A 57,671-nucleotide genomic window follows, 5' to 3' on the forward strand; every position below is an offset into this window, starting at 1 on the left:
GGCCATCGACGACTTCGGCACCGGCTATTCCTCGCTCACCTACCTGCGCCAGCTGCCGGTGTCGTCGGTCAAGATCGACCAATCGTTCATCCGGGGCATGCTCGACAGCGCGGCGGACCGGGCGATCGTCCAGGGCATCCTGCTGCTCCTGCAGGCGCTCGGGCGCACCGCCGTGGCCGAGGGCGTCGAAACGCTGCAGCACGGCGAGGCGCTGCTAGCCATGGGCTGCACCCTGGCCCAGGGCTACGGTATCGCCAAGCCGCTGCCGGCCGACCAGATGAAGCGCTGGGTCGCCGGGTTCGAGCGCGCACCCCCTTGGGGGCGCGGCGATGCGGAAGAAGATTCGCCGTCCGCGCCGATCGAACCGACCCCGCAGCCCTAGCCCCGTTCAGAGCAGCGGCGTGTAAGGCGAGACCAGCGGGCGCAGCGTGGTGCCGGCGGGCACGCCCAGCGTGCTCGCGCCATCGAACACGTAGCGCAGGTACAGGCCGCCCGTCAGCTGGCGGTAGTTCTGCGCGTTGTTCAGTCCGATCGAGCCGCCCAGGAACATCTTGGGCGCAAGCTGGTACTCGAGGATCGCGGCCAGGTTGTAGGCCAGGCCGGTCTTCGAGGTCTGGGGGTACATGCCGGTGAAGGGCGCGCTGCTCAGCCCCAGGGAGGCGGCGTAGGCTGCCGCGCTTCCCGCATCCCGCGCACGCCCGCTGTCGGTCGGGAAGTAGGGCGACTCCTTCTGGGTGAAGGACTGCACACCCAGCGAGGCATTCAGGCGCCACGACAGGCGGTCGCTGCGGCCGCTCCAGTCGACCGGGAACGCCACGCTCACGAAGCTCTGCGGGCTGAAGTAGCCGCCTTGTCCGAAGGTGTAGTAGCTCAGGTTCTTGTCGTAGCCCATCAGGCCCAGGTTCATGCCCAGGGTGAGCTTGGAACTGGGGCTGCTGATGAGGTGCAGGTAGGCGCCGCCGCCGGTCTCGAAGCGGCTGTTGCTCGCGACGTTCTTGCCCGTGATGCCATGCAGCGCCGCATAGCCGTAGACGCCGTAGGTGCCGTCGTCGTAGCCCAGGTCGCCGCGCACGCCGGTGGCGACCACGCCGCCCCAGCGCTCGTTGGTGCGCTGGTCCTTTGCGCCGGCGAACGACAGCAGGCTGTCGGTGACCGCGCGGCGCGACACGTCGACCTTGGCGTTCCACGAATCGCCGAACGAGCCCGCATATGACACGTTGCCGATCACGTTGGTCTCCGGAAAACCGAGCGGCGTGGTGCCGATGCTCGCGCCGAAGTTCTTGCCTTCGTAGCCCACGCTCAGCCCGACGCCGGACGCGTTCTGCTGGCCCGCGCTGGTGCTGTTCTGCAGGCCGGTGATGGCCGCGCCCGGGCCGCCGCCGAAGCGGCTGCCCGTGGGGTAGTCGGCGGACGGCGTTCCGGCATCGAGCACCGTGGGCGTGACGCCCACGACGATCTTGCCTTCGCCGACCGGGAAACGCGCCTCGATGGGAATCTGGAAATCCGACAGCTGGCTGAGCCCCGCTTCGCCCGCGCTGTTGCGGTAGACGGTGCCGGCGGTCAGGCTGATCGAGCGCTGCGCCTGCAGCTCGCGCAATTCGGCGGCCACCGGATCGGTGGGGGCTGCGGTGCGCAGCGGCGCGTTCCAGCCTGAGCCGCCCGTGCCGGGAACCGGCAGCGGCGCGATGCCGCCGGCCTGGCCGTACGGGTAGCTTTGCGGATAGGCCTGCTGTGGATAGGCCTGCGGTGCCTGCGCATACACAGGCGCGACCGGCTGCATGCCCGCCACGGGATAAGGCTGCACCGGCGCCGCGATGTAGGCCGAAGCCTGCGGCGTATTGCGCGCGGCAGCGGCCGTGCGCGACGAGGCGGCAGAAGACGCCGTGCGCCGGCCTTTGCTGCCAGCCGCGGCGGGCGGCGTGCCGGCGTTCCACGGGAGCGCGCCCGGCGGATAGGCTGCCGGCACCGCGCCCGCGACGGGATAGGCCGGGTTCGTCGGATACGCAGGCGGTGCCGCGGGATAGGTCGGCGGATAGGCCGGTGCAGCCGCGTACGCCACAGGCTGCATGCGCGCCTGCGCGAACGGATTGCCTCCCGCGGCGGGGTAGCCAGCAGGTCCCGGCGTACCGGGTGCGCCGCCCGTCATCCCTGCGAACGGGTTGGCCGGTGGCAGGCCGCCCTGCACCGCGCCGGGCGCGAAGCCGGTCGCGACGCGGCTGTCGGTCTCCACGGCGGCGCGCAGGTACTGCTCGGCCTTGCGGCTGTCGCCGGCATTGCGATAGACGCGGCCCGCGGCGGCCAGCACGCGCGACTGGTCGGGCGCCTGCTTCAGGGCGGCCATCACGTAGTTCTCGGCCTCGCTGTGCTGGCGCAGCGCGCTGGCGCTGGCGGCCGCGGCCAGCAGGGTGTCGAGGTCGGCGGGGTTGCGTTGCAGCACGCGCTGGTAGAGCGCAAGCGCCTGGGTTTCGTCGCGTGCGGCGGAGTACAGGCGCGCGAGCGCGGCCATCGCCCGCGGATCGTCGGGCCGCTCGGCCAGCACGGGGGCCATGGCGTTGTAGGCGGCCTCGAGGTTGCCGGCCTCGCGCAAGGCATCGGTCTGGCGCAGCGCGAAGGCGATGCGCAGGCTGTCGAAATCGCTGCGCTGCGCGGCGGTCATGCCGGCGGGCTGCAGCTGGCGCAGCACCGCGGAGAGCTCCACGTCCTGCTTCGTCTTGAGCAGCACCGACGCATAGAGCAGCCGGTCGCCGATGCCCGGGTTCGGGCTGCGCGCGAGCAACTGCCGGCTCATGGCGAGCGCACGCGGCGCATCGCCGATTTCCGCATACGCCCCGGCGAGCTGGCCCCAGAGTTCGGTCGGCATGTCGCTGCTGAGGGCCGCCTCGGCCTGGCCGAGCACCTGGCGCGCCGCGTCCACCTGGCCCTGGCGCGCGAGCGCCTGCGCACGCTGCGCCTGCGACAGCGCCCAGAGCCTGCGCTGCAGCGCCGCCATGTCGCGCGTCCTGGACGCCGCGGGAATCCGCTCCAGGTACTGGATGCCGCCAGCCGCGTCGCCGGTTTCGGAGGCGAGCAGCGCGCTCGCGTAGAGCGCATCGGGCATGTCGGGCTGCGACATCAGGAGGCCCTCCATCACGCCGCGCGCTTCGGCCGTGAGGCCCTGGCGGCGGTAGATGTTGGCGAGGTCCAGCCGTACCCAGGGGCTGTCAGGCGCGGCGAGCATCGCGTCTTCGAGCGTGCGCTGCGCGCCGGGGGCATCGCCGGCATCGGCCTGCTGGCGAGCCTTGGCGCGCGCCTGCTCGACCTGGATGTCGCGCAGGCCGCCGAGCTGGCTGGCCTGCTCGGGCGTGAGCTGGCGGGCCAGCGCCATCGCCTCGTCGGCGCGGCCCTGCCGGCCGTACACGGCAATGAGGCCGCGCAGCGCCTGCGTGTCCGAAGGCTTGCTCTCGAGCACGCGCTTGTAGCCTTGTTCGGCCTGCGGCAGTTCGCCGGCCGCGGCGCGCAGGTCCGCCAGCGCGACCTGGCCGACGCTCTCGCGCGAATCGATGCGTACCGCGCGTTCGAGCAGCGCTTGCGCGCCGCGAGCGTCGTTCTTCTCGCGCGCGGTGCGCGCCTGGCCGACGAGGTTCCAGTAGGTGGCGCTTTGCAGCGCCGAATTCCATTTGCTGCCGCCCGAGCCGCGCGCGGCACGCTCCAGCAGCTCCTGCGCTTCGCCGAAGCGCTCCTGGCGCAGCCGCACCAGGCCCAGGCCGCCCAGGGCCTCGGGGTCGTCGGCCTTGGTGCGCAGTGCCTGCTGGAAGCGTTGCTCGGCGGTGGCCGGGTCGCCGCGGTCCAGCGCCTTGAAGCCTTCGCCCAGCGGCACCCCCGGCGAGGCGGCGGCGGTCGCCTTGCCGGTGGTCAGCGTCTCCAGGCGTGCCGATACCGCGGCGTCGTTCGGGTTGCTGGCCAGGTAGTCCTGGTAGAGCGGGATGTCTGCCGCGCGCGCGTCCAGCCAGATCAGCGCCTGGCGCCAGCTCGCGCGCGCGGCCGTACCCACGGTGGGCTGCTTGGTCAGCTCCACCAGGCTGCGGATGCCTTCGCGCCGCGTGGGTTCGCTGTAGGTGCGCAGCTGCGCAAGGGCGAGCCTGTAGCTCGCGTTGTCGGGATGCTCCTTCACCAGCTGCTCGATGCCCTTGCGGGCCTCGTCCGCGCCTTGCGGCGTGCTGCTCAGCACCTGGTAGTACTCCAGCGCCAGCGCTTCCGGCGGCGGGCGGTTGTCGAACTGGCTGCGGTAGAGCTCCACTGCCTCTGCGCTGCGTCCCGCGCGCGCCGCCGCGCGTGCCCGCTGCAGCGTGCTGCCCTGGCCGGGTTGCTGCGCCTGTTGCGTGAGACGGGCGATGCGGCTGTCGTTGGGATGCGCGGCGCGCAGCCGCGAAATCCAGCTGCGTGCGGGCTCGGCATTGCCGCGCGACAGCTCGACCTGCGCCATGCCGTACATCGCATCGGCCGACTGCGGATCGACGCGCAGCAACTTGCGCCAGCTTTCTTCCGCAAGGTCCGCGCGGCCCTGCGTCTGCCAATAGTTGCCCTGCTCGACGAGCGCGGCGCCGGCATCCGCCTGCGCCCGCGCGGGGCTGCTCGCGCAGACGGCCGCGAGCAGGCCCAGGCAGGCCATCCATTGCGCGGCGGGAATGCGTCCCGGGCCGCGGCGCAGCCAGGGTGGACACAGCGGCGTCATGCCGTTCGGGTGGATCGACATAGCAGTCTCCATGAGGGTTGCAACTGGCCGTTGCGATCGAATTCGTAGCGGCCGTCCAGCCAGGCCTGTCCGAAGATCGACAGGACCTGCTCGTAGTACGGGAGCGGCGCGGCGGGCGCCGCTGGGGACGATGTCTCGGCGCGCCCGCCCGGCAACCGGGCCGACTCGGCGGCCAGGGCATCGGGCAGCGCCTGCGCCTTCAGGTACGGCAGCAGTGCGCCGGCGAAGCCCGCGGGGCCCATGCCGCGCCCCGTGCCGGTGGCGGTGTCCACCGATTCGGGCATCGGATGGCGTTCCGCGAGCAACTGGCGCGGGCCGTTCAGGCGCTGCAGCAAGGCCTTGTGATCCGGGTCCCCGGCCGACAGCATCCCGGCCCAGAGATAGACGCGGATGGCGTCGTAGCTGCCCACGGCGCCTTTCTCCGGATCGGCGACGAAGGCGTTGGCGGTCTGCGACCACGCACACCAGTCGGGCGCGAAGCCCTTGGGCGCGACGGCGGCCATCAGGCGCAGGGTGTTGTCCGCCACTTCGCGCCACGGTCCGCGCGGATCGGCCTGCTGGAAGTAGCGCAGCAGCTGCAGCGGCATGTAGCTCGGGTTGAGGCGCCAGACCGGACCGCTGGCCACAGACGCGGGCCACGGCAGCAGCATGCGGCCGAGCCCGGGCAGCGCCACCACTTCGTCGCGCACCACCAGCGCCAGCAGGCTGCGGCCGAGCCTGGCGTAGCGCGGCTCGTTCCAGAGCCGGCCGGCCTCCATGAGCGCATAGGCAATCCACAGGTCGGCATCGGAGGCCGCATTCGCATCGAGCACGCCCCAGCCGCCCTCGGGCTTCTTGCCCCATTGCCAGGCCGGCAGGTGGCTGGCCAGGCTGCCCTGCGCGAGGTTGGCTTCGGTCCAGGCGAGCACGCGCGCGAAGGTCGCCTTGTCGTCGTGGACCAGCGCGAAGAAGAGGCTGTACGACTGGCCTTCGGAGGTCGATTGCTGCTGCGGCGTGTTGAAGTCGATCACGCGGCCGTCGCGCTGGATGTGGCGCGACGCGAACGCCGCCCAGTCGGACGCGGGATGGCAGGGCGCCGCTGGCGGTGCTGCGGACGCCGTGCGGGACCCGGCCCAGCCCAGCACGGCGGCCGTGAGCAGCGGCCGCCTGCCGATGGTTGGCGGGGACGAGGGGGGTGCGGGGCGTGGCATGGCGGTCGATGCGTTCAACGCAGGCGGCGCCGGGCGCGCAGCTGCAGGCTCGCGAAAGCCACCGCGGCGCCGAGCAGGGCCAGCGCCACCACCAGCCCGGCCAGCAGCAGCGGGCTGCGCGACAGGTTCCACTGCAGCCAGGCCATCGGCGGCAGGCGGCCCACGTAGTAGACGTCTTCGCCCAGCACGCTGTGCACCTGGGTGTCGCGCACGATCGCCATGCTGCCCTGGATGCGCTTGAGCAGGTCGGGCGTCATCAGCGCGTTCAGCAGGGCCTCCTTGGAGGCCGGGTTGGTGACGGCCGCGATCACGCTGCGCCCGCTGCGCAGCGGCGACTCGAAGCCCGCCAGCACCGCGTCGCGCCCGTCGTCGCTCACGGCGATCTGCATCGCGCCCGGCAAGTCTTCGCGCTTGCGCGCGCCGATGACGAAGTCGACCGCGTTGTCGAGCCAGCTGTTGAGCCTGATCTGCGGCGAAGTGCCGTTGCGCTGCAGCGGCATCTTCGCGGCCCATTGCGCGAAGAGCGGCTGGTTCTGCAGGTTGCCGATCACCAGCAGGTCCTTGTCGGCCCACTGCGAGACGTCCGCCGAGCGGCCGACCTTCACGCGCAGCGCGGGGTAGCCGGTGGCGCGGCCGATCTGGCCGAGCAGGCCCAGGTAGGTCTCGGTGTCGGCGGCCTCGGGCTGGTCGGGCAGGACGACCGCGGTTTCCGAGAGGTCGGCCATGCGCGAGAACGGAAAGCCGCCATTGGCATAGGCCGCGAGCTCGGGCATCGCGATGTAGTGCGGGAAGCCCGACACGTCGATGGTGGAGGTCGGGTCGATCGAGCCGCGCACGTTGTCCAGCAGCGGCAGGCAGCGCCCGCCCGAAGGCTCGAAGTAGTAGTGCATGCGCAGCTGGCTGCGCGGGCCCAGGGCCAGCGGCGGCAGCATGACCTGCCTGTTTTCGGCCACCGTGCCGTCGGGCATCACCTTGACGGCCAGCGGGTTCCACCAGCGGTCCCCGGCGGGGTTGGCCGAGCGCAGCGGCAACGCGCCGATGAAGTTGTCGTCGACGTTCACGTTGAGCGTCGACTGGTCGGGCCGCACCCGCGGCGTGTAGCGGTACTGCAGGTCCAGCGGGATGCCGCGGCTGCGCCAGGTGAAGAGGTCAGGCGGCAGTTGCAGGTTCACCCGCACCACGTCGGGCGTGTAGCCCGAGACCGTCAGGTCGGCGGCCGTGGCGAGCTCGCCCAGTTGGAGCGGCCTGTCGCTGGGCACCCAGCGCGGCGCGTCGTAGGGCTTGCGCGGCGCGGGCTCCTGGAAGGCGGTGACGCTGCTGCGATCGCCCGAGAACGCGCGGCTGTTCAGGGTCAGCGCCGCCGCGGCGGTGCGCAGTTCGGCCGGATCGCGCCCCATCACCAGCAGCAGCTTGGAAGCCGGGTCCTGCGGGTGGTCGACCACCGCCAGGGCCGGGCCCTGGATGGCCGGCAGCACGAGGTTCGGTATCTGGGTGTCGGGCAGCACGAACACCACGGCATGGCCAGCGGGCAGTTCGCCGCGCGTCACCGGGAAGGTGGCGCCGCGGTAGTCGGCCAGCGCGCCGAACCACGACGAGACGATGCCGGCCGCCTCGAGCAGCGGCGGCGACTCGGCGCCGCCGAACACGAAGGGGATGCGCGCGCGCCGCACGTCGCGGCGGTCGAAGAAAGGCTGCGGCAGCGTGGCCAGGTCGTTGGTGAGCTTGAGCGGCGACACGTTCAGCCTGAGCGTGCTCGAGGCGTCGATGCGTGCCCAGAGGCTGGTGTGGACCGGGTCTTCGCACTCGCGCGTGTAGTGCCCGACCAACTCGATGTTGATGCGGTTGAACTCGGTGATCAGCCGCCGGTCGATCGCGATGTCCTGCGTCTGCGGCTTGCCGGCCTCGGCGCGGTTCACCGGCAGCGTGGCGACCAGCACGTCGTTCACCGTGACCTTCAGGTGCGAGAGCTCCGGAATGAGCGAGGGTGAGTACGCGTAGTTCAGCTTGAGCGACGCGGCGGTGACCAGCTCGTCCGCGCGCACGTTGAACGGAATGCCGATGGTGCCGCTGATGCCGCGCAGTTGGACCGCATAGTCGATGCCCAGCTGCGTGAGGTTGAGCTCGCGGACCGCACCGCCGGGTGCGGCGGCCGCGGCCACCGGGGTGGCCGGACGCGCCTGGGGCTGGACTTGGGGCTGCGCCCACGCGCCGCCCGTTGCCGCGGCGGCCAGGGCAAACGCCAGCACGGTGGCTCCGCGGTACGGCGCCGGGCGCGGGTGGGCCGCCACACGGCCGGGCGCTTGCAGGGAGGTCGTCACACGGGTTCCTTCGCTTCGACGGGCGGCTTCGACGACGAAACCGCGGAGGGGCGCAGCCTGGAGGTGGCAGCGCGGTAATAGTGGGCAAACATGTTGCGAAAGCCGGTCCCGCTGATGCCCACGATGTGGCCCAGCACCCGGTGGATGCCTTGCCGCGGATGGTTGCCCCAGCGCGCGGCCCAGATGTCGGCGCGCGCCGTCGTGCATTGCACCAGGGCGCGCTCCTGGACAAGGCTCATCGGCGCGAAGTGAAGGCCGACGTGCCGTCCCTTGCTGAAGCGCACGGTGGTGGCAAAGCGCGACTCGGCTTCACCGCGGTAGAGCGCGACCACGACGTTCGCGTCCTGCGCGAGCTGCATGTCGGCCGGCAGCTCCACGCCCAGCCCGCCGGCGGAGAAGTCGGACGTGGTGCAGCGCACCGAATGCCCGTCCGCGAAGTACAGGGTGGCCGGCACCTGCAGCGCCACGCGGGGCGCGCCGCGCACCTGGCGCGACTCGTTGGCGGCCGCCACGCAGGCGCCCAGGATCATCAGGTTGTAGAAGGTCCACGCCAGGTTGAGCCACACGGTGGCGATGTTCTGCGGATCGACCCAGGTCAGCCGCCACAGGCCCGCGCCCACGCCCAGGAAGTTCAGCAGCAGCAGCACCAGGCTGGGCTTGGCGATCAGGGTGTCGAAGAACTCCTCGCGCACCAGGCCGCCCTTGGCCGTCACGTTGAAGCTGCCCAGCTTGGGATTGATGAGCGCCACCAGCGTGGGCCGGAAGATGTACCAGGCCAGCACCGCCTCGTAGACCTCGTTCCACAGCAGGTAGCGAAAACGTCCCTGGATGCGGCTGTTGGTGAGGTTCGCATGCAGGATGTGCGGCAGCGCGAACGCGAAGATCATCGAGGCCGAGGCGTGGATCACGCTCGCGCCGAAGAACAGGTAGGCCAGCGGCGCGGTCAGGTAGATCAGGCGCGGGAGGCCATACAGGAAGTGCAGCATCGCATTCAGGTAGCACAGTCGCTGCGCCCAGTGCAGCCCGCGTCCGAAGAGCGGGTTGTCGATGCGGAAGATCTGCGCCATGCCGCGCGCCCAGCGGATGCGCTGGCCCACGTGGCTCGAGAGGCTCTCGGTGGCCAGGCCCGCCGCCTGGGGCAGCGCCAGGTAGGCGGTGTTGTAGCCGCGGCGATGCATCTTGAGGGCGGTGTGCGCGTCTTCGGTCACGGTTTCCACCGCGACGCCGCCGACTTCCTCGACGATGGTGCGCCGGAGCACGGCGCAGGAACCGCAGAAGAAGGTGGCATTCCACAGGTCGTTGCCGTCCTGGATGAGCCCGTAGAACAGCTCGCCTTCGTTGGGCACGGTGCCGAAGGTGTCCAGGTTGCGCTCGAACGGATCGGGCGAGAAGAAGTAGTGGGGCAGCTGCACCATGCCCAGCTTCGGATCGCGCCCGAACCAGCCCATGGCGATCTGCATGAACGAGCGGGTGGGGATGTGGTCGCAATCGAAGATCGCGACGAACTCCGCGGAGGTGTTCTTCAGCGCCGCGTTGATGTTGCCGGCCTTGGCATGGCGGTTGTTGTCGCGCGTGACGTGGGTAACGCCGACCTCTTCGCAGAACACGCGAAATTCCTCGCGCCGGCCGTCGTCCAGCACGAAGATCTTGATCTTGTCGCGCGGCCAGTCGATCGACTGGGCCGCCAGCACCGTGGGCCGCACCACCGAGATCGGCTCGTTGTAGGTGGGAATGAAGAGGTCGATGGTCGGCCACAGCGCCGTGTCTTCCGGCAGCGGCACCGGCTTGCGCTCCAGCGGCCAGGCGGTCTGCACATAGCCCAGCAGCAGCACCACGAAGGCGTACAGCTCGGCCATCAGCAGGCCCACGCCCAGCACCAGGTCCAGCGGGTTGTCCATGAACATCGTCTCGGTCACGCGCCAGTAGGCATAGCGCGAGGACACGACGACCGACAGGAAGATCATCACCAGCCCGGCAAAACGGCCCCGGAAGCGGTTCGTCACCAGCGCCGCGGCGAAGATGCCGATCGACAGCACCAGCTGCTGCTCGAAGGTCATCGGCGCGATGATCAGCGCGGGCAGCGTGACCAGCGCAACGACCCAGCCCACGAAGCGCACCGGCCACAGGCGCAGGAAGCCGGGTGCTTCGCTGGGCACGTACCCGGTGTCGCCTGTATGGCCGGTGTTGCGTTTCATTGTGTCGTTTCCTGGCGCTGCGGCGGGGCGTGCGCGGGTGGGTGGGTAACAAGGCGGGCGAGCAATCGGTCGGCGCACACCGCGATGTCCTCGGCCGCCTTGCTCAGCGGTGCGTAGCGCCGCACGGGGAGGGCCGAGGCGAGCGCCTCCGACACTGAGGCATCCAGGTGCAGCACGCCCAGCAGCTCCGGCTGCAGGCGCGCGCGCAGCATGGCGAAGACGTCGTGGTTCAGCCGCTGGCCGGGGTCGACCTGGTTGATCACGTAGGCGCTGCCGCGGTAGTCGGCGCGGGGGCGGCAGTACTTGTCCACCATGCGCTCGACGATCGGCAGCGTGGCGAACGAACCGGCGTCGGCCAGCACCGCGACCACGCACAGGTGCGCCGCGCGCAGCGCCTGCTGCAGGTAGACCGTGGGGCCGGGCGGGGTGTCGATGATCACCACCGTGTCTTGCGGCAGCGCGAAGCGTGCGAGCGTGTCGCCCAGCCAGCCGGGGTGGCGCGCGAGATCGTGCTCGAAACCGATCTGCCGCTCGTCATCCACCGTGCCGAAAGGCAGCAGCACCACGCCGCCGTGCGCCGGACGCATCGCCTGCGCCCAGGGCAACTGGCCGGACGCCGCGGCCAGCAGGCCCTCTTCGCAGGCGCCCGGATCGTTCGCCAGGTGGAAGCGCAGCGCGTTCTGCGGGTCGAGGTCGATGGCCAGTACCTGGAACCCGCGCTCGGCCAGTGCCGTGCTCAGGTTCGCTGCAACGGTCGTCTTGCCGACACCACCCTTCGAGGAAATGACAGGAATGACGAGCATCGTCACGTCGGCCGACGCCAGCGTGACATGGGACCTGCGGGCGGCGCGTGGCGCTGGGGATCGGCCAGTCGGGCAAAAAGAGCTTGAAGTTCGCTGGTCGCGCGGCCAGGTGCCGGGGCGTGAACGGGGGCGTGATTGAACGGTGCCGCGGCGGACGAGGGCGGCGGGGTGGGCGCGACGGGGGCAGCCGGGAGAACCGGGGCTGCGGAAAGTGCCGGCGCAGCCACCGGTGTGCGATCGATAGGGCCGCCCGACAGCAGCGGCCAGTTGTTCACGGCCTGTGCCTCGGCCTCCGGCGCATCGAATTCCTTGTAGTTGTGTGCGTCGCCGCCGAACTTGCGGAACAGGCCGGCAACATCTTCCGCGGAGCGGTCGTTCTGGCTCATGGCGAGGTCCTGCCCAGGCGCAACTCGACGACCGGGCCCGCCGGTTCATCGCCGCCGAGCGCTTTCACGCGCAGGGAGGAGGGCATCTGCTGGGCATCGAACCACGCCTGATAGACACCTTCGAAGAAGCCGCTGGTCCAGCCGGTCGCGTCAGGGCCGAAGGCCATCGCGATGGGGCTGCAGGCATGGGTGATGACAACGCAGTCGGCCTCTTCGCGCAGGCTGCTGAAGCCCCAGTCGATGCCGTCCCAGCGCGCATTGAACTGCGACTGCAGGTCATCGAGCGTCTCGCATGTGGCCACGGGCAAGGCGTCGGCCACGCGCTGGCCGATGCGAAAGAAGAGCTGATGCAGGTCTTCAGGCGGCAGGCCGGCGCTCAACTCGGCTGCCATGCCACGGTTGAATGCCAACCACTGCGCGCTGCAGGCGCGACGTTCGTAATGCTGAGGAACGGTCTCTGCGATGTCCATGTTGGGGCATTGTGTTGGAGCAACTAACGATTGGCAACGTGTGTGAACTTTGTTTCACATTCGCAATCGGTTGTCGCTCCATACGAAGGAACGGCCGCACTGGATTCGGGAAACGCAGGATTTATTTGACGGCCAGTTGCCGGGCCGTGTGGACCATGTCTCGGCCGGCACCGCGGATGGTCGTGGTGCCAGTCTGGCTGCTGTGCGTCAGGCGTGCGAGGCGCGCTCCCGCGTCAGGGCCCGGCGCGCACGCTTCGTTTCGTACATGGCGGCGTCCGCCTGCCGAAGGGCATCGCGGATCGACGTGACGCGGGGATCGACGGCGACCGCGCCCACGCTGGGGCCGCCATAGTCGATGACCAGCTGGGACAGCCTGAACTCGCCCGCGGCGCCGGCCATGACGCGCTGCGCGAGCGCCTGCGCCGCGGCTGCGCGCAGATCGTCGGGCGCATCCTGCGCGGGGCCGGGCCCGATCACCACGAATTCGTCGCCACCGAGCCGCGCGAGCATGTCGCTCGCGCGCAACGTGGCCTGGAGCCTCTCCGCCATGGCGAGCAGGAATTCGTCGCCGACCTCGTGGCCGTGCGCGTCGTTGATCTGCTTGAAGTCGTCCAGGTCGATGAAACCGACCAGGACGCAGGTGCCGTCTCGCTCGCCCTGGGAGAGCATGCGGCCGAGCGCCTCTTCGAGCGAGCGGCGATTCGGCAAGCCGGTGAGCATGTCGGTCGCGGCATGGCTCGCCAGTTCGGTGTTGGCCTTGGCCAGGCGCTCGAAAAGCAGCTCGCGCTCCACGTGCTGCCCGATGAGCTTGGCAAACAGGCCCAGCACGTTCGCCGCATTGGGCGGCAGCGGCACCTGCTCGGCGCTGGCCGCGCACAGCGTGCCGTAGAGGCCGGTGCTGTCGGTGCGGACCGGCATGCTCACATAGGTCTGGATGCCCAGGTCGCGGGCCGCGGCCGAGTCGCCCCAGCACTGGGCAACGTCGCCGGTGTAGAAGCGGCCTTCGTCGAGGGCGCGCTTGCAGAGGGTGTCGTCCCAGGGCACGCAAAGTCCTTCGGGAATCTGCATCTGCCGGGCATTGCGCGCATACATCACATGCTGCAGGCCCTTGTCGACGTCGATCATCGTGAGATAGGTCGACTCCAGCCCGCTCACCGCCTCGAGCATCTCGAGCATCGGCCGCGTCAGGTCTTCGAGCGTCCTGGCGGAAGAAACGGAGTCGGAGAGCCGGAGAAGCAAGGGATCCATGAAGCAATTCTGAAGGTGGAGATGCAGAAAATGAATCTTTCGTTTGCAACAACTCATGCAAACGCCCGACGCCGAGCCCGCTGGGCCTGGCTCAGGCCAGCGCGTCCATCAAGTCCTTTTCGATCGCCAGCTGCGTCTTCTGGCCCTGGAGCTCGGGGCCGCTGATCAGGAAGGTGTCTTCCACGCGCTCGCCCAGGGTCGTGACCTTGGCGAGCTGCAGGTTGAGGTGATGGCGTGCGAGCACCCGGGCCACTGAATACAGGAGGCCTGCGCGGTCGCTCGCCGAGATGTTGAGCAGCCACCGCTGCGCCTTGTCGTCGGGCAAGAGGCTGATGCGCGGCTTGATCGGAAAACTCCGCACCCGGCGCGACACCCGGCCCATGCTGGGTGGGGGCAGGGCGCCGGCTTCGGTGAGCGTCTGCGCCAGGCCCGACTCCACCATGCTGATCAGGTCGCGGTAATGGTCGGGCAGGAAGGTGGTCACGACCTGGAAGGTGTCCAGCGCATAGCCGTTGCTCGTGGTGTGCACCTTGGCATCCAGGATGCTGAACGACGACTGGTCGAAGTAGCCGCAGATGCGCGCGAACAGGTCGGGCTGGTCGGGCGTGTAGACCACCACCTGCAGGCCTTCGCCCACAGGCGACAGGTGCGCGCGCACGATGGGCGGGGCCTTCGGATCGACGGGCACTTTGGCAGGCGGGACGAAGCGCGAGAGCTGCTTGGCGTGCCAGGCGATCTCGGTGGCGTCGTGGCGCATGAAGTAGCCGACGTCCAGCGTGTCCCACAGCGCCTTGTGCGCCTCGAAGCGCTGCGCGTGCAGGGCCAGCTGCACCAGCGCCTCGCGCTTGCGCGATTCGACTTCGGCGTCGGGGTCGGGCATGCGGCCGCCCAGGGCGCGCAGCGTGTAGCGGTACAGGTCTTCGAGCAGCTTGCCTTTCCATGCATTCCATACGCGCGGCGAGGTGCCCCGGATGTCGGCAATGGTCAGGAGGTACAGGGCCGTGAGGTAGCGCTCGTTGCCCACGCGCCTGGCGAAGGCGCCGATCACCTCGGGGTCGCTCAGGTCCTGCTTCTGCGCCACCTGGCTCATCACTAGGTGCTCGGCCACGAGGAATTCGATGAGCCTGGAGTCTTCGCGCGCAATGCCGTGCTGCTTGCAGAAGCGCTGCACGTCGCGCGCGCCCAGCGTGGAATGGTCGCCGCCGCGGCCCTTGGCGATGTCGTGGAAGAGGGCCGCCACGTACAGGATCCAGGGCTTGTCCCAGCCCGCCGCGAGCTGCGAGCAGAACGGGTATTCGTGCGCATGCTCGGCAATGAAGAAGCGCCGCACGTTGCGCAGCACCATCAGGATGTGCTGGTCCACCGTGTACACGTGGAACAGGTCATGCTGCATCTGTCCCACGATGCTGCGGAACACGCGCAGGTACCGGCCCAGCACCGAAGTCTGGTTCATCAGCCGGAAGGCATGCGTGATGCCATAGGGCTGCTGAAGGATCCGCATGAAGGTCTGGTGGTTGACCGGATCGTTGCGGAACTTGCTGTCCATCACGTGGCGCGCGTTGTAGAGCGCCCGCAGCGTGCGTGCCGACAGGCCCTTCACGCCGATGGTCTTCTGGTACAGCAGGAAGGTCTCGAGCACCGCATGCGGCTCGCGCTCGTAGAGGTCGTCGCTCGCGATCTCGATGAGGCCGGCGCGCTCGTAGAAGCGCTCGTTGATCGGCGTGTGCTGCTCGTCGCTCGGCTGAAGGCGCTCGGAGATGTTGAGCAGCAGGATCTGGTTGAGCTGCGACACGGCCTTGGCGGCCCAGTAGTAGCGGCGCATCAACGCTTCGCTGGACTTGCGCTGCGATTCGCTCTCGTAGCCGAAGCTCGCGGCCACGGCGGTCTGCAGGTCGAACACCAGCCGGTCTTCGCGCCGGTTGGCAATCACGTGCAGCCGGGCGCGAATGAGCGAGAGCAGCGCCTCGTTGCGCTTGATCTGCTGCGCCTCGAAGGAGGTGGCCAGGCCGTTCTTGGCCAGGTCGTCCCAGCGGCTGCCGTAGCCGGCGGCCTTGGTCATCCAGAGGATGGTCTGCAGGTCGCGCAGGCCCCCCGGCGATTCCTTGCAGTTGGGTTCGAGCGCGTAGGGCGTGTTGTCGAACTTCTGGTGGCGGTGCCGCATTTCCTGCGACTTGGCCACGAAGAAGGCCTGCGGATCGATGGCGCGCACGAAGCGGCGGCGAAAGGCGGTGAAGAGCTTCTTGTCGCCGGCGATCAGGCGGGCTTCGAGCAGCGAGGTCTGGACGGTGACGTCCTTCTCGGCCTCGGCCAGGCACTCTTCGACGGTGCGCACGCTGGAGCCGATTTCGAGCCCGGCGTCCCAGCAATGGCCGATGAAGGCTTCGATTCGAGCCGGATCGATCTCGCTGGCATGGCCTTCGGGCGGCAGCAGCAGCAGCACGTCGACGTCGGAATACGGGAACAGCTCGCCGCGCCCGAAGCCGCCCACGGCCACCAGCGTCAGCGATTCACCGAAATCGGCGTCCCTCCACAGGGAGCACAGCGTCTGGTCGGCCAGCGCCGAGAGCTGGCGCAGCACCGTGTGCACGCTGCGTGTGGGGGCGCGCGCAAAGCGCAGGGTGTCGAAGAGGGCGAGCTTCTTCGCGCGATAGGCTTCGCGCAGCGTCGCCACGTCGATCTTGGCTGCTTCGATCACGGCCGGGCGCCTCGGCGCTTCAGGTTTTGGTCGAGGTGACGAAGGCGGGCGGCGGGGGGCTGCCTTCGGAGAGCGTCAGCACCTCGTAGCCGGTTTCGGTGACCAGCACCGTGTGCTCCCACTGGGCCGACAGCGAATGGTCGCGCGTGACGATGGTCCAGCCGTCGTACTGGCCGCCCTTGAAGTCTTCCTTCACGTCGCGCTTGCCGGCGTTGATCATCGGCTCGATGGTGAAGATCATGCCGGGCTTGAGCTCTTCCATGGTGCCCGGGCGGCCGTAGTGCAGCACCTGGGGTTCTTCGTGAAAGCGCTGGCCCACGCCGTGGCCGCAGAACTCGCGCACCACCGAAAAGCCCTGGCCCTCGGCGAATTTCTGGATCGCATGGCCCACGTCGCCCAGATGCCCACCCGGGCGCACCTGCAGGATGCCGTGCCACATGGCCTCGTAGGTGACGCTGCACAGCCGCTTGGCGGCGATGGAGGCATCGCCGATCACGAACATGCGGCTGTTGTCGCCGAACCAGCCGTCCTTGATGACGGTGACGTCGACATTCATGATGTCGCCCTTCTTCAGGGGCTTGTCGTTGGGAATGCCGTGGCACACCACGTGGTTGACCGAGGTACAGAGCGACTTCGGGAAAGGGACGCTGCTGGCGCCCATGTAGCCCACCGTGGCCGAGGTGGTGCCCTGCTTGACCATGTATTCGGCGGCAAGCCGGTCCACGTCGTTGGTCGTGATGCCGGGCTTGATGAAGGGCGTGAGGTAGTCCAGCACCTCGGAGCCGAGGCGGCAGGCGACGCGCATGGCTTCGATGCCTGCAGCGTCTTTGTAGGTAATGCTCATGCCCGGAATTATCCCATCGCAGAACGAACCTGCCCCCAACGCGGGACACTTCGTGTTCCCGCTGCCCCCCCGAGGGGGGCGGGCCACTTGGGGCGGCCCGGCGTTGGCCTAAAATCCCGGGTTAACGCGGATGGCCCCAGTCAGCGACCCTCCGCCCTCGATTCCTTGATTCCCAACGCGGCCCCCGAGGCCCCCATCGACCGTGACGCAGCCCGCACCTCAAGCCCTTCCCGTCGTAACTCTTTTCGAGGGCGGCAGCGCGCTCAGCGATTTCCGCGCCCGGCAGTTGCTGCCGAAGCTGCAGGCCATCGAGCCGCGCATCGAGGGCATTTCGGCCCGTTTCGTCCATCTGGTGGTCACCGATGCCGCGCTCGATGCGGCCGAGCATGACCGCTTCGCCGCGCTGCTGACCTACGGCGAGCCCTTCGAGGCGCCGGCCAAGGCGGGCACCTCGGTGGTCGTCACGCCGCGCCTGGGCACCGTGTCGCCCTGGGCGTCCAAGGCGACCGACATCGCCCACAACTGCGGCCTGGCGCTGCGCCGCGTCGAGCGCGTCACGCAATATCACCTGAAGCTCAAGTCGCCGCTGATCGGCAAGGCGCCCGTCATCGAGGGCGACACGCTCGCCGCCGTGGCCGGCCCGCTGCACGACCGCATGACCGAATCGGTGCTCGCCACAGTCGCGCAGGCCGCCAGCCTGTTCAGCGAACTGCCGGCCCAGCCAATGGCGCAGGTCGATGTGCAAACCGGCGGCCGCGAGGCCCTGGTGGCCGCCAACACCGGCTTTGGCCTGGCGCTGGCCGAGGACGAGATCGACTACCTCGTCGAAGCCTTCACGCGCCTCGGCCGAAACCCCAGCGACGTCGAACTGATGATGTTCGCGCAGGCCAACAGCGAGCACTGCCGCCACAAGATCTTCAACGCCCAGTTCACCATCGACGGCAAGGCGCAGCCGCAAAGCCTGTTCTCGATGATCCGCCACACCGAAAAGCAGAACCCGCAGCACACGGTGATCGCCTATGCGGACAACGCTTCGGTGATGGAAGGCGCGACCATCGAGCGCTTCATTCCAGCCAGCGGTTCGCAGAGCTATCAAAAAAATAGCGCCCTGAGCCATGTGCTGATGAAGGTCGAGACGCACAACCACCCGACCGCGATTTCGCCGTTCCCCGGCGCCTCGACCGGCGCGGGCGGCGAGATCCGCGACGAAGGCGCCACCGGCCGCGGCTCCAAGCCCAAGGCGGGGCTGACGGGCTTCACGGTCTCCAAGCTCTGGCCGGAAGACGGCCACTACGGCAAGCCCGAGCACATCGCGAGCCCGCTGCAGATCATGACCGAGGGCCCGCTGGGCGGCGCCGCGTTCAACAATGAATTCGGCCGGCCCAACCTGCTGGGCTACTTCCGCGAATACGAGCAGACCGTCTCGAGCGACCTCGACACCGTGCAGCGCGGCTATCACAAGCCCATCATGATCGCGGGCGGCCTCGGCAGCATCGATGCCACCCAGACCAAGAAGATCCAGTTCCCGGCCGGTTCGCTGCTGATCCAGCTCGGCGGCCCCGGCATGCGCATCGGCATGGGCGGCAGCGCAGCCAGCTCGATGGCCACCGGCGCCAACGCGGCCGAGCTCGACTTCGACTCGGTGCAGCGCGGCAACCCCGAAATCGAGCGCCGCGCGCAGGAGGTCATCAATCACTGCTGGCAGCAGGGCGCCAACAACCCGATCCTCGCGATCCACGACGTGGGCGCGGGCGGCCTGAGCAATGCCTTCCCCGAGCTGACCAACGACGCTGGCCGGGGCGCGCGCTTCGACCTGCGCGCCGTGCCGCTCGAGGAATCGGGCATGGCGCCCAAGGAAATCTGGTGCAACGAGAGCCAGGAGCGCTACGTGCTGGCCATTGCGCCAGAGTCGCTCGAACAGTTCAAGGCCTTCTGCGAGCGCGAGCGCTGCCCGTTCTCGGTGGTCGGCGTGGCGACCGAAGAGCGGCAACTGCTGGTGGCCGATGAAGGCGCGGCCGTGCAGCCCGTCGACATGCCCATGGACGTGCTGCTCGGGAAGCCGCCCAAGATGCACCGCGACGTGAAGACCGTCGCCCGCACGTTCAAGCCGCTCGATCTCACGGGCGTCGATCTGCAGAAGGCCGCCATCGACGTGCTCGCGCATCCGACGGTTGCCTCCAAGCGCTTCCTCATCACCATCGGCGACCGCACCGTGGGCGGCATGAGCCACCGCGACCAGATGGTCGGCCCGTGGCAGGTGCCCGTGGCCGATTGCGCCGTGACACTGGCCGACTACAAGGGCTTCGCGGGCGAGGCCATGAGCATGGGCGAGCGCACGCCGCTGGCCGCGCTCGACGCGCCGGCCTCGGGCCGCATGGCCGTGGCCGAGGCCATCACCAACCTGCTGGCCGCGCCGATCGAGCTCTCGCGCGTCAAGCTGTCGGCCAACTGGATGGCTGCCTGCGGCGAACCCGGCGAAGACGCCGCGCTGTACGAAACCGTCAAGGCCGTGGGTCTGGAACTGTGTCCGGCGCTGGGCGTGTCGATTCCGGTCGGCAAGGATTCGCTGTCGATGCGCACGCAGTGGAAGGATGGCGACGAGGCCAAGAAGGTCACCTCGCCGGTCAGCCTGATCGTGACCGCCTTCGCGTCGCTGGCCGACGTGCGTGGCACGCTCACGCCGCAGCTCGATGCAGAAGAAGCCGACACCACGCTCGTGCTGATCGACCTGGGTCGTGGCCAGCACCGCATGGCCGGCAGCATCCTCTCGCAGACGCTCGGCCAGAGCGGCGACACCGTGCCCGACCTCGACGACCCGGCGCAGCTCGTTGCGCTGGTCAATGCGGTGAACGCAATGCGCGCCGACGGCAAGATCCTCGCAATGCACGACCGCAGCGATGGTGGCCTGTTCGCCACCGCTTGCGAAATGGCCTTTGCCGGCCACGTCGGCGTGGCGCTCAACGTCGACATGCTGGTCACCGAAGGCGACGGCATCTCCGACAGCCGCATGGAAACCGGCGACGCCAAGAATTGGGCGCAGCAGGTCAGCGCGCGGCGCGAAGAACTCACGCTCAAGGCGCTGTTCAACGAAGAGCTCGGCATGGTGCTGCAAGTGCGCACCGCCGAGCGCAACGACGTGATGCAGGTGCTGCGCGCCCACGGCCTCAGCGCGCACAGCCATTTCGTCGGCAAGACGCGGCCCGTGAGCTCGACCATGGACGCGGGCAAGGGCAAGCTCGAAGTCTGGCGCGATGCCAAGTCGGTGTTCAGCGCGTCGCTGCACGACCTGCACCAGGTGTGGGACTCGGTCAGCTGGAAGATCGCCCGCGAGCGAGACAACCCGGCCTGCGCCGATGCCGAGCACGCCGCGGCCGGCGAGCCTTCGGACCCCGGCATGCATGTGTTCCTGCCGAACGCACAGCCTGCAGCGCCTGCCATCCTGCAGTCGCGCCCGAAGGTCGCGATCCTGCGGGAGCAAGGCGTGAACTCGCATGTCGAAATGGCCTATGCGTTCACCGAAGCGGGCTTCGAGGCCTACGACGTGCACATGACCGACCTGCAGACGGGCAGGGCGGACCTCGCCAACTTCAAGGGCGTGGTCGCCTGCGGCGGATTCAGCTACGGCGACACGCTGGGCGCCGGCATCGGCTGGGCGCGCAGCATCACCTTCAACCCCAAGCTGGCCGAGCAGTTCAAGGCCTTCTTCGGCCGTGGAGACACCTTCGGCCTCGGCGTGTGCAACGGTTGCCAGATGTTCGCCGAACTGGCCGACATCATCCCCGGCGCCGAAGCCTGGCCGCGCTTCACCACCAACCAGAGCGAGCGCTTCGAGGCGCGCCTGTCGATGGTCGAGGTGCTCGAATCGCCGAGCCTCTTCTTCGCCGGCATGGCCGGCAGCCGCCTGCCGATCGCGGTGGCGCACGGCGAGGGCTACGCGAACTTCAAGCACCGCGGCGATGCGGCCAAGGCCATTGCGGCGATGCGTTTCGTCGACAACCACGGCAATGCGACCGAGCAGTACCCGTTCAATCCGAACGGCAGCGCCGGCGGCCTGACCTCGGTGACCACGCCCGACGGCCGCTTTACGGCCGTGATGCCGCACCCGGAGCGCGTGTTCCGCAACATCCAGATGAGCTGGACGCCGGGCGACCGGAGCGAACTCAGCCCCTGGATGCAGATCTGGCGCAACGCGCGCAAGTGGGTGGGTTGATCGCCTGAAAGGCTGCCGCGGCAGCCCCATGAAAAAACGGCCCGCAGGCCGTTTTTTCATGGGGGGAGAAAAGCCCGAGGCTTACTCGACCTTGGCCTTCGCGCGCAATTCTTCCTGGTACTTCTGCAGGCGTTGCTGCTGCAGCTGTTGCGTGACCTGCGGCTTCACTTCTTCCAGCTTCGGCAGTTGGGCCTGGCGGATGTCGTCCACGCGGATGATGTGATAACCGAACTGCGTCTTGACGGGCGCCGGGGTGGTTTCGCCCTTCTTGAGCTTGATCATCGCTTCCGAGAACTCGGGCACGAAGCTCGCGGGGTTGGCCCAGTCGAGGTCGCCGCCGTTGGCGCCCGATCCCGGGTCCTTGCTCTGCTTCTTGGCGATGTCTTCGAACTTGGCGCCCTTCTTCAGGTCGGCCATGATCTTCTTGGCCTGGTCTTCGGTCTCCACCAGGATGTGACGGGCCTTGTATTCCTTGCCGCCGTTGGCCGCGACGAACTTGTCGTACTCGGCCTTCACGTCGGCGTCCGAGACCGGGTTGGTCTTGCGGTAGTTGTCGAACAGCGCGCGGATCAGGATGGCCTGGCGGGCGAGTTCGAGCTGGTTCTTGTAGTCCTCGTTGGCGTCCAGGCCTTGCTTCTGCGCTTCCTGCATGAACACTTCGCGCGCCACGATTTCTTCGCGCAACTGGCTTTGCATCTCGGGGGTGACCGGACGGCCTGCGGCGGCGAGTTGCTGCGCCAGGACGTCCATGCGAGCCTTGGGCACCGGCTTGCCGTTCACGATGGCTGCGTTCTGCGCCAGAGCCGCCATGGGAATGGCACCGATCAGCGCTGCGGCCGCTACGGCCTGCAAGATGTGTTTTTTCATGGAATGAATATCAGGCTGGAGAGGAAATGCGCGTGTAGGAAAAGGCGCGTGAAAGAAAGCGGAGAGAGGCGAACAAAAGGGGGAAGGAAAGGGTCCCGGGGCATCGCGTGAAGACCGCGTGCAACCGATTGGACGACTCAGAGCACCTCGATGGCGATGGCGTGCAGACCCTGTGCGATAAAAACCTGGAGGGCATCATACACAAGCCGATGCCGCGCCACGCGGGGCTTCCCGTCGAACTTCGGGGAGGCGATGCGGACCCGGAAATGGGTGCCGTAGCCCTCCGCATTGGCGCCCGCGTGGCCGGCGTGCGCGGCGCTTTCGTCGATCACCTCCAACTGCGTGGGGAACAGCGCTTCGCGCAGCGCGCTCTCGAGCGCGGCGACAGTCGGCAGGGGAATGGTCGTGCTCGTCATGCGGTTGGCTTGTCTTCTTTCAGGTGCGGCGCGATGTACAGGCCCTGCGCCACCAGGAAGACGATCGGGAACACATAGCCCCAGAGCTTGAAGTTGACCCAGGCCTCGGTGGTGAAGTACGCCGCCACGTAGCCGTTGATGAGCGCCATGAAGAGGCAATAGCCGATCCACGCGACATTCAGCCGGCCCCAGATGCGCTCGGGCAGCTCGAGTTGCGAGCCCAGCAGCATCTTCAGGAAGTTCTTCTTCAGCGCCCAGAGCGCCACAGCCAGCGCAATCGCCATCGCGCCGTAGAGCACGGTGGGCTTCCACTTGATGAAGCGGTCGTCGTGCAGCACCAGCGTGAGCGTGCCGAAGAGAAGGATCAGCACCAGCGTGGCCTTCTGCATCGCCTGGAGCTTGCGCTCCATCGCATAGATGATGGCCATCTGCACCACGGTGGCGGCCATCAGCACGCCGGTGGCGGTGTAGATGTCGGCGAGCTTGTAGGCGCCGAAGAACAGCAGGATCGGGAAGAAGTCGAGGATCAGTTTCATTTTTTCTGGAAGTCGAGCGACGCCGAATTCATGCAGTAGCGCAGGCCCGTTTCGGTGGGGCCGTCGGGGAAAACGTGGCCGAGGTGTGCGCCGCAATTGGCACAGACATTCTCGGTGCGCACCATGCCATGCGAGCGGTCGACGATGTTCCGGATGGCGCCGGGCACCGCTTCTTCGGAGAAGCTGGGCCAGCCGCAGCCGGCGTCGAACTTGGTGCCCGATTCGAACAGCTTCGCACCGCAGCACACGCAGTGGTAGGTGCCGTCGTCCCAATGCGCTTCGTACTTGCCGGTGAAGGGACGCTCGGTGGCGGCGTGGCGGGTCACCTCGAAGGCGGCGGGTTCGGCGCCTTTTTCAGCGAGCAGGGCCTTCCATTCGGCGTCGGTTTTTTCAACAGGAGTGGTCATGATGAGCAGCTGATTTCAATCGTCGAGGCCCAGTCGGGCGGGAAGCCGGCGTAAGCGTCGGCGCCGGGATGTTCTTCAAATGGGGTTTGGAGCAGCGCAAGCAAGGTTGCCACACCCGAGTGGTCCTTTTGCTGACTTGCTTCGATGGCTTGCTGTCCGAGGTGGTTCCGCAGCACGAACTTCGGGTTCGTCCTGAGCATCAGGTCGGCAGCCTGTGCGCGCCCAGCCGTCGCATGGCGCTCCGAAAAGGCTGTCAGCCAGGCATCGAAAGCCGCGCGGTCGAGGAACAGGTCGCGCACCGGCTCTGCATTGCCGTCGGCCATGTACTGCGAAAGGCGGCGCCAGAAGATCGTGTAGTCGACCTTGCCGGCAGCCAGCAGCTTGAGTACGCCCTCGATCAATGCGCGGTCGCCATCGGCCGTGTCAGCCAGGCCGAGCTTGGCGCGCATGCGGGCCTCGAATGCGTCCGGGAACACCGTCTTGTACGACTCCAGCGCGGCGACGGCGACTTCCTGGTCGCCGATCAGCGGCAGCAGCGCCTGCGCCAGGCAGAAAAGGTTCCAGTACGCCACGTTCGGCTGCTGGTTGAAGGCATAGCGTCCGCTGGTGTCGCTGTGGTTGCAGATATGGCGCGGATCGAAGCCATCGAGGAACTGGAATGGCCCGTAGTCGATGGTGAGCCCGAGGATGCTCATGTTGTCGGTGTTCATCACCCCGTGGCAGAAGCCCACGGCCTGCCATTGGGCGAGCAGGGCGGCGGTGCGTTCGCTCACGGCTTCCAGAAACGCGGCGTACGCGTTGCCGTTGAAGCGGTCGGTGGTGCGGCAGGCCGGGTAATAGCGGTCGATGACGTAGTCGGCCAAGGCGCGCAACTCGTCTTCTCGCTGGTTGGCCGCGAAGTGCTCGAAGTGGCCGAAGCGGAGGAAGCTCGGCGCCACGCGGGTCACGACCGCGGCGCTCTCGGGTTCTTCGCGGAACACGCGGGCGTCCGAGCCGGTCACGCAGAGCGCGCGGGTGGTCGGGATGCCGAGGCCGTGCATGGCTTCGCTGCAGAGGAATTCGCGGATGCTGGAGCGCAGCACCGCGCGGCCGTCGCCGCCGCGTGAGTAGGGCGTGCGCCCCGCGCCCTTGAATTGCACGTCGAGTCCGCCGTCGGTTTCGCCGAGCATGATCGCCCGGCCATCGCCGAGCTGGCCGGCCCACACGCCGAACTGGTGGCCGCTGTAGACCGTGGCGAAGGGGTTGGTGCCGGCTACAGGCAGGCTGCCGGTCAGCGCCGCGAGCGTGGTGTCCGATTGCCGCCAGTCGGGCGGCAAGCCCAGGTCGCGGGCGACCGATTCGCTGTGGCCGACCCAGTACGGGTCGGGCAGGGGCGTCGGCCGCAGGTGGGTCAGAAAGGCGGGGCCGAGTGCCGCGAAACCGGGTTTCCAGCGCAATCCCAGGTCCGCGACGTCCGTGTCTTCAGCAAGCAGGCTCATGCCCGGATTGTCCGGCACCGGGCGTAACCCCTTGCCGAGCGGGCCATCGCGGCCCCTGGACGCTCAGTGGGCCAGCGCCGGCGCGTCCCAGGTTCCCCAGATCCGCGCCCGGTACTGCGCGGGCGGCAGGCCGAACCAGCGCTTGCAGGCCCGGAAGAAGTTGCTGCTGTCGACGAAGCCGAGCATGTCCGCCACGTCGGTGAGCGTGTGGCGGTCTTCGGCCAGGTACTGCTGCGCGAGTTCCCGGCGGGTGCGGTCGAGCAGCGACTGGAACGACATCGACTCCTCCTGCAGCCGCCGCTGCAGCGTGCGCTCCGCGAGGCCCAGGCCCGCGGCCACGTCCTGCCGGCGCGGCTCGCCATGCGGCAGGCGGCGCGCGATTTCGGCGCACACCAGGGTGCTGGTGGTGGTCTGCCCGAGCAGGTTCAACTGGTCGTCGAGCAGGTGCTCCTGCATCTCGCCCAGCACGGGGTGGTGGGTGGGCAGCGGCATGGCCATGTCGGCGGCCGACAGCAAGAGGCGATTGGCGGGCGCGTTGTAGCGGATCGGGCAACCGAAGGCCTCCCGGTGCAGCCGGTCGTCGGTCGGGGGCGGGTAGACGAACTCCATGGCCAGCGGCTGCAGCTCGCGCCGGGTGAGCCACTGGCACTGCATGAACACGGTCAGGAGCGCGTATTCGACGCGCTGGCGCGGGATCGGCAGGCTGCCGCCGGTGTGTTCCATCACCATCCAGCAGCCGCGTGCCTCGGGCTGCATCGAGAAGGCGGTGGCGTCCGAGATCACCGCCATGTAGCGCGTGAGCCGGGTGAGCGCCGCGCCCAGGTCGGCGCTGCACGACATGGCGTGACCGACCGTGCCCAGTTTGCTGTGGGTGGCGGCCAGGTCGCGGTGCAGGCCCAGCGTGGGCTTGCCGGCGCGGGCCACGGCCAGTTGCCAGAGCACGGAGATCTCGTCGACCGGCACGCGCGCGTTCTGGCGGTGCAGGGAGTCGGGGTCGAAGCCGGCTTCACGCAGCAGCGAGGGCACGTCCAGCCCCTCGGCCTCGAACATCGAGAGCACACCTTCGAGCCAAGCGGCCGAGCTGGTCCGCAGTTCCGGCTGCTGGGTGCAGCCCGGCCGGCGTTGCGGCCGGCGCTGTGCATGCGGCATGGAGGCTCCTGAAGTCATTGAATTGGCTCGCTTGCGATAGCGGGTGAAACGCGGTCCGTTCCTAGAATTTTTGAGCGGGTCCGGCCGGCCGGAGTATGGCCACCGGACACCGATGCAGGAATTCCGATTAACCCGGTGTGGAGACAAACAATGAATACAGCAGAGACAACGGAAGATCAGGGCGCAACCCGGCCCACGGGAGCGGTGGCGCGAGCGATGGCGGTCGCGGCCTGCGTCGCGCTCTCGGCCTGCGGCGGCGGCTCGGACTCCGGTTTTTCCTTCACGCCGATCGCCCCCGTGACGTCGCCGCCACCAGCCCCGCCACCCGCCGCCGATGGCCCGATGGTGCGCCAGACCACCGCCGGCAAGATCGAAGGTGTGGACGACAGCGCCGGGACCGGCACCTGGTCCTGGAAGGGGGTTCCGTTCGCCCAGGCGCCGGTCGGCCCGCTGCGCTGGGCGCCGCCCGCCGATCCCAAGCCCTGGGAGGGCGTGCGCGCCGCGAGCCGGTTCGGCCGCAGTTGCGCCCAGGGCGGGCGCTATTTCAGCCCGGCACCCGGCGACGCACCCTTCGGCCTCGGCAACCGCGAGGGCTTCGGCAAGCCGGTGGGCGACGAGGACTGCCTCACGCTCAACATCTGGCGCCCGGCCGGCGACACCGCCAAGCTGCCGGTGATCGTCTACATCTACGGTGGCAGCAACATCTCGGGCTACACGGCCGATCCGGGCTATGACGGTGCCCAGCTTGCGAAGCGCGGCAACGCTGTGGTCGTGACGATCAACTACCGCCTGGGCGTGCTCGGCTGGCTCGACCTGCCGCAGCTGAAGACCGGCGAAGCGAAGAACGACTCGGGCAACTTCGCGCTGCTCGACCAGATGCAGGCCCTGAAGTTCGTCCAGGCCAACATCGGCGCCTTCGGTGGCGACGCGGGCAACGTCACGGTGATGGGGCAGTCGGCGGGCGCGGTCAACACCTGGGGGCTGGTCGTCTCTAGCGCATCGGCCGGCCTGCTGCACAAGGCGGCGCCGCTGAGCGGCGGCATGGCCTTCGCCTCGCGCGCCACCGCCCAGACCTATTCGAAGGCGCTGCTCAACGCGATCGCCATCGCCGAGGGCAAAGCCACCGACACCCCCTCGGCCAGCGCCTGGGTGGCTTCCCAGACCGATGCGCAGATCGCGACCTACCTGCGCGGCCTGCCGGCGGACCGATTGCTGACCATCGTGCTCGCGAATCCGCAGCTGGGCAACGCGCCCGCGCCGATCGAGGACGGCACCATCCTGCCGGTGAACTCGCGCGCAGAGGTTGATGCCGGCCGGTTCAACAAGGTACCCATGCTGATCGGCAACACGCGCGACGAAGGCACGCTGTTCGCCAACCTGTTCGGGACCTTCACGGGGCAGGGCCTGGGTTTCAAGCCCACTGACTACGAGCGCTTCGGTCTGCAGTACAACTTCAACCCCGACGCAGCCGTGACGCTCACCGAGGCCGACCTGATCAATGCACCCTACCTGCCGGTAGACAAGCCGTTGAACGGCTGGAAGGCGGCCTCGGATTTCGCCACCGACGCGATCTTCCTCAACGGCCTGCCTGCGCAGATCGACTCGGTGGCCAAGTACCTGCCGACCAAGACCTGGTACTACCGCTTCGACTGGAGCCAGCAGGTGGCGCCGTTCAACACCGTCTACGGCGCCACGCACGGGCTGGACACGGCGTTCATGTTCCACAACTTCGGCACCAGCATCTTCTCGTTCTCCTTTGGCGAGGCGAATCGGCCGGGGCGCGAGGCGCTGTCGGACGCGATGGTGGGCAGCCTGTCCGCGTTCGCGCGCACCGGCAATCCCAACCATTCGGGCCTGGGCGTGACCTGGCCCACCTGGCCGCGCAAGCTTGTGCTCGACGCCAGCAAGACGCAATTGCAGAACAGCGCGCCTTGAACCCAGCATGCGCCGGCGGCGCCGGCTGTCGTCTTGACGACAGTTCGGTGCCCGGAGACTGCGGGTTTCTGTCATTGTGCGAACGCACATAAATTGCGTGAATCGCCGTAGTCCGAGAAACACTGAATTCTGTTGAAACAAGGAGCCTGTAGATGCTGGGTTTGATGCAAGACCAACCGCTTTTGATCTCGTCGCTGATCGAGTTCGTCGAGCGCCACAACGGCGACGGCGAGATCGTCTCGCGCCGTGTCGAAGGCGACATTCACCGCACCACATGGGGCGGCATCGCATCGCGTGCCCGGCAGGTGGCCAATGCGCTCGATGGCGAGCAGCTGCTCTTCAGCGACCGCATCGCCACGCTGGCCTGGAACGGCTACCGCCACCTGGAGCTGTACTACGGCGTGAGCGGCAGCGGCCGCGTGCTGCACACCATCAACCCGCGCCTGCATCCCGACCAGATCGCCTGGATCGCCAACCACGCCGAAGACCAGATCCTGTGCTTCGACCTCACCTTCCTGCCGCTCGTGCAGGCGGTGCACGCCAAGTGCCCCACGATCCGGAAATGGATTGCACTGTGTGATGCCGACAAGCTGCCGGCCGACAGCGGCATCCCCAACCTCGTGAGCTACGAAAGCTGGATGGGCGCGCAGCCCAACAGCTACGACTGGCCCACCTTCGACGAGAACTCGGCCTCGAGCATGTGCTACACGAGCGGCACCACGGGCAACCCGAAGGCCGCGCTCTACAGCCACCGCTCGACCATGCTGCACGCCTACGCCGCGGCCCTGCCCGACGTGATGCGCCTCTCGGCGCAAGACTCGGTGCTGCCGGTGGTGCCTATGTTCCACGTCAACGCCTGGGGCATTCCGTATTCGGCGGCGCTCGTGGGCTGCAAGCTCGTATTCCCCGGCCCGGCACTCGATGGCAAGTCGGTGTTCGAGCTGATCGAGTTCGAAGGCGTGACCTTCGCGGCCGGCGTACCCACCGTCTGGCAGATGATGCTGGGCCACATGCAGGCCGGTGACCTGAAGTTCAGCAAGCTCAACCGCACCGTCATCGGCGGCTCGGCCTGCCCGCCGGCCATGATCAAGGCGTTCCAGGAGAAGTTCAACGTCGAGGTGCTGCATGCCTGGGGCATGACCGAGATGAGCCCGCTGGGCACCCTGTGCACGCTCAAGAACAAGCACCTGTCGCTGCCGCCCGACGCGCAGCTGCAGATCCGCATGAAGCAGGGCCGCGCGATCTTCGGCGTCGACATGAAGATCGTCGACGGCGACGGCAACGAACTGCCCTGGGACGGCAAGGCCTACGGCGACCTGCTGGTCAAGGGCCCGTGGATCGTGAAGGAGTACTTCAAGGGCGAGGGCGGCGATCCGCTGATCCCTGATGCGCAGGGCCGCGGCTGGTTCCCCACCGGCGACGTCGCCACCATCGACGCCGAGGGCTATTTGCAGATCACCGACCGCAGCAAGGACGTGATCAAGTCCGGCGGCGAATGGATCAGCTCCATCGAGATCGAGAACATTGCCGTCGCACACCCGGCCGTGGCCATGGCCGCCTGCATCGGCGTATTCCATCCGAAGTGGGACGAACGGCCGATCATCGCGGTGGTGAAGAAGCCCAACGCCGAAGTCTCGCGCGAGGAACTGCTCAAGTTCTACGAAGGCAAGACCGCCAAATGGCAGATTCCCGATGACGTGGTCTTTGTCGAAGCCATTCCGATCGGCGCCACCGGAAAGATCCTGAAGACCCGGCTGCGCGAACTGCTCAAGGACTACAAGCTGTCGACGCTCTGAACACGCGGGACCGCCCGCCCGCACTGTCGCGCAGGCGATAGGAAGGCCACTTCGGCGGGCTTCCTTCCGGGCATTCCCTGTGCGTGGAAAAAAGGGGCACTTGTACGCTGGCATCCCGCTTCATACCGCCTTTCATCCAGGAGACTCTTCATGCAATTTGCCCTCAAGTCAGTCGCTGCCTGTGCCATGTTGGTGAGCGTGACCGCCGCCTTTGCCCAGAAGGGCGAGACGGTCAAGATCGCCTGGCTCGATCCGCTGTCGGGCCTGATGGCCGCGGTGGGCACCAACCAGCTCAAGACCACGCAGTTCCTGGCCGAGGAGTTCAACAAGAAGAATGCGTCGGGCGTGAAGTTCGAGATCATCGCCATCGACAACAAGCTCAGCCCGCAGGAAACCACCGCCGCGCTGCGCTCGGCGCAGGACCAGGGCGCGCGATACATCACCCAGGGCAACGGCTCGGGCCCGGCGCTGGCGATCATCGACGCCATCGAGAAGAACAATGCGCGCAATCCAGGCAAGGAACTGCTCTACCTGAACTATGCGGCGGTGGACCCGGACCTCACCAACAGCAAGTGCAGCTACTGGCACTTTCGCCTCGACGCCGACACCTCCATGAAGATGGAGGCGCTGACCACCTGGATGAAGGACCAGGCCGACATCAAGAAGGTCTACATCCTCGGGCAGAACTACGCGCACGGCGTGCAGGTGTCGAAGTTCGCCAAGGAAGACCTGAAGATCAAGCGCCCCGACATCCAGATCGTGGGCGACGACCTGCATCCGCTCGCGCAGGTGCGCGACTTCGCGCCGTACGTCGCCAAGATCAAGGCCTCGGGCGCAGACACCGTCATCACCGGCAACTGGGGCTCCGACCTGTCGCTGCTCATCAAGGCGGCGAACGACTCGGGCCTGGACGTCAAGTTCCTGACCTACTACGCGCCGGGCGCCGGCACGCCCACGGCCATGGGCGCCACCTCGGCCGGCAAGGTCTACACCGTGGCCTATGCCCACTACAACATGGGCGGCGAGATCCAGAAGCTGCTGGCCGGCTACAAGAAGAAGATGAACGACGACCTGACGCAGTCGTCGATCTATCACACCTTCGCATTGCTCGATGCGGCCTTCGTGCAGACCAAGTCGACCGATCCCGTGAAGGTCGCGGCCGCACTCGAAGGCATGAAGATCAAGAGCTTCAACGGCGAGGTCGAGATGCGCAAGGCCGACCACCAGCTGCAGCAGGGCCTCTACATCTCGCGCTGGGAGAAGGCCAGCGCCAAGTACCCGTACGACGCCGAGAACACCGGCTACACGAACGTCCCCGTGAAGTACTACGAGTCGTATGTGGCGAGCACGCCCACGACCTGCCAGATGAAGCGCCCCTGAGGGCCTTTGTGAACGCATTTCCTACTCGGCGGTAGCAAGGCTCTACCGGCGGGTAGCAATTGGAGAAATGCGCTGTCGCCTGCGCGATAGAAACGGGCCTTCGCGGCCACCCCCTTACGGGCATTCCCTGAGGGGAGGGGCTGGGAACGCTTGTACGCTCGTGCAAGGCTTTTTGATTCGGTTTGACCAGGAGATATAGATCGTGAAGTTCGCTCTGAAAATCGCTACCGCAGCCATCCTTGCCGCGAGTGCCTCCGGCGCTCTGGCCCAGAAGGGTGAAACCGTCAAGATCGCATGGCTGGACCCGCTCTCGGGCCTCATGGCCGCGGTGGGCACGAACCAGCTCAAGACCTTCCAGTTCCTGGCCGAAGAATTCAACAAGAAGAACGTGGCCGGCGTGAAGTTCGAAGTCATCGGGATCGACAACAAGCTCAGCCCCCAGGAAACCACCAGCGCACTGCGCTCGGCCATGGACCAGGGCGCGCGCTACGTGGTGCAGGGCAACGGCTCGGGCCCGGCGCTCGCCATCATCGATGCGCTGGAAAAGCACAACGCCCGCAACCCGGGCAAGGAAGTGCTCTACATCAACTACGCAGCGGTCGATCCCGACCTCACCAACAGCAAGTGCAGCTACTGGCACTTCCGCCTCGATGCCGACACCTCCATGAAGATGGAGGCGCTCACCACCTTCATGAAGGACCAGACCGACATCAAGAAGGTCTACCTCATCAACCAGAACTACTCGCACGGCCAGCAGGTCTCCAAGTACGCCAAGGACAACCTGAAGAGCAAGCGCCCCGACGTCGAGATCGTCGGCGACGACCTGCATCCGCTGGCCCAGGTGCGCGACTTCGCGCCGTACATCGCCAAGATCAAGGCCTCGGGCGCCGACACGGTCATCACCGGCAACTGGGGCTCCGACCTCGCGCTGCTCATCAAGTCGGCCAACGATGCGGGCCTGAACGTCAAGTTCTACACCTACTACGCCGTGACCAACGGCACCCCGACCGCCATGGGCGCAGCCTCGGACGGCAAGGTCTACCAGGTGGGCTACAGCCACTACAACGCGCCGGGACCGGTGCAGCCGCTGATGGGCGAGTTCAAGAAGCGCTTCAACGACGACATGTACACCACCGATATCTACACGGTGTATGCCATGCTGAGCGAAGCGTTCGCGCGCACCAAGTCGACCGAGCCGGTGAAGGTCGCGGCCGCGATGGAAGGCATGAAGTTCAAGAGCTTCAACGGCGACGTCGAAATGCGCAAGGCCGACCACCAGCTGCAGCAGGGCTTGTGGATCACGCGCTGGCAGAAGGCCGACGCCAAGAACCCGTACAGCCCGGAAAACACCGGCTACACGCTGGCCCCGGTGAAGTACTACGAGCCCTACGTCTCGAGCACCCCGACGACGTGCCAGATGAAGCGACCCGGCGCCGCGGCTTCCTGATCTGTCGCCTAGCTGGTCGAGGCCCGACTTCAACACTCGGGCCTCTTTCTTTTTCACGCATCCGAAAGACCGATGAACGTCGAATTCTTCGTCATCTCGCTGCTCAACGGCGTCAGCTACGGCTTGCTGTTGTTCATGCTGAGCTCTGGCCTTACGCTGATCTTCAGCATGATGGGCGTGCTCAACTTCGCGCACGCCAGCTTCTACATGCTCGGCGCCTACATTGCGTACACGCTGTCGAACATCATCGGCTTCTGGCCGGCGCTGTTCATCGCGCCGCTGCTGGTGGGCCTGCTGGGTGCCGCGTTCGAGCGCTACAGCCTGCGCCGGGTCCACAAGTTCGGCCACGTGCCCGAACTGCTGGTGACCTTCGGCCTGTCGTACCTCATCCTCGAGCTCGTGCAGTTGGCATGGGGCCGCTCGACCGTGCCTTACGGCCTGCCGACGCAACTGCAGGGCCCGCTGTTCTCGCTGTACGGCACGCAGTTTCCGAAATCGCGCTCCTTCATCATGCTGGTGGCGGTGCTGATGCTCATCTCGGTGTGGCTGCTGCTCACGCGCACCCGCATCGGCCTGGTGATCCAGGCGGCGCTCAAGCACCCCGACATGGTCGAGGCGCTGGGCCACAACGTGCCGCGCGTGTTCATGCTGGTGTTCGGCGGCGGCGCCGCGCTCGCGGGCCTCGCGGGCGTGGTCGGCGGCAACACCTATGTCACCGAGCCCGCGATGGCGGCCTCGGTCGGCTCGATCATCTTCGTGGTGGTTGTGGTCGGCGGCATGGGCTCGCTGGCCGGTGCGTTCCTCGCGTCGCTGCTGATCGGCATCATCCAGACCTTCGCGGTCGCCATGGACCAATCGCTGGCCACGGGCCTGCGCGCCATCGGCATGACGGTGACCGACCAGACCTTCGGCTACGAGCTCCTCAAGCTCACGATCTCGCAGGTTGCGCCGATCCTTCCGTACCTGTTCCTGGTGCTGATCCTCATCTTCCGGCCCAAGGGTCTTCTGGGCACGCGAGAGGACTGACACCATGACCACAGCAACCACACAGTACTACCGCTTCAAGCCCTGGAACATCGGGCGCTACCTGATCTGGACGCTCTTCGCGGTCGTGCTGATCATTTCGCCGCTGCTGTTCAAGAGCAGCCTGGCACTCACGATGCTCTCGCAGATGGGCTACCTCATCATCATCTGCCTGAGCTACAACATCCTCCTGGGGCAGGGCGGCATGCTGAGCTTCGGCCATGCGGTGTACGTCGGGCTCGGCTCGTTCCTGGCGATCCATGCGATGAACATGGGCGCCAAGGGCGGCATGCAGATTCCACTGGTGCTCATTCCGCTGGTGGGCGGCCTGGCCGGCATGTTCTTCGCAATCTTGCTGGGCTTTGTGACCACCAAGAAGTCGGGCACCACCTTCGCGATGATCACGATGGGCATCGGCGAACTGGTGGCCTCGATGGCGCTGATGTTCCCGAGCTTCTTCGGCGGCGAGGGCGGCATCACCACCGACCGCGTGTACGGCCCGACTTTCTTCGGCTTCAACTTCGGTTCGCAGATCCAGGTGTACTACCTGATCGCCGCGTACTGCTTCGTCTGCACCGCGCTCATGTATGCCTTCACCGGCACGCCGCTCGGCCGCATGCTGAATGCGGTGCGCGACAACCCGGAGCGCGTGGAGTTCATCGGCTACAACACGCAGCGCGTGCGCTACTTCGCGTTCATCATCGCGGGCTTTTTCGCCGGCATCGGCGGTGGCCTGGCCTCGATCAACTTCGAGATCGTGAACGCCGCCGACAGCTTGAACGCCATCCGCTCGGGCGGCTACCTGCTGTTCACCTTCCTGGGTGGCGCGGTGTTCTTCTTCGGGCCGATCATCGGCGCGGTGCTGCTGGTGTTCGCATCGATCCTGCTGTCGGAACTGTCGAAGGCCTGGCAGCTGTACTTCGGCCTGGTGTTCGTGTTCATGGTGATGTTCGCCCCCGGCGGCATCGCGAGCCTGATCATGATGAACCTGCGCGTGGCCAAGTTCGGCAAGTTCGACCGCTTCTGGTGGTTGTACCTCGCGCTCGCGGTAGCGCTGGTTCCGGTCGTCGTCGGCGCGGCTGCGCTGATCGAGATGATCTATCACATCCAGCTGAATGCGGCGATGGGCCCGACGCTGAACTTCTTCGGTGTGGCGCTCGATACCGCGGGTGTCGGCAGCTGGCTGGGCGCAGCGGTGATCCTGGCCATCGGCCTGGGCGCGCTGGAAGTGGCACGGCGCCGCTTCGTGCGCGTCTGGGGCCATGCGCAAGAAGAAATCGAAGCAGAAATCAAACGTCGGGAGGCGGCGTAATGAGCGCGCAACACGCACTGGAACTGAAGGCGCTGCGCAAGAACTTCGGCAAGACCGAGATCATTCGCGGCGTGGACCTGGCGGTGAACGCCGGCGAACGCGTGGCCATCATCGGCCCGAACGGGGCGGGCAAGTCGACGCTGTTCAACCTGATCAGCGGTCGCCTCACGCCCACCAGCGGCGAGGTGCTGCTGAACGGCGAGCGCATCGACGGCAAGAAGCCCTACGAGATCAACCGGCTGGGGCTCTCGCGCAGCTTCCAGATCACGAACATCTTCCCGAAGCTGAGCGTGTTCGAGAACCTGCGCTGCGGGGTGCTGTGGAGCCTGGGCTACAAGTACACGTTCCTGCGCTTTCTCTCGAACCTGGACGACGCGAATGCGCGCACCGAGGAGCTCATCAAGCAGATCGGCCTGGAGCGCAAGCGCGACGTGCATGCGGTGAACCTCACCTATGCCGAGCAGCGCGCACTGGAAATCGGCGTGACGATCGCGGGCGGTGCGGGCGTGATCCTGCTGGACGAGCCCACGGCCGGCATGAGCAAGACCGAGACCTCGCACTTCATCTCGCTCATCAAGCAGGTGACGGTCGGCAAGACGCTGCTGACGGTGGAGCACGACATGGGCGTGGTCTTCGGCCTCGCCGACAAGATCGCGGTGGTGGTGTATGGCGAGGTGATCGCCTTCGACACGCCCGCCGCCGTTCGCGCCAATGCGCGGGTTCAAGAGGCGTATCTGGGTTCGTCGGTCGCCGACGCGCAAGGGGCGGGACACTGACATGCTGAAGCTTCACGACATCCACGCCTACTACGGCAAGAGCCATGTGCTGCATGGCGTTTCCTTCGACGTCGGCCCCGGCGAGATCGTCGCGCTGCTGGGCCGCAACGGCTCGGGTCGCTCGACCACTGCCAAGGCCATCATGGGTCTGGTGCATGCCGAGGGCACGCTGCGCTGGAAGGACCAGGACATCCTGCGCAAGAAGGCTTACGAAATCGCCCACCTGGGCATCGGCTACGTGCCCGAGAACCGCGACATCTTCCCCAAGCTCACGGTGCACCAGAACCTGCTCTTGGGGCAGAAGGGCACGGGCAAAGGCAGCCGCTGGCAGTTCGACGACATGTACAACATGTTCCCGCGCCTGAAGGAGCGCCAGCACACCGAAGCGGGCGTGCTCTCGGGCGGCGAGCAGCAGATGCTCACGCTGTGCCGCACGCTGATGGGCGACCCCGACCTGATCATCATCGACGAGCCGACCGAAGGCCTTGCGCCCAAGATCGTCGAGCTGGTGGGGCAGTACCTGCGCACGCTCAAGGACAAGGGCATCTCGGTGCTGCTGATCGAGCAGAAGCTCACCATCGCGATGCAGATCTCCGACCGTGCGCTCGTCATGGGCCACGGCAGCATTGTGTTCGACGGCACGCCCGACAGCCTGCGCGCCGATGCCACCACTCGCAAAGAGTGGCTGGAGGTTTAGCAAACCCCCAGGCTTCGCGCACTTCGTGTCGCTAGGCCAACCCCCTTGCAGGGGGCAACACCAGCGGCCCGGCAAAGCCGGTTCCGCGGTGTTCCCCCAAAAGTCCCGCCCTCCGCACGAAGGGCTTGTCGCTACAGCGACTGCATGCCATTGTTGCGTCGCGACAAAAGCCTAGAATCCCTCGAAAAAGAACACTCGTGCTTTTTCTTCTTTTTCTTCACACACCAAGGAACGCAGCATGACGGCTGAATACAAAGTGCTCGGCGATGTCGCCGTGATCACACTGACCAACCCTCCGGTCAACGGTCTCGGTTTCTCGACCCGCATCGGCATCACCGATGGCTTGGCCAAGGCCAATGCCGACGACGCCGTCAGGGCCATCGTCATCACCGGCGCCGGCAAGGCGTTCTCCGGCGGTGCGGACATCAAGGAATTCGGCACGCCCAAGGCGCTGCAAGAGCCCAACCTGCTGAGCGTGATCCTCACGCTCGAAGCCTCTCCCAAGCCCATCGTTGCAGCCATCCACTCCGTGTGCATGGGCGGCGGCCTCGAGCTGGCGCTCGGCTGCCACTACCGCGTGGCAGCACCCGGCACCAGCATCGCGCTGCCCGAAGTCAAGCTCGGCCTCATTCCAGGCGCTGGCGGCACGCAGCGCCTGCCGCGCGTGATCGGCGTGGAAACCGCCCTCAACATGATCGTGAGCGGCGAGCCGGTGAAGAGCGAACTGCTCGCGAGCCTGCCGGGCCAGAAGCTGTTCGACAAGCTGGCCGCATCGGCCGAATCGGTGTTCGACGAAGCCGTGGCCTTCGCCAAGAGCGTGGCTGGCAAGACAGGCGAGGCGCTGCCGCTGGTGCGCAACCTGCCGTGCAAGCACCCGCAAGGCGACGCCTACTTCCAGTTCACCAAGAACATGGTGGGCGGCATGTCCAAGAACTACCCGGCGCCGCTGATGTGCATCGACGCCGTGCAGGCCGCGACGAAGATGAAGTTTGACCAAGGCATGGCCGAGGAGCGCCGCATCTTCACCGCGCTGATGTTCACGCCCGAATCGCTGGCACTGCGCCACCTGTTCATGGCCGAGCGCGCAGCTTCGAAGATTCCCGATGTGGCTGACGACACCCCCAAGCGCGAAATCAAGGCCGTGGGCGTGATCGGCGCCGGCACCATGGGCGGCGGCATCTCGATGAATTTCCTGAACGCGGGCATCCCCGTGAAGATTCTCGAGATGAAGCAGGAGGCGCTCGACCGCGGCATTGCCACCATCAAGAAGAACTACGAAGCCCAGGTCAAGAAGGGCAAGCTCAAGCAGGACAAGTACGAGCAACGCATGGCGCTGCTGAGCACCACGCTGAGCTACGACGACCTGAAGGATGCCGACCTCATCATCGAAGCGGTGTTCGAGGAAATCGGCGTCAAGGAAAAGGTCTTCAAGGAACTCGACCGCGTGGCCAAGAAGGGCGCGATCCTGGCCTCCAACACCTCGACGCTGGACGTCGACAAGATCGCCTCGTTCACCGACCGTCCGCAGGACGTGGTCGGCATGCACTTCTTCAGCCCGGCCAACGTGATGAAGCTGCTCGAAGTGGTGCGCGGCAAGGCCACCGCCAAGGACGTGCTCGCCACGGTCATGGCCATCGGCAAGAAGATCAAGAAGACCTCGGTGGTCTCGGGCGTGTGCGACGGCTTCATCGGCAACCGCATGATCGAGCAGTACTCGCGTCAGGCCGGCTTCCTGCTCGACGAAGGCGCGACGCCGCAGCAGGTGGACAAGGCCGTCGAGAAGTTCGGCTTTGCCATGGGCCCGTTCCGCATGGGCGACCTGGCCGGCAACGACATCGGCTGGGCGATTCGCAAGCGCCGCGCCACCGAACGCGCCGACATGAAGTACAGCCGCACGGCCGACAAGCTCTGCGAACTGGGCCGCTTCGGCCAGAAGACCGGGGCAGGGTGGTACGACTACCAGGCCGGCAAGCGCGATGCGATTCCCTCGGAACTCGTCAACAAGATGATCGAGGACCACCGCAAGGAACTGGGCATCACGCCGCGCAAGATCTCCGACGAAGAGATCGTGCAACGCCTGGTGTACGCCCTCGTCAACGAAGGCGCGCATATCCTGGAAGACGGCATTGCCTCGAAGTCCGGCGACATCGACATGGTGTACCTCACGGGCTACGGTTTCCCGATCTGGCGCGGCGGCCCGATGCACTACGCATCGCAGGTGGGCCTCTACAACGTGGCCGAGTCGATGAAGCGCTTTGCGAAGAACCCGCGCGACGACGCCGAGTTCTGGCAGCCGGCGCCGCTGATCCAGAAGCTGGTGGCCGAAGGCAAGTCCTTCAGCTGAGACTGATCCGGGAGTCCTGACCGCCTATGTTGAAACGCATCTTCCTCGGGCTGCTGCTGGCAATCCTGTTGCTGGTGGCCGCCGTGGCGGTCAAGACCTGGACCACGCCATCGCAGCAACTGGCGGTGGCGCCCGCACCCAAGCTGGACATCGACCTGCAGGCAGCCGCCAAGCGGCTTTCCACGGCGATCACGTTCCGCACGGTGTCGGGCCTCGATGACCCCGCCGCCAACGCGGCCGAGTTCGACAAGCTGCACGCCTACCTCGAACAGCAGTACCCGAAGGTCCACGCCACCCTCAAGAAGGAAGTGGTGGGCAACAAGGCGCTGCTCTACACATGGACCGGCACCGACCCGTCGGCCAAGCCCATCGCGTTGATGGCGCACCAGGACATGGTGCCCATCGCCCCCGGCACCGAGAAGGCCTGGACGGTCGACCCCTTCGCGGGCGAGATCAAGGACGGCTTCGTCTGGGGCCGCGGCACGCTCGACAACAAGAGCAATCTTTTCGCGCAGATGGAAGCCATCGAGCTGCTCATCGGCGCCGGCTTCAAGCCGAAGCAGACCGTCTACCTCGTGATGGGCGACGACGAAGAGGTGAGCGGCCTGCGCGGTGCGCTGCCCATCGCCGAATTGCTCAAGTCGCGCAATGTGCGCCTCGACTGGGTGCTCGACGAAGGCCTGCTGGTGCTCGACGGCGTGCTGCCTGGCCTGTCCAAGCCCGCGGCGCTGATTGGCCTGGCCGAGAAGGGCTACGGCACCTTCTTTCTTTCGCTCGACACCGCCCCCGGCCATTCGTCGATGCCACCGCAGCACAGCGCCATCGGCAGCATGAGCGCCGCGCTCGCGCGGCTCGAAGCCAACCCGATGCCCGGTGGCATCAAAGGCGTGGCGGGCCAGATGTTCGGCGCGCTCGCACCCGAGATGAGCGGCGTCAACCGCGTGATGCTCTCCAACCTGTGGCTCACCGAGCCGCTGGTGCGCGGCCAGCTCGAGAAGAGCCCGAGCAGCAACGCGATGCTGCGCACGACCACCGCGCTCACCATCGTGCGCGCCGGCAACAAGGACAACGTGCTGCCCGGCCGCGCCGAGGCTGCGGTCAACTTCCGCATCCTGCCGGGCGACTCGATCGACAGCGTCGAGGCCCACCTGCGCAAGGCTTTGGCCAACGATGACATCAAGATCAAGCGGTATCCGGGCAACTCCGAGCCGTCGCCCGTGTCACCGACCGACAGCACAGGCTATCGGGCGATCCAGCAGGCCGTGCGCCAGACCTTTCCGGACGCCGTCGTGGCCCCGGGCCTGATGACCGCCGCCACCGATTCGCGCCACTTCAGCCTCGTGAGCGACGCCGTCTTCCGCTTCTCGCCGTTCCGCGTCAAGGGCGAAGACCTCGCGCGCTTTCACGGCAACAACGAACGCCTGGCCATCTCCAACTACGGCGAGATGATCGGCTTCTATCACCAGCTCCTGAGCAACACCAACGCTGCTCCGGCGCAATGACGACCAACCCTCTTTTCCCCTTCCATCTTCAAAGGACCTCACCATGACCAGCGCCGTCATTGTTTCCACCGCCCGCACGCCGCTCGCGAAGAGCTGGAAGGGTGCCTTCAACATGACGCACGGCGCCACGCTCGGCGGCCATGCCGTTCAGCACGCCATTTCGCGGGCCGGCATCGAAGCCGCCGAAGTCGATGACGTCATCATGGGTTGCGCCACGCCCGAAGGCGCCACCGGCTCCAACATCGCGCGCCAGATCGCGCTGCGCGCCGGCTGCCCGGTCACCACCTCGGGCATGACGATCAATCGCTTCTGCTCCTCGGGCCTGCAGACCATCGCCACCGCCGCGCAACGCATCATCGCGGGCGAAGGCGACGTGTACGTGGCCGGCGGCGTCGAGAGCATTTCGTGCGTGCAGAACGAAGCCAACAAGCACATGCTGGCCGACCCGTGGCTCGTGAAGCACAAGCCCGAGATCTACTGGAACATGCTGCAGACGGCCGAGCAGGTCGCCAAGCGCTACAACATCGGCCGCGACGCCATGGACGAGTACGGCGCAGCGAGCCAGCAGAAGGCCACCGCCGCGCTCGAAGCCGGCCGCTTCAAGGAAGAAATCGCCCCCATCACCGTGCTGGCCGGCGTGGCCGACCCGGTGCTGGGCCTGCGCACCAAGGAAGTGACGATCGAGAACGACGAAGGCATCCGCCCCGGCACCACCAAGGAAGGCATCAGCGGCATCCGCTCGGCCATGCCCGGCGGCCTGATTTCGGCCGGCAATGCCAGCCAGTTCTCCGACGGCGGTGGCGCCTGCGTGGTGGTCGACGAGAAGTACGCGCAGCAAAAGGGCCTCAAGCCCCTCGGCCGCTTCCTCGGCTTTGCCGTGGCCGGCTGCGAGCCCGACGAGATGGGCATCGGCCCCGTCTTCGCGATTCCCAAGGTGCTCAAGCGCCTGGGCCTCACGGTCAACGACATCGACCTGTGGGAACTGAACGAAGCCTTCGCGGTGCAGGTGATTTACTGCCGCGACAAGCTGGGCATCCCGGCCGACCGCCTCAACGTGGACGGCGGCGCCATCGCCGTGGGCCACCCCTACGGCGTGAGCGGCCAGCGCCTGACAGGCCACGCACTCATCGAAGGCAAGCGCCGCGGCGCGAAGAAGGTGCTGGTCACCATGTGCATCGGCGGCGGCATGGGTGCTGCGGGCGTGTTCGAGGTTCTCTGACTCTCCCCCAGCCTGCGGCGCACTGCGTGTCGCCTTTGCCAACCCCCTTCCGGGGGCAACACCAGCAGCCCGGCTGAGCCGGTTCCGCGGTGTTCCACGAACGGGCCCGGCTTCGCCGGCCGACGAGCGCTGCCGGTGGAGATCGGCAGCCTCACCATCAAGACCCAATCATGAGCCTGCGTCCCACCCTCGACTTCCTTCTCTACGACTGGCTCGATGCCGAGTCGCTCAACCAGAGCAGGCGTTTCGCCGACCATTCACGCGAAACCTTCGATGCTGTGCTCGACACCTGCGAGCGCATCGCGCGCGAGAAGTACGCGCCGTTCAACCGCACGGTCGATACGCAGGAGCCGCACTTCGACGGCGAGAAAGTCATCCTGCCGAAGGCCACGCACGACGCGCACAAGGCCTTCGTCGAGTCGGGAATGATGAGCGCCGCGCAGGACTACGACATCGGCGGCATGCAGCTGCCCTACACGCTCTCGGCCGCGGCCAACAGCTTCTTCGCGATGGCCTCGGTGAGCATTGGCTCCAACATGCTTACCAGCGGCAACGCCAACCTGCTGATGGTGCATGGCACCGAGATGCAGAAAGAGGTGTTCGCGAAGAACGAGTTCTCGGGCCGCTGGGCGGGCACCATGTGCCTGTCGGAGCCGCAGGCAGGCTCGTCGCTGAGCGACGTGGCCACGCGGGCCGTGCCCGATGGCGCGGACTATCAAAACGATCCGCTGGGTCCGCGTTATCGCCTCACCGGCAACAAGATGTGGATCTCGTCCGGCGACCATGAGCTGACCGAGAACATCGTGCACATCGTGCTCGCCAAGATCCCCGACGAGAACGGCAAGCTGGTGCCGGGCACGCGCGGCATTTCGCTCTTTATCGTGCCCAAGCGGATGGTCAACACCAAGGGCGAACTGACCGGCGAGCGCAACGACGTGGCGCTCGCGGGCCTGAACCACAAGCTGGGCTGGCGCGGCACGACCAACACGCTGCTGAACTTCGGTGAGGGCAAGTACCCGGTCGATGGCAAGGCGGGCGCCGTGGGCTACCTCGTCGGCGCGCCCGGCAAGGGCCTGCACTGCATGTTCCACATGATGAACGAGGCCCGCATCGGCGTGGGCACGGCTGCGACCATGCTCGGCATGGCGGGTTACTACGCCTCGCTGGACTACGCGAAGAGCCGCCCACAGGGCCGCCTAGTGAAGAAGCCCGAGGCGGGTGCAGGCAGCCAGGTGGCAAAGGACTCGGCCAGCCCGCAGGTGCGCATCATCGAACACGCCGACGTGCGCCGCATGCTGCTCGCGCAGAAGTCGTATTGCGAAGGCGCGCTGGCGCTGGAGCTGTACTGCGCCCGGCTGGTCGACACGCAGAAGACCGGCGACGCGCAGGCCGCCGACGACGCGCGCCTGCTGCTGGAAGTGCTCACGCCCATCGCCAAGAGCTGGCCCAGCGAGTGGTGCCTCGAGGCCAATTCGCTCGCGATCCAGGTGTACGGTGGCTACGGCTACACGCGCGACTTTCCGGTGGAGCAGTACTGGCGCGACAACCGCCTGAACATGATCCACGAGGGCACGCACGGCATCCAGGCGGCCGACCTGCTGGGCCGCAAGGTGCTGATGGAAAAGGGCCGCGGCATGCAGCTGCTGGCCGGCCGCATCACCGAGACCATCGCCCGCACGTCCAAGGTGCCAGCGCTCGTGGCGCATGCCAAGGCGCTGGGGGCCGCGCTGCAGCGCATCGGCAGCGCGACCGAAGCGGCCTGGTCCACCGGCGACCCGGCCGACGCCCTCGCCAACGCCGTGCCGTACATGCAGGCCTTCGGCCACACGGTGCTCGCCTGGCTCTGGCTGGACGTGGCGCGGCGGGCGCTCGAGATCGACGCAGACAAGGCGAGGGCGGTAACAGCTGGCAAGATCGGCGCCACGGACTACTTCTTCCACTACGAGCTGCCCAAAATCGGTGCCTGGCTCAACGTGGTCGAGAGCCGCGACCCCACCTGTACCGCTTTGCCCGAGGACGCTTTCTGACAATGGCCAACGCCGCTCCCAACACTCCCACCCCCGTCAACCCCCCGAAGCCGCACGCCCGGCTCGAGAAGTGGATCTGGATCCTGATCTACGGCGGCCTGTTCCTGGTGATCCTGGGCATCGCCACGGGCCGCACCGACGCTACGCTGGGCTGGTCGATGGCCGCGCCCGGCGGCGTGGTCGCGCTGGTGGGCGTGGTGCTCATCTACGTGCGCTCGCGCCTGAACGACAAGAAATAGGCAGAAGGCCAGACCATGCTCAAGCACATCGTGATGTGGAAGTTCAAGGAGCACGCCGAGGGCGCCGACAAGGCGACCAACCTGCTGAAGGCCAAGGCGCTGCTCGATGCCTGCGCGAAGCTCTCGCCCGGCACGCACCGTTTCGAGGTGGCCATTGCCCAGCCCGGGTTGGAGGCCACCTACGACCTGGTGCTGTACTCGGAATTCACCGATGCCGCCGCGCTCGCAGCCTATGCGGACCATCCGCAGCACGTGGCGCTCAAGCCCTTCATCGGTGCCGTGCGTGAAGCCCGCCAGTGCATGGATTACGAGATCTGACCACCCCCTCACAGAACACCGGAGACAACCCATGACCGCCCGCACCACCCAGCAACTCTTCGACCTCACCGGCAAGACCGCCCTCATCACCGGCGGCTCGCGCGGCCTGGGCCTGCAGATGGCCCATGCGCTCGGCGAAGCGGGCGCCAGGATCATGCTGAGCTCGCGCAAGGCCGACGACCTGGAGCAGGCCGCCGCCGAACTGCAGGCGGCCGGCATCGACGCGCGCTGGATCGCCGCCGATTGCTCGAAGGAAGAAGACACCCGCCGCCTGGCCGACGAGACGCTGCAGCGCATGGGCGCGGTCGACATCCTGATCAACAACGCCGGCGCGAGCTGGGGTTCGCCCGCCGAGAGCCACCCGGTCGAAGCGTGGGACAAGGTGATGAACCTCAACGTGCGCGGCTATTTCATCCTGTCGCAGCAGATCGCCAACGGCTACATGATCCCCAAGAAGACGGGCCGCATCATCAACATCGCCTCGGTCGCCGGCCTGAACGGCAATCCGCCCGAGATGCAGACGCTGGCCTACAACACCTCCAAGACGGCGGTGATCGGCTTCACGCGCACGCTGGCGGCCGAATGGGGCAAGTACAACATCACGGTGAACGCGATCTGCCCCGGCTTCTTCATGACGAAGATGGCCGCCGGCCTGATCAAGTCGTTGGGCGAAGAAAAAATGGCTGCCAAGGCGCCGCTCGGCCGCCTGGGCGACGACGAAGACCTGAAGGGCCTGACGCTGCTCTACGCGAGCGATGCCGGCAAGCACATCACCGGCCAGTGGCTGGCGGTGGACGGCGGCGTGAGCGTTGTCCTCGGCGCGGCATAGAAACTGGATTCCATGACCATCGATTCCAACGACATCAACATCCGCTCCTACACGAGCCAGATTCCGTTTGCGCGCCACCTGGGCTTCGAGCTCACGAAGTTCGAGGGCGGCGAGTCCGAGATCGTCTACACCGCCAAGCCCGAGCACCTGAACACCTTCGACGTGACGCACGGCGGCGCCTGCATGACGCTGCTGGACATCACGATGGCGGCCGCCGCGCGCAGCGTGGCGCCCGAGACGGGCGTGGTCACCATCGAGATGAAGACCAGCTTCATGCAGCCTTCGGTCGGCCCGCTGCATGCGCGCGGCACGCTCATTCACCGCACCGCGACGCTGGCCTTCACCGAAGCGAAGATCTACGACGAGCAGGAGCGCGTGTGCGCCCATGCCACCGGCACCTTCAAGTACGTGAAGCGCCGCCTGCCCACGGGCCCGGCCAGCGCGAACGAGATGCGGCCGCCTTCCACCGACTGAACGAATTCCCAGGAGATACACATGCCCACGAACAAACAGATCCATCTCGACAACCGCCCCGATGGCGAAGCCACGGCGAGCAACTTCAAGCTGGTGACCGTCGAGACGCCCGCGCTCGCCGACAACCAGGTGCTGGTGCGCCACCACTACATGAGCCTCGATCCGTACATGCGCGGCCGCATGAACGATTCGAAGAGCTACACCGCCAACCAGCCCGTGGGCCAGGTGTTCCAGGGCGGCACGGTCGGCGAAGTGGTCGAGAGCAAGCACCCGAAGTTCGCCGTTGGCGACAAGGTGGTCGGCTTCGGCGGCTGGCAGGAATACAGCGTGGTCGATGCCTCGCAGCCCGGCTCGCTGAAGAAGGTCGACACCACGCATGTGCCGCTGTCGCACTACCTCGGCGCTGTCGGCATGCCGGGCGTCACGGCCTGGTACGGCCTGGTGAAGATCATTGCGCCCAAGGCCGGCGAAACCGTGGTCATCACGGCCGCGAGTGGTGCGGTCGGCAGTGCCTTCGGTGCGCTGGCCAAGGCGCGTGGCCTTCGCGTGGTGGGTATTGCCGGCGGCCCGGACAAGTGCAAGTACGTGACCGACGAACTGGGCTTCGACGCCTGCATCGACTACAAGCAGCACCCCGACGTCAAGAGCATGAGCGCCGCACTGAAGGAAGCCTGCCCGGACGGCATCGACGGCTACTTCGAGAACGTCGGCGGCTACATCTTCGATGCGGTGCTGCTGCGCTGCAACGCCTTCGCCCGCGTGGCGCTGTGCGGAATGATCGCTGGCTACGACGGCCAGCCGTTGCCGCTCGCGAACCCTGCGCTGATCCTCATCAACCGCCTGAAGATCGAGGGCTTCATCGTCAGCGAGCATATGGAAGTGTGGCCCGAGGCGCTGACCGAACTCGGCACGCTGGTGGGCACGGGCAAGCTCAAGCCGCGTGAATCGGTGGCGCAGGGCATCGAATCCGCCCCTGAAGCCTTCCTGGGTTTGCTCAAGGGCAAGAATTTCGGCAAGCAGCTGGTCAAGCTGATCTGAATGCACTGAAACGCACGGCAAGAAGGCCGGTCGTGCGCACCGCAGTGCAGAGCACGGAGGTATTCGAATGAATTCGACGCACGAGGTGTTCAACCAGCCCGCGCCGCTGGCGGACTACAACCTCTTCGAAACCAACCGGCCGCTGCGCGATGCGTTGAAGTTCAATGCGCCGCAGCTGCAGGTGGCGCCGTTGCAGGAACTGGGCGTGACCATCGGCTCGGCCGAGATGCAGACGCATGCGCGCCTGGCCAACATCCACACGCCCGAGCTGCACACGCACGATCGCTTTGGACGGCGCATCGACGAGGTGGAGTTTCATCCGAGCTATCACGTGCTCATGTCGGCTGCGGTGGGCGCGGGCCTGCACGGCACGCCTTGGGCCGGCACCTCCGCCTCGCCGCATGTGCTGCGCGCGGCCGGCTTCATGCTCTTCACCGAGCTGGAGCCGTCGATGCTGTGCCCGATCTCGATGAGCTACGCGGTCACGCCCGCGCTACGCGGCAATGCGGCCGTGTACGCCGACTGGGGCCCGAAGCTCACGAGCCTCTGGTACGACCCGGCGCTCAAGTCTTTCAAGGACAAGCCCGGCGTGACCATGGGCATGGGCATGACCGAGAAGCAGGGCGGCTCTGACGTGCGCGCCAACACGACGAAGGCCGTGCGCGATGGCAGCGATGCCTGGGGCGAGCGCTATGCGATCACCGGCCACAAGTGGTTTTTCTCGGCGCCGATGTGCGATGCCTTCCTGGTGCTAGCGCAGGCCGAGGCCGGACTGAGCTGCTTCTTCCTGCCGCGCGTGCTGCCCGATGGAACGCGCAACGCCATCCACATCCAGCGCCTGAAGGACAAGATGGGCAACAAGGCCAACGCGAGTTCGGAGGTCGAGTTCCACGGCGCCAGCGCCTGGCTCGTGGGCGAGGAGGGGCGCGGCATTCCGCAGATCCTCGAGATGGGCACGATGACCCGGCTCGACTGTGCGCTGGGCACCAGCGGCCTGATGCGGCAGGCGCTCGGCATCGCCATCAATCACGCATCGCAGCGCAACGCTTTCGGCAAGCCGCTGATCGAGCAGCCGCTCATGAAAAACGTGCTGGCCGACCTCGCGCTCGAGAGCGAAGCCTCGACCGCGCTGGCGATTCGCCTGGCCCGTGCCTTCGACCATCCCGACGACGAACATGAGCGCCTGATGGCGCGCCTGCTCACGCCGGTCGCCAAGTTCTGGATCTGCAAGCGCGGCAGCCACTTCGCGCAGGAAGCGATGGAGTGCCTGGGCGGCAACGGCTATGTGGAAGAGGGCGGCGAAGGCGTCATGGCGCGCATCTACCGCGAGATGCCGCTCAACTCGATCTGGGAGGGGGCCGGCAACATCATGGCGCTCGACCTGCTGCGGGGCCTGCGCAAGGGCGACGCGGTGGCGGCGCTCTCTAAGGAACTGGCGCCCGCGCGCGGCCAGCACGCCGCGCTCGACCACATGGCCGACGCGCTGCCGGCGCGCATCGAGGCGATGGCCTCCGAGGTGGAGGCGCGTCGTCTAGCACAGGACGTCGCGCTCGCCGTGCAGGCTTCGCTGCTTGCACAGACCGCACCGGCCGCGGTGGTCGGCGCGTTCTGCGCATCGCGCCTGGGCGGCGACTGGGGCAATGCCTTCGGCACGCTGGGCGCGGGCACCGATTTCGATTCGATCATCCAGCGGGCCCAGCCGCGCTGACCACACAAGAACACCCCACAGGAAAAACGAACCATGGCCGACCTGATCCTCCACCACTACACCACCTCGCCGTTCTCGGAAAAGGTGCGGCTGATCCTCGGCGCCAAGAAGCTGCCGTGGAAGTCGGTCTTCATCCCGCCGATCATGCCCAAGCCCGATGTGGAACTGCTCACCGGCGGCTACCGCAAGACGCCGTTCCTGCAGATCGGTGCCGACATGTACTGCGACAGCGCGCTCATCGCCGACGTGCTGGAGCATCTGCAGCCCGAGCCCACGCTGTACCCCGAGCCCGAGAAGGGCCTGTCGCGCATCCTCGCGCAGTGGGCCGACACCACGCTGTTCTGGGCCGCGATGGCCTGGAACCTGCAGCCCAGGGGCGCGGCCGAGGTGTTCGCCAAGGCGCCGCCCGAAGCCGCCAAGGCCTTCGGCGAAGACCGCGGCAAGATGAGCGCCGGCAACATGACGCGCCTGCGCCCGGCCGATGCCACCAGCGCCTACAAGTCGTACCTCCGGCGACTGTCGGACATGCTCGACGACAGGCACTACCTGCTCGGCGAGGTGCCTAGCATCAGCGACTTCGCGGCCTATCACCCGCTCTGGTACACGCGCCGCATCGAGTCGGTCCGCACCATCCTCGACCTCACGCCCGCGGTGGTCGACTGGATGGACCGCATGGCCGCCATCGGCCATGGCGCGCCCGAGAAATTCACGTCGGACGAGGCCATCGCCGTGGCCAAGGCCGCGACGCCGCACACGGTTCTGACCGACAGCACCTTTCAGGACGACCACGGCATCCCGCTCGGCAGCGCGGTGACGATTCGCGCCGAGAGCTTCGGCCTGGAGGAAACGACGGGCACGCTGGTGGCTGCCACGCGCACGCACTACACGCTGGAACGCAGCGGCGAGCGCATCGGCACGGTGCATGTGCACTTCCCGCGCATCGGCTACGTGCTGAAAAAAGCGGAAGCCTGAAACGTACGCAGCCGGGGCACCTTCGTGACTGCGCGGCGGCGCGTTCCGTATTTCAATAGCGCCTCCAACCTCTCAGCCTCAGAGACATTCAACGCAAGAAGGACACCGGCAAATGATTCAGGACTTCAAGGGCAAGACCGCCGTTCTCACCGGCGCGGGCTCGGGCTTCGGCCTCGAGTGCGCGCGCATCGGCGCCGCACGCGGCATGAACCTCGTGCTGGTCGACGTGCAGCAGGACGCGCTGGACAAGGCCGCGGCCGAAATGGAAGCCGCCGGCGTGCAGGTGCTGGCCCGCAAGGTTGATGTGTCCGATGCCGCGCAAATGGAGGCGCTGGCCGCCGCCGTGAAGGAGCGCTTCGGTGCGCCGCATTTCGTGTTCAACAACGCCGGCGTGGGCGCGGGCGGACTGGTGTGGGAGAACACGGTGTCCGACTGGGAATGGGTGCTGGGCGTGGACCTCTGGGGTGTGATCCATGGCGTGCGCCTGTTCACGCCGATGATGCTCGAAGCCGCCGCCAAAGACCCGGCCTACCGCGGCCACATCACCAACACCGCCAGCATGGCGGGCCTGCTCACGCCGCCCAACATGGGCATCTACAACGCCGCCAAGGCCGCGGTCGTGAGCCTCACCGAGACGCTCTATCAAGACCTGACGCTGGTCACCGACCAGATCGGCGCGAGCCTCTTGTGCCCGTACTTCGTGCCCACCGGCATCACGAGCAGCGAGCGCAACCGCCCGAATGCGCCCAAGGACACCGAGCTCACCAAGAGCCAGCTGATCGGCCAGGCCATGAGCAACAAGGCGGTGAGCAGCGGCAAAATCACCGCGGCCGAAGTCGCTGCGAAGGTGTTCGACGCCATCAGCGACAACCAGTTCTACGTGTTCAGCCACCCCAAGGCATTGGGCAATGTGCGCGCCCGCATGGAGAACATCGTGGCGGTCGTGAACCCGGCCGACCCGTTCCTCGAGCGGCCGGAGATCGGCCAGAAGCTGCGCGAGCAGCTTCGCGCCTAGTTGTAGCTGACCGTCACCATCGCGGCCGCGACGCGGCCCGCGGACGGCCGCTGTTGCGCCGCGATGGACAACGTGCCGCCGTCCAGTCCGATCGCCTGCGCTTGCGCCGAATCGACGTGATGCCGTCGACCCCGGGCGTCGGTGAACATGGTGCGCAGGGGCAGGGCGCCGAGCCCATCGACGCGGACGCTGGCGCTGGGCCGGTCCACGTATTGCCGCAAGAAGGAGAGTTCGGCGACGGGGCCTCCACCGCGTGTGCCGTGGGCCACCGTTGGCGCCGGTGCCGGCACGCGCGCCGCGATGCGCATCTCGTAGGGGGCAGCGACGATCTCACCCGTGAAATGAATGGTGCCGTCGGCAGCGTGCGCATCGATCGATGCCATGCAGGTGGACAGCAATGCCAGCGCGGCGAGTCCGCGCGAGTCGTGGTGCTTCATCTTGATCCTCTCCCAGAAGAGTACTTCCAGCTGCTGTTTATTGTTGTTCTGATTCGATGAAATCACGTTCCATCTGCGAGCGCAAGCTGCAAAGCACCTATGCGGCGGCCTGCGATTCGATCCATTGCCAGACGGCGCGGATCGCAGGCTCGTTCTCTCGCCCGCTTGCGGTTGCTAGGAAATAGCTCCCCGTATCGAGCGCTGGCCCGAAGGGCTGCACCAGGGCGCCGCTGCGCAACTCCTCGGCCGCGAGCGTGAGGCTCAGCAGCGCGACGCCATGGCCCGCCAGCGCGGCGAGCATTGCGTGCGTCTCGTCCGAAAACGACAGGCCCGCTGCCTTGGCAGACCGGCCGCGCGGCTGCGCGATACCTGCTTCACGAAACCATCGCGACCACAACGCCGGCGCGAGCGCCTGCGGCTGCCAGTCGCAGTGGATCAGCTGGTGCTTCGGCAGATCGCCCGCGCGGCGCAGGCCCAGCATCGGGCTGCACAAGGGCGCATAGCGCTCGGCCATCAGTTCGCCGGCCACCAGCCCCGGCCAGTTGCCGCTGCCCGAGCGCACCGCGATGTCCGCATCGCCGCGCGCCAGGTCGACCACCGTGTCGCCCGCATGCAGCCGCAACTCGATGCCGGGGCAGGCCTTGCGGAAGGCTGCCATGCGCGGCAGCACCCAGCGCGCCGCGAAGGCCGTGTTGGTCGTGAGCGTGACCGACCGCGAAGCCGTGGGCCGGCGCAGCCTGTCGACGCCCGCTTCGAGTGCATCGAAGCCCAGGCGCAGGTCGTCGAAGAGCCGCTGGCCCGCGGGCGTCAGCGCGAGCTGCCGCGTGAGCCGGCGAAACAGCGGCTGGCCCAGTGTGTCTTCGAGCGCGCGCACCTGGTGGCTGATGGCCGAGGGCGTGACCGAGAGCTCGACCGCCGCGCGCTGGAAGCTCAGGTGCGCGGCCGCCGCCTCGAAGGCCCGCAACGAGAGCAGGGGAGGCAGGCGGCGCGGCTGGCGAATGGATGAGCCAATCTCTTGCATGACGGGAGAAATGATCGTTTGTGAAGACCCACGGCTGTCCATAGATTCAGGGCCTGTGCGGTCATTCTGACAGCGCAACACAGCGTAGATCAACTCATCCATCGAAGAACCGACGACATGACACTCAACCTGCTTCACATCGACGCCAGCGCCCGCCCGGGCATCTCGGGCTCCGACCCTCACGGCTCGCACACGCGGCGGCTCTCGGCACGCTTCGTCGAACGCTGGCGCAAGGCGCGGCCCGACGACCTCATCGACTACCTCGACGTCGGCCGGCACGCGCCCGCCTATGTCGACAGCCGCTGGATCCACGCCGCCTTCACCGCGCCGGCCGACCGCGAAGCCTGGATGGCCGACGTGCTCGCCGAAAGCGACCGCCTCGTCGACCAGCTCGTCGCGGCCGACCTGATCGTGGTCGGACTGCCGATGTACAACTTCAGCGTGCCCGCGCAGTTCAAGGCGTACATCGACAACATCGTGCGCGTGGGCCGCACCTTCGGTTTCGACCGCGCGCGCGGCGCGGTGCCGTACTGGCCGATGCTCGCCGACGCCGGCAAGCGCATGGTGCTGCTGGGCGCGCGCGGCGACCACGGCTACGACCCGGGCGGGCGCATCGCGCACCTGAACCACACGGAGGCTTCGGTGCGCTCGGTGTTCGGCTACATCGGCATCACCGATGTGCATGAGGCGGCCGTCGAGTGCGACGAGTTCGGCGGCGAGCAGCTTGTGCAATCGATGCGAAAGGCCGAGGCTGCGGTCGATCGCCTTGCCGACGAACTCGGCGGTACGACAGCCAGGTAGATGATGAAGCCGATCCGGACGCGAGCCTGCGATGCAAACCCCTGGACCGATCTATCCGGCGATGCCGTTCCGGGCCGAAGCCGGCTGCAGCGCATCGAGCGCGGAGAGCCTGCGGTAATCGCCGGGCATCACCGCATAGGTGCCAAGGAAGGTCTTGTGCAGGTGGCTCTGGTCGGCGAAGCCGGCCGCATGCGCTGCATAGGTCACGCGCGAGCCACCCGCGATCAGGTCGCGTGCGTATTCGATGCGGTGGCCGACCAGCATCTCGTGCGGCGTGAATCCCAGCGCGCCCCGAAAACGCCGCTGCAGGTGCACCGGATGCAGGCCCGCGGCCTCGGCAAGGCTGTCGAGCGTCATGCGTTGCTGGAAGCCGGAGGCGATGAGCTCATAGAGCCGGTTCATGCGCGCATCGCCGCTGTCGATTGCGCGCGGGGGAGGGGGCTGCAGGGGAATCCACTGCGCGAGGCGCTGGCGCAGCAGGGCGCGACCGGCGGCCACATCTTCTTCGTTGCCGATGCGCGAGGATTCGTGCAGCAGCCGGTGGCACTGGAGGAATTCAAGCGCGGCCGAGGGATCGAGAAAAACAGCGATGCCCGAAGCGTCTTCCACGCGGGCCGGGGAGAAGCTTGCGTTGGCCGCGCTGATGCAGCGGGCGACGGCGGAGCTGCAATACATCGCGTCTTCGCGCCATGGCGCGCTGCGCGCCTGCACAGAATGCCAGACCTGCGGCGCAATGCGCACAAGCGTGCCCGGTGGCACGACCGTCACGCCGTTGCCGCTGCGCACATGCAATTCGGTGTCGGACACCGAGAGCGTGAATCCGACGTGCCGATGCGGCCGGATCTCGCGATGCAGCAGCCGGTTGGCGGTGAACTGAAGACCGGCGAGGTCGACGTCTCGCCAATAGCGAGTGGCGGCCAGGATTTCCATCGGACGCGGGACTCCTCGATGTTGTCGTTCTGCTGAGGGAACGCGCGCAGCATGCCAGCGCAACCTGCGGCTGTGAAGCACTCATTTCACGTGCATTGATGCACGTGCCGCATCGGTCATGCGAAGGTATTCATTGCCGTGCAGGATGCGATGCCGCGGCCCGCGCTCACTGGCGCAGACCCCACAAGCGGCTGTCGGAAGTTAAGAATCTACAAGGCGGCACCCGCACCCTTTGGTACTTTGCCCTCACGCTGCGGCGTCTGCAGGCACGCGGCATTTCAAACAGGCATTCCATGATTCTCGATACCTTGTTGCAACGCGTCGCGGCGTCATCGCTGTCGCACGCGCGGGATCACGACACCGACGCGGCCGCGCCTTTGGGCGACCCGCCCGCGCTGCCGGCCGGCGGCCCGTTTCCGCAGCTCTACGCGGAAGATCAGCTGTACCTGCCGCCATCGGCGGACCGGCGTGCGGAGGGTGCGCCGAGCATCGTCGGCGAGCTGCTGGACGCCGGCAGCCCGGAGGAGCGCCGCCGTCTCGTCCAGGGGATGCTGAACGCCCTGGGCTTCGACTGGCTCGGCTACGGAACCATCGCCTTCCTGCGCGGGCGCTGGTGGCCGCTGAGCTTCTTCACCGCGCACGCAAACCCCGAATGGGTGCAGCGCTACTTCTCGCACCGCCTCTACGAGATGGACCCGCGCCAGCAGGGCGTGCCGGCGTCCAGCCTGCCGATGGTGTGGGATGTGGAGCAGGTCGAGTCGTCGCCGCTGCCCACAGCAGCCACCACGGCGAGCGAGGACGCGGCGGGCCGGCGGCAACGCTTTGTCGACGACCTGCACGCGAGCGGCATCCGCAGCGGGTTGATCTTTCGCCTGGCTTCGCCCACGCACGTGAACCAGTCCACCGTCATCAGCCTGCAATCGAGTGAGCGGGGCCGCCGCTGGATCACCGACGACGTGGTCGGACAGGCCTTGACCCTGGGCCTGAGCCTGCATGAATACCTGTCGCGTCATTCGCGCATGCCGGGCGAGACCGGCGGGCCGCGCATGGAGATCTCGACGACGCAGCAGCACATCCTGCAGCACCTGCTGCAGGGCCGCAGCGACAAGGAAATCGCCAACCGGCTCGACCTGTCGGCCCATACCGTGGACTACCACATGCGGCAACTGCGCCGACGCTTCGCGGCGCGCAACCGGGTGCAGCTGGTGAACGCAGTGCAGCAAGGCGACAGCGACTTCGGCGTGCTGCGCGAGATATAGCGGGCATCGGCGCGGGCCGCCTGCTGACACCACGCTGTCAGGAGCGTCGGCCCAAGATCTGGCTGTCTGCCTGCCTTGCAGTGCGAAGGATCATGATGGCCTCGGACCCGTTGATGCAGCGTTTCCCCAGTTCCGCAACCGCCCGGTTGTTCGGGCAGCGCATCCTTGAATTCGACACCACGAAGGGCTGGGTACGGATGAGCTTCGTCGCGACCGAAGACTTCCTGAATCCCGCGGGCTCTGTGCAGGGCGGCATCCTCGGCGCGATGCTCGACGACACCATGGGGCCTGCGCTGTGGCTCATGAACGGCGCGGGCGCGTTCTCGGCCACGATCGATCTCAACGTGTCGTTTCTGGCGGCTGCTTCACCCGGGCTCTTGTACGCGGAGGGCAGGGTCGTGCAGCTTGGCAAGACCATCTCGTTCCTGGAAGCGCATCTGAGCGATGCGCAAGGGCGGATGGTGGCGCGTTCGACGGCGAGTGCGCGAATGATCCGGCCGCTGGCCGCGGAGCCTTCGCTCACGCCGCCTTGATGTGCGGCAGCGCCAGGAAGCGCGAGAACTCAGGCCCGTACCGAGGCGCAATCGGCCACGGGCCGGCCGGTTTCGCGCCGGTCGAGCGAGCGGCTCCAGAACGCGATGGCCAGGCCCACGAGCGTGAGCAGTGCGGCCACCCAGCCCAGTGCGCGCAGGCCGGGCCCGTGGTCGATCACCATGCCGCCGACCCACGCACCGAGTGCGTTGCCGAGATTGAAGGCTGCGATGTTGAGGCTCGACGCGAGGTTCTGGCCGGCGCCCGAGGCCTTCTCCAGCACCCGCAGCTGCATCGGCGCCACGGTCGCGAACGAGGCCACGCCGAGCAGCCCGACGAAGACCACCGCGGTGAACGGCGTGCCGATGGTGAACTGCATCGCGCCGAGCACGATGGCCAGCGCCACCAGCGTGCCGAGCACGGCCGCCATCGGCGCGCGATCGGCCAGCTTGCCGCCGAGGATGTTGCCGACGGCCAGGCCGCCGCCGAACACCAGCAGGATCGGCGACACGGCCGATTCCGAGAGCCCGGTGATCTGCGTCAGCAGCGGCTGGATGTAGGTGAACACCACGAACACGCCGGCAAAGCCCAGCACCGTCATCGCCAGGCCCAGCAGCACCTGCGGGCGGGCCAGCACGGCCAGCTCTTCGCGCAGCGGTGCGGGCCTGGTTTCGCCCTTCACGCGGGGCACGAACACGGCGAGCACGACGAGGGCCAGCACGCCGATCAGCGTCACCGCCCAGAAGGCCGAGCGCCAGCCGAACTGCAGGCCCAGCCAGGCGCCGGCCGGCACGCCCAGCAGCGTGGCGGCGGTGAGGCCGGTGAACATGATCGCGATGGCCGAGGCGCGGCGCTCGGGCGCGACGAGCCCGGTGGCCACCACCGAGCCGACGCCGAAGAAGGTGCCGTGCGCGAGCGAGGTGACGACGCGCGCAGCCATCAGCATCTCGTAGTTGGGCGCCAGCGCACAGGCCAGGTTGCCGAGCGTGAAGATCGCCATCAGCGCGAGCAGCACGGTCTTGCGCGGAAGCTTCCGGGTGGCGATGGTGAGCACGGGCGCGCCGACCGCAACGCCGAGCGCGTAGCCCGAAATCAGCAGGCCGGCCATGGTGATGGAGACATGAAGGTCCGTCGACACCTGCATCAGCAGGCCCATGATGACGAACTCGGTGGTGCCGATCCCGAAGGCACCGGCGGTGAGGGCAAGTAGAGCGATTGGCATGATGCCCTGTACTGTGCGGACATTCGCAGCCTGTGACTAGAATGCCGCCGCTACATGCAGTTGTGATTTGAAGTCACAGAAATAGGAAATCCATGCCGCGCATCGACGTCAACCGCTCCGGTGAAATGGAAGCCTTCGTGCAGGTGGTCGAATCCGGCGGTTTCTCCGCGGCGGCGCGCCTCCTGGACATGACGCCTTCTGCCATCAGCAAGCTGGTGGCGCGGCTCGAACTGCGGCTGGGCATCCAGCTCGTGCATCGCTCAACCCGAAAGCTGCAGCTCACGCCCGAAGGTCTGCATTTCTACGAGCGCAGCACGCGCGTGCTGGCCGACATGGACGAAGCCGAGCGCTGCGCCGCCGCCGGTGCGGCGCCGCGCGGGCGGGTGAGCATCAACGCCAGCGTGTCGTTCGGCCATCACATGCTGGTTCCGCTGGTGCCGCGCTTGCTCGAGATGCATCCGCAAATCACGTTGGACATCGCGCTCACCGACCGCATCGTCGACCTGATGGACGAGCGCGCGGACATCGCGATCCGCTGGGGCCAGCTGCCATCGTCCGAACTGGTGGCGCGGCGCCTGGGTGAAACGAGCCAGGCCATCGTGGCCTCGCCCGGTTACTTGGCGAAGTACGGCACGCCGCGCACGCCGCAGGAACTGGAGGCGCACAACCGGCTCGGGTGGACCTTCCGGCGCAACACGCCCGACTGGCCGTTGCGCGTGGACGGCCGGACGATCGCGATGCCGGTGGCCGGCCCGGTGCGCGCAAGCGACGGAGAGACGCTGCGGCAACTGGCCATCGCGGGCGCGGGCGTGGCGCGGCTGTCGCTGTATCACATCCAGCACGACATCGATGCCGGACGGCTGGTGCCGGTGCTCGAGGAGTTCAACCCGGGCGAGATCGAGCCGATCCACGCGGTGTACATCGGCAAGGCCGGCACGCTGCCCGCGCGGGTGCGTGCGGTGCTCGACTTCCTGGTGGCGTGCTCGGGCGTGGGAGACGGGCGCTACACGCGCAAGCGAACGGCGCCGATGCCGGCGAACTCGGCCGTCACCTGATCGCCGCGGCGGCAGGGCAGCACGCCGACCCAGGAGCCGGTGGTGACGACTGTGCCGGCGCGCGCGGTCTGGCCATGGCGTGTGATGTGGCGCAGCCAGATCGGCAAAAGCCACGCCGGGTCCGCGAGCGGATGGGTGCCTTCGCGAACGACGACTTCGCCGTCGCCGATGCGCGTTTCGCAGCGTTGCGAGGCCCAGTCGATGGCGACGTAGGGTTGCCATTCGCCGAGCACGAGCGCGCCGTGCACTTGCGAGTCGGCAAGGCGAAGCAGGGCGGGCGTGGAAGCCAGGTCTTGCCAGCGCGAATCGACGATCTCGATGGAGACGGCCATCGCGTCGATGAGCGCAGCCGCGTTGTCGTGGTCCAGCTTCGCGGCTTGTTCGGGCGTCACGTCCTGGCCGAGCCGCAGCGCGACCTCC

47 protein-coding genes (2 of these 47 running past the window's edge) are annotated in these 57,671 nt (G+C 67.2%); 26 read left to right on the forward strand and 21 right to left on the reverse strand.

The features are described from left to right. A protein-coding gene (locus M2282_RS20815) for a putative bifunctional diguanylate cyclase/phosphodiesterase (RefSeq protein ID WP_280810666.1) crosses the window boundary here: on the forward strand, positions 1-382 show its final stretch. The gene continues 995 nt to the left of window position 1, outside the view; only the last 382 of its 1,377 coding nucleotides appear in the window; its start codon lies off the left edge, out of view; the stop codon is at positions 380-382. Positions 383-388: 6 nt separating this feature from the next. Here M2282_RS20815 and M2282_RS20820 read toward each other — a convergent pair whose 3' ends face one another. From M2282_RS20820 to map, 10 genes are all read right to left on the reverse strand, one after another. Continuing rightward, entirely contained in the window at positions 389-4,732 is a 4,344-nt protein-coding gene (locus M2282_RS20820) for a cellulose synthase subunit BcsC-related outer membrane protein (RefSeq protein ID WP_280810667.1), read from the reverse strand. After that, complete coding sequence (gene bcsZ, locus M2282_RS20825) at positions 4,708-5,922, reverse strand: cellulose synthase complex periplasmic endoglucanase BcsZ (protein WP_280810668.1); 1,215 nt, start codon at positions 5,920-5,922, stop codon at positions 4,708-4,710. Before bcsZ ends, M2282_RS20820 begins: the two co-directional genes overlap by 25 nt. Before the next feature lie 14 nt (positions 5,923-5,936). After that, positions 5,937-8,240 (reverse strand): cellulose biosynthesis cyclic di-GMP-binding regulatory protein BcsB, encoded by a 2,304-nt coding sequence (bcsB, locus tag M2282_RS20830; RefSeq protein ID WP_280810669.1) that lies wholly within the window; start codon positions 8,238-8,240, stop codon positions 5,937-5,939. Then, positions 8,237-10,435, reverse strand: a complete 2,199-nt coding sequence (gene bcsA, locus M2282_RS20835; RefSeq protein WP_280810670.1) for a UDP-forming cellulose synthase catalytic subunit — start codon at positions 10,433-10,435, stop codon at positions 8,237-8,239. The genes bcsB and bcsA overlap by 4 nt, the downstream gene beginning before the upstream one ends. Further along, the gene (gene bcsQ / locus M2282_RS20840) at positions 10,432-11,238 is read right to left on the reverse strand and encodes a cellulose biosynthesis protein BcsQ (RefSeq protein WP_280810823.1); all 807 of its coding nucleotides are present in this window, start codon (positions 11,236-11,238) and stop codon (positions 10,432-10,434) included. Before bcsQ ends, bcsA begins: the two co-directional genes overlap by 4 nt. A 2-nt stretch (positions 11,239-11,240) precedes the next feature. Continuing rightward, positions 11,241-11,624: a BcsR/BcsP family cellulose biosynthesis protein gene (gene bcsR, locus M2282_RS20845; RefSeq protein ID WP_280810671.1), complete on the reverse strand. Its 384-nt coding sequence runs from the start codon at positions 11,622-11,624 to the stop codon at positions 11,241-11,243. Continuing rightward, positions 11,621-12,094: a cellulose biosynthesis protein BcsD gene (bcsD, locus tag M2282_RS20850; protein WP_280810672.1), complete on the reverse strand. Its 474-nt coding sequence runs from the start codon at positions 12,092-12,094 to the stop codon at positions 11,621-11,623. The genes bcsR and bcsD overlap by 4 nt, the downstream gene beginning before the upstream one ends. A gap of 207 nt (positions 12,095-12,301) precedes the next feature. Next, positions 12,302-13,342 carry a sensor domain-containing diguanylate cyclase gene (locus tag M2282_RS20855; RefSeq protein WP_280810673.1) on the reverse strand — a complete coding sequence of 347 codons (1,041 nt, stop codon included), beginning with the start codon at positions 13,340-13,342 and terminating at the stop codon, positions 12,302-12,304. A 91-nt stretch (positions 13,343-13,433) separates the two neighbouring features. Further along, entirely contained in the window at positions 13,434-16,037 is a 2,604-nt protein-coding gene (locus tag M2282_RS20860) for a [protein-PII] uridylyltransferase (protein ID WP_280810674.1), read from the reverse strand. Between the two features lie 19 nt (positions 16,038-16,056). Then, positions 16,057-16,881, reverse strand: a complete 825-nt coding sequence (gene map, locus M2282_RS20865) for a type I methionyl aminopeptidase (RefSeq protein WP_280810675.1) — start codon at positions 16,879-16,881, stop codon at positions 16,057-16,059. A gap of 202 nt (positions 16,882-17,083) precedes the next feature. Here map and purL point away from each other — a divergent pair, with 202 nt between their 5' ends. Beyond that, on the forward strand, positions 17,084-21,091 hold the full coding sequence (purL, locus tag M2282_RS20870) for a phosphoribosylformylglycinamidine synthase (RefSeq protein ID WP_280810676.1): 4,008 nt from the start codon (positions 17,084-17,086) through the stop codon (positions 21,089-21,091). 81 nt (positions 21,092-21,172) lie between these two features. Here the strand turns inward: purL and M2282_RS20875 are convergent, their stop codons facing one another. The 6 genes from M2282_RS20875 to M2282_RS20900 all read right to left on the reverse strand — a co-directional run bounded on the left by M2282_RS20875 (position 21,173) and on the right by M2282_RS20900 (position 25,944). Then, positions 21,173-21,958 carry a peptidylprolyl isomerase gene (locus tag M2282_RS20875; protein WP_280810677.1) on the reverse strand — a complete coding sequence of 262 codons (786 nt, stop codon included), beginning with the start codon at positions 21,956-21,958 and terminating at the stop codon, positions 21,173-21,175. A gap of 137 nt (positions 21,959-22,095) precedes the next feature. Further along, a complete protein-coding gene (locus tag M2282_RS20880; protein ID WP_280810678.1) occupies positions 22,096-22,374 on the reverse strand; it encodes a BolA family protein in 279 nt (92 codons plus the stop codon). Further along, the gene (locus M2282_RS20885) at positions 22,371-22,910 is read right to left on the reverse strand and encodes a septation protein A (protein WP_280810679.1); all 540 of its coding nucleotides are present in this window, start codon (positions 22,908-22,910) and stop codon (positions 22,371-22,373) included. Before M2282_RS20885 ends, M2282_RS20880 begins: the two co-directional genes overlap by 4 nt. Beyond that, positions 22,907-23,317, reverse strand: a complete 411-nt coding sequence (gene msrB / locus M2282_RS20890) for a peptide-methionine (R)-S-oxide reductase MsrB (RefSeq protein WP_198788542.1) — start codon at positions 23,315-23,317, stop codon at positions 22,907-22,909. The genes M2282_RS20885 and msrB overlap by 4 nt, the downstream gene beginning before the upstream one ends. Then, positions 23,314-24,795 (reverse strand): protein adenylyltransferase SelO, encoded by a 1,482-nt coding sequence (locus M2282_RS20895; RefSeq protein ID WP_280810680.1) that lies wholly within the window; start codon positions 24,793-24,795, stop codon positions 23,314-23,316. The genes msrB and M2282_RS20895 overlap by 4 nt, the downstream gene beginning before the upstream one ends. 63 nt (positions 24,796-24,858) lie before the next feature. After that, positions 24,859-25,944 carry an AraC family transcriptional regulator gene (locus tag M2282_RS20900; protein ID WP_280810681.1) on the reverse strand — a complete coding sequence of 362 codons (1,086 nt, stop codon included), beginning with the start codon at positions 25,942-25,944 and terminating at the stop codon, positions 24,859-24,861. Between the two features lie 150 nt (positions 25,945-26,094). Between M2282_RS20900 and M2282_RS20905 the strand changes: the two genes are divergently transcribed. From M2282_RS20905 to M2282_RS21000, 20 genes are all read left to right on the forward strand, one after another. Further along, positions 26,095-27,879: a carboxylesterase/lipase family protein gene (locus M2282_RS20905; RefSeq protein WP_280810682.1), complete on the forward strand. Its 1,785-nt coding sequence runs from the start codon at positions 26,095-26,097 to the stop codon at positions 27,877-27,879. A 152-nt stretch (positions 27,880-28,031) separates the two neighbouring features. Beyond that, positions 28,032-29,675, forward strand: coding sequence for a 3-(methylthio)propionyl-CoA ligase (locus M2282_RS20910; RefSeq protein ID WP_280810683.1), 1,644 nt, complete (start codon positions 28,032-28,034; stop codon positions 29,673-29,675). Between the two features lie 150 nt (positions 29,676-29,825). Continuing rightward, entirely contained in the window at positions 29,826-31,055 is a 1,230-nt protein-coding gene (locus tag M2282_RS20915; protein ID WP_280810684.1) for a branched-chain amino acid ABC transporter substrate-binding protein, read from the forward strand. Positions 31,056-31,257: 202 nt separating this feature from the next. Next, a complete protein-coding gene (locus M2282_RS20920; protein WP_280810685.1) occupies positions 31,258-32,502 on the forward strand; it encodes a branched-chain amino acid ABC transporter substrate-binding protein in 1,245 nt (414 codons plus the stop codon). A gap of 72 nt (positions 32,503-32,574) precedes the next feature. Next, the gene (locus M2282_RS20925; RefSeq protein ID WP_176657545.1) at positions 32,575-33,528 is read left to right on the forward strand and encodes a branched-chain amino acid ABC transporter permease; all 954 of its coding nucleotides are present in this window, start codon (positions 32,575-32,577) and stop codon (positions 33,526-33,528) included. A 4-nt stretch (positions 33,529-33,532) separates the two neighbouring features. After that, entirely contained in the window at positions 33,533-34,837 is a 1,305-nt protein-coding gene (locus M2282_RS20930; protein ID WP_280810686.1) for a branched-chain amino acid ABC transporter permease, read from the forward strand. Further along, positions 34,837-35,613: an ABC transporter ATP-binding protein gene (locus M2282_RS20935; RefSeq protein WP_280810687.1), complete on the forward strand. Its 777-nt coding sequence runs from the start codon at positions 34,837-34,839 to the stop codon at positions 35,611-35,613. Before M2282_RS20930 ends, M2282_RS20935 begins: the two co-directional genes overlap by 1 nt. Before the next feature lies 1 nt (position 35,614). Beyond that, the gene (locus tag M2282_RS20940) at positions 35,615-36,310 is read left to right on the forward strand and encodes an ABC transporter ATP-binding protein (protein ID WP_042581647.1); all 696 of its coding nucleotides are present in this window, start codon (positions 35,615-35,617) and stop codon (positions 36,308-36,310) included. Between the two features lie 238 nt (positions 36,311-36,548). Then, positions 36,549-38,654 (forward strand): 3-hydroxyacyl-CoA dehydrogenase NAD-binding domain-containing protein, encoded by a 2,106-nt coding sequence (locus M2282_RS20945; protein WP_280810688.1) that lies wholly within the window; start codon positions 36,549-36,551, stop codon positions 38,652-38,654. Between the two features lie 26 nt (positions 38,655-38,680). Continuing rightward, positions 38,681-40,156 carry a M20 family peptidase gene (locus tag M2282_RS20950; protein WP_280810689.1) on the forward strand — a complete coding sequence of 492 codons (1,476 nt, stop codon included), beginning with the start codon at positions 38,681-38,683 and terminating at the stop codon, positions 40,154-40,156. 43 nt (positions 40,157-40,199) lie between these two features. Then, a complete protein-coding gene (locus M2282_RS20955; RefSeq protein WP_280810690.1) occupies positions 40,200-41,375 on the forward strand; it encodes an acetyl-CoA C-acyltransferase in 1,176 nt (391 codons plus the stop codon). Positions 41,376-41,545: 170 nt separating this feature from the next. After that, a complete protein-coding gene (locus M2282_RS20960) occupies positions 41,546-43,402 on the forward strand; it encodes an acyl-CoA dehydrogenase (RefSeq protein ID WP_280810691.1) in 1,857 nt (618 codons plus the stop codon). A 2-nt stretch (positions 43,403-43,404) separates the two neighbouring features. Further along, positions 43,405-43,641: a hypothetical protein gene (locus M2282_RS20965; RefSeq protein ID WP_280810692.1), complete on the forward strand. Its 237-nt coding sequence runs from the start codon at positions 43,405-43,407 to the stop codon at positions 43,639-43,641. Between the two features lie 15 nt (positions 43,642-43,656). Next, positions 43,657-43,959 carry a Dabb family protein gene (locus M2282_RS20970; protein ID WP_013541594.1) on the forward strand — a complete coding sequence of 101 codons (303 nt, stop codon included), beginning with the start codon at positions 43,657-43,659 and terminating at the stop codon, positions 43,957-43,959. Positions 43,960-43,990: 31 nt separating this feature from the next. Beyond that, a complete protein-coding gene (locus M2282_RS20975; RefSeq protein WP_280810693.1) occupies positions 43,991-44,788 on the forward strand; it encodes an SDR family oxidoreductase in 798 nt (265 codons plus the stop codon). A gap of 12 nt (positions 44,789-44,800) precedes the next feature. Continuing rightward, positions 44,801-45,262, forward strand: a complete 462-nt coding sequence (locus M2282_RS20980) for a PaaI family thioesterase (protein WP_280810694.1) — start codon at positions 44,801-44,803, stop codon at positions 45,260-45,262. Between the two features lie 21 nt (positions 45,263-45,283). Then, positions 45,284-46,300 carry an NADP-dependent oxidoreductase gene (locus tag M2282_RS20985; protein WP_280810696.1) on the forward strand — a complete coding sequence of 339 codons (1,017 nt, stop codon included), beginning with the start codon at positions 45,284-45,286 and terminating at the stop codon, positions 46,298-46,300. A 67-nt stretch (positions 46,301-46,367) separates the two neighbouring features. Then, a complete protein-coding gene (locus tag M2282_RS20990) occupies positions 46,368-48,008 on the forward strand; it encodes an isovaleryl-CoA dehydrogenase (RefSeq protein WP_280810697.1) in 1,641 nt (546 codons plus the stop codon). 33 nt (positions 48,009-48,041) lie between these two features. Next, a complete protein-coding gene (locus M2282_RS20995) occupies positions 48,042-48,980 on the forward strand; it encodes a glutathione S-transferase family protein (RefSeq protein ID WP_280810698.1) in 939 nt (312 codons plus the stop codon). A 112-nt stretch (positions 48,981-49,092) separates the two neighbouring features. Continuing rightward, entirely contained in the window at positions 49,093-49,995 is a 903-nt protein-coding gene (locus M2282_RS21000) for an SDR family oxidoreductase (RefSeq protein WP_280810699.1), read from the forward strand. Here the strand turns inward: M2282_RS21000 and M2282_RS21005 are convergent. Next, complete coding sequence (locus tag M2282_RS21005) at positions 49,992-50,498, reverse strand: hypothetical protein (protein ID WP_280810700.1); 507 nt, start codon at positions 50,496-50,498, stop codon at positions 49,992-49,994. The genes M2282_RS21000 and M2282_RS21005 overlap by 4 nt on opposite strands. Positions 50,499-50,529: 31 nt before the next feature. After that, positions 50,530-51,453, reverse strand: a complete 924-nt coding sequence (locus M2282_RS21010; RefSeq protein WP_280810701.1) for a LysR substrate-binding domain-containing protein — start codon at positions 51,451-51,453, stop codon at positions 50,530-50,532. Between the two features lie 117 nt (positions 51,454-51,570). On the opposite strand from M2282_RS21010, the gene M2282_RS21015 reads away from it, so the two are divergent. Continuing rightward, positions 51,571-52,254, forward strand: a complete 684-nt coding sequence (locus M2282_RS21015; protein ID WP_280810702.1) for an FMN-dependent NADH-azoreductase — start codon at positions 51,571-51,573, stop codon at positions 52,252-52,254. A gap of 51 nt (positions 52,255-52,305) precedes the next feature. Here M2282_RS21015 and M2282_RS21020 read toward each other — a convergent pair whose 3' ends face one another. Then, positions 52,306-53,184 (reverse strand): AraC family transcriptional regulator, encoded by an 879-nt coding sequence (locus tag M2282_RS21020; protein ID WP_280810703.1) that lies wholly within the window; start codon positions 53,182-53,184, stop codon positions 52,306-52,308. 293 nt (positions 53,185-53,477) lie between these two features. Between M2282_RS21020 and M2282_RS21025 the strand changes: the two genes are divergently transcribed. Further along, positions 53,478-54,443, forward strand: a complete 966-nt coding sequence (locus M2282_RS21025) for a helix-turn-helix transcriptional regulator (protein WP_280810704.1) — start codon at positions 53,478-53,480, stop codon at positions 54,441-54,443. Between the two features lie 92 nt (positions 54,444-54,535). After that, a complete protein-coding gene (locus M2282_RS21030; protein WP_280810705.1) occupies positions 54,536-54,976 on the forward strand; it encodes a PaaI family thioesterase in 441 nt (146 codons plus the stop codon). 29 nt (positions 54,977-55,005) lie between these two features. Here the strand turns inward: M2282_RS21030 and M2282_RS21035 are convergent, their stop codons facing one another. Next, positions 55,006-56,196 (reverse strand): MFS transporter, encoded by a 1,191-nt coding sequence (locus tag M2282_RS21035; RefSeq protein WP_280810706.1) that lies wholly within the window; start codon positions 56,194-56,196, stop codon positions 55,006-55,008. Between the two features lie 92 nt (positions 56,197-56,288). Between M2282_RS21035 and M2282_RS21040 the strand changes: the two genes are divergently transcribed. Further along, positions 56,289-57,251, forward strand: coding sequence for a LysR substrate-binding domain-containing protein (locus M2282_RS21040; protein ID WP_280810707.1), 963 nt, complete (start codon positions 56,289-56,291; stop codon positions 57,249-57,251). Here the strand turns inward: M2282_RS21040 and M2282_RS21045 are convergent. After that, positions 57,200-57,671, reverse strand: the 3' portion of a protein-coding gene (locus M2282_RS21045) for a 2-keto-4-pentenoate hydratase (RefSeq protein ID WP_280810708.1). The gene runs 290 nt beyond the window's last position; only the last 472 of its 762 coding nucleotides appear in the window; its start codon lies off the right edge, out of view; it ends in the stop codon at positions 57,200-57,202. The two genes, M2282_RS21040 and M2282_RS21045, sit on opposite strands and share 52 nt — an antisense overlap.

Origin of the sequence: Variovorax boronicumulans, assembly GCF_029892485.1 — a bacterium.
Lineage (GTDB): Bacteria > Pseudomonadota > Gammaproteobacteria > Burkholderiales > Burkholderiaceae_C > Variovorax > Variovorax boronicumulans_B.

What these genes read in the sequence shown, in the direction of transcription:
- M2282_RS20820 (WP_280810667.1), bottom strand. Translation starts at nt 4,732, where the DNA reads ATGTCGATCCACCCGAACGGCATGACGCCGCTGTGTCCACCCTGGCTG.
- bcsZ (WP_280810668.1), bottom strand. Translation starts at nt 5,922, where the DNA reads ATGCCACGCCCCGCACCCCCCTCGTCCCCGCCAACCATCGGCAGGCGG.
- bcsA (WP_280810670.1), bottom strand. Translation starts at nt 10,435, where the DNA reads ATGAAACGCAACACCGGCCATACAGGCGACACCGGGTACGTGCCCAGC.
- bcsQ (WP_280810823.1), bottom strand. Translation starts at nt 11,238, where the DNA reads ATGCTCGTCATTCCTGTCATTTCCTCGAAGGGTGGTGTCGGCAAGACG.
- bcsR (WP_280810671.1), bottom strand. Translation starts at nt 11,624, where the DNA reads ATGAGCCAGAACGACCGCTCCGCGGAAGATGTTGCCGGCCTGTTCCGC.
- bcsD (WP_280810672.1), bottom strand. Translation starts at nt 12,094, where the DNA reads ATGGACATCGCAGAGACCGTTCCTCAGCATTACGAACGTCGCGCCTGC.
- M2282_RS20855 (WP_280810673.1), bottom strand. Translation starts at nt 13,342, where the DNA reads ATGGATCCCTTGCTTCTCCGGCTCTCCGACTCCGTTTCTTCCGCCAGG.
- map (WP_280810675.1), bottom strand. Translation starts at nt 16,881, where the DNA reads ATGAGCATTACCTACAAAGACGCTGCAGGCATCGAAGCCATGCGCGTC.
- M2282_RS20875 (WP_280810677.1), bottom strand. Translation starts at nt 21,958, where the DNA reads ATGAAAAAACACATCTTGCAGGCCGTAGCGGCCGCAGCGCTGATCGGT.
- M2282_RS20880 (WP_280810678.1), bottom strand. Translation starts at nt 22,374, where the DNA reads ATGACGAGCACGACCATTCCCCTGCCGACTGTCGCCGCGCTCGAGAGC.
- M2282_RS20885 (WP_280810679.1), bottom strand. Translation starts at nt 22,910, where the DNA reads ATGAAACTGATCCTCGACTTCTTCCCGATCCTGCTGTTCTTCGGCGCC.
- msrB (WP_198788542.1), bottom strand. Translation starts at nt 23,317, where the DNA reads ATGACCACTCCTGTTGAAAAAACCGACGCCGAATGGAAGGCCCTGCTC.
- M2282_RS20895 (WP_280810680.1), bottom strand. Translation starts at nt 24,795, where the DNA reads ATGAGCCTGCTTGCTGAAGACACGGACGTCGCGGACCTGGGATTGCGC.
- M2282_RS20900 (WP_280810681.1), bottom strand. Translation starts at nt 25,944, where the DNA reads ATGCCGCATGCACAGCGCCGGCCGCAACGCCGGCCGGGCTGCACCCAG.
- M2282_RS20905 (WP_280810682.1), top strand. Translation starts at nt 26,095, where the DNA reads ATGAATACAGCAGAGACAACGGAAGATCAGGGCGCAACCCGGCCCACG.
- M2282_RS20910 (WP_280810683.1), top strand. Translation starts at nt 28,032, where the DNA reads ATGCTGGGTTTGATGCAAGACCAACCGCTTTTGATCTCGTCGCTGATC.
- M2282_RS20915 (WP_280810684.1), top strand. Translation starts at nt 29,826, where the DNA reads ATGCAATTTGCCCTCAAGTCAGTCGCTGCCTGTGCCATGTTGGTGAGC.
- M2282_RS20925 (WP_176657545.1), top strand. Translation starts at nt 32,575, where the DNA reads ATGAACGTCGAATTCTTCGTCATCTCGCTGCTCAACGGCGTCAGCTAC.
- M2282_RS20930 (WP_280810686.1), top strand. Translation starts at nt 33,533, where the DNA reads ATGACCACAGCAACCACACAGTACTACCGCTTCAAGCCCTGGAACATC.
- M2282_RS20935 (WP_280810687.1), top strand. Translation starts at nt 34,837, where the DNA reads ATGAGCGCGCAACACGCACTGGAACTGAAGGCGCTGCGCAAGAACTTC.
- M2282_RS20940 (WP_042581647.1), top strand. Translation starts at nt 35,615, where the DNA reads ATGCTGAAGCTTCACGACATCCACGCCTACTACGGCAAGAGCCATGTG.
- M2282_RS20945 (WP_280810688.1), top strand. Translation starts at nt 36,549, where the DNA reads ATGACGGCTGAATACAAAGTGCTCGGCGATGTCGCCGTGATCACACTG.
- M2282_RS20950 (WP_280810689.1), top strand. Translation starts at nt 38,681, where the DNA reads ATGTTGAAACGCATCTTCCTCGGGCTGCTGCTGGCAATCCTGTTGCTG.
- M2282_RS20955 (WP_280810690.1), top strand. Translation starts at nt 40,200, where the DNA reads ATGACCAGCGCCGTCATTGTTTCCACCGCCCGCACGCCGCTCGCGAAG.
- M2282_RS20960 (WP_280810691.1), top strand. Translation starts at nt 41,546, where the DNA reads ATGAGCCTGCGTCCCACCCTCGACTTCCTTCTCTACGACTGGCTCGAT.
- M2282_RS20965 (WP_280810692.1), top strand. Translation starts at nt 43,405, where the DNA reads ATGGCCAACGCCGCTCCCAACACTCCCACCCCCGTCAACCCCCCGAAG.
- M2282_RS20970 (WP_013541594.1), top strand. Translation starts at nt 43,657, where the DNA reads ATGCTCAAGCACATCGTGATGTGGAAGTTCAAGGAGCACGCCGAGGGC.
- M2282_RS20975 (WP_280810693.1), top strand. Translation starts at nt 43,991, where the DNA reads ATGACCGCCCGCACCACCCAGCAACTCTTCGACCTCACCGGCAAGACC.
- M2282_RS20980 (WP_280810694.1), top strand. Translation starts at nt 44,801, where the DNA reads ATGACCATCGATTCCAACGACATCAACATCCGCTCCTACACGAGCCAG.
- M2282_RS20985 (WP_280810696.1), top strand. Translation starts at nt 45,284, where the DNA reads ATGCCCACGAACAAACAGATCCATCTCGACAACCGCCCCGATGGCGAA.
- M2282_RS20990 (WP_280810697.1), top strand. Translation starts at nt 46,368, where the DNA reads ATGAATTCGACGCACGAGGTGTTCAACCAGCCCGCGCCGCTGGCGGAC.
- M2282_RS20995 (WP_280810698.1), top strand. Translation starts at nt 48,042, where the DNA reads ATGGCCGACCTGATCCTCCACCACTACACCACCTCGCCGTTCTCGGAA.
- M2282_RS21000 (WP_280810699.1), top strand. Translation starts at nt 49,093, where the DNA reads ATGATTCAGGACTTCAAGGGCAAGACCGCCGTTCTCACCGGCGCGGGC.
- M2282_RS21010 (WP_280810701.1), bottom strand. Translation starts at nt 51,453, where the DNA reads ATGCAAGAGATTGGCTCATCCATTCGCCAGCCGCGCCGCCTGCCTCCC.
- M2282_RS21015 (WP_280810702.1), top strand. Translation starts at nt 51,571, where the DNA reads ATGACACTCAACCTGCTTCACATCGACGCCAGCGCCCGCCCGGGCATC.
- M2282_RS21020 (WP_280810703.1), bottom strand. Translation starts at nt 53,184, where the DNA reads ATGGAAATCCTGGCCGCCACTCGCTATTGGCGAGACGTCGACCTCGCC.
- M2282_RS21025 (WP_280810704.1), top strand. Translation starts at nt 53,478, where the DNA reads ATGATTCTCGATACCTTGTTGCAACGCGTCGCGGCGTCATCGCTGTCG.
- M2282_RS21030 (WP_280810705.1), top strand. Translation starts at nt 54,536, where the DNA reads ATGATGGCCTCGGACCCGTTGATGCAGCGTTTCCCCAGTTCCGCAACC.
- M2282_RS21035 (WP_280810706.1), bottom strand. Translation starts at nt 56,196, where the DNA reads ATGCCAATCGCTCTACTTGCCCTCACCGCCGGTGCCTTCGGGATCGGC.
- M2282_RS21040 (WP_280810707.1), top strand. Translation starts at nt 56,289, where the DNA reads ATGCCGCGCATCGACGTCAACCGCTCCGGTGAAATGGAAGCCTTCGTG.